The sequence below is a fragment of the Bradyrhizobium sp. LMTR 3 genome, assembly GCF_001693485.1.
Taxonomy (GTDB): Bacteria; Pseudomonadota; Alphaproteobacteria; order Rhizobiales; family Xanthobacteraceae; genus Bradyrhizobium.
On the sequence record NZ_MAXC01000023.1, the window covers coordinates 567,806 to 623,310 of the forward strand.

The 55,505-nt window shown below is 62.7% G+C and carries 57 protein-coding genes and 4 pseudogenes (2 of these 61 running past the window's edge); 21 read left to right on the plus strand and 40 right to left on the minus strand.

Annotated elements, in window-relative coordinates; translation table 11 throughout:
• On the minus strand, positions 1-450 hold the 5' portion of the coding sequence (locus tag LMTR3_RS19770) for an ATP-grasp domain-containing protein (RefSeq protein ID WP_065746676.1). 549 nt of this gene lie to the left of the window's left edge; the window shows 450 of its 999 coding nt (coding positions 1-450); its start codon is at positions 448-450; its stop codon lies beyond the left edge, outside the window.
• Positions 451-739: 289 nt separating this feature from the next.
• Between LMTR3_RS19770 and LMTR3_RS19775 the strand changes: the two genes are divergently transcribed.
• On the plus strand, positions 740-1,513 hold the full coding sequence (locus LMTR3_RS19775) for a ferredoxin--NADP reductase (protein ID WP_065746677.1): 774 nt from the start codon (positions 740-742) through the stop codon (positions 1,511-1,513).
• A 389-nt stretch (positions 1,514-1,902) separates the two neighbouring features.
• Positions 1,903-3,534: an FMN-binding glutamate synthase family protein gene (locus tag LMTR3_RS19780; RefSeq protein ID WP_065746678.1), complete on the plus strand. Its 1,632-nt coding sequence runs from the start codon at positions 1,903-1,905 to the stop codon at positions 3,532-3,534.
• Positions 3,535-3,640: 106 nt separating this feature from the next.
• Here the strand turns inward: LMTR3_RS19780 and LMTR3_RS19785 are convergent, their stop codons facing one another.
• From LMTR3_RS19785 to LMTR3_RS19800, 4 genes are all read right to left on the minus strand, one after another.
• A complete protein-coding gene (locus tag LMTR3_RS19785; protein WP_065746679.1) occupies positions 3,641-3,991 on the minus strand; it encodes a DUF3147 family protein in 351 nt (116 codons plus the stop codon).
• A gap of 18 nt (positions 3,992-4,009) precedes the next feature.
• Positions 4,010-6,049 (minus strand): carbohydrate porin, encoded by a 2,040-nt coding sequence (locus LMTR3_RS19790; protein WP_084029716.1) that lies wholly within the window; start codon positions 6,047-6,049, stop codon positions 4,010-4,012.
• Positions 6,050-6,444: 395 nt separating this feature from the next.
• Entirely contained in the window at positions 6,445-6,702 is a 258-nt protein-coding gene (locus tag LMTR3_RS19795; protein ID WP_028351026.1) for a hypothetical protein, read from the minus strand.
• Between the two features lie 153 nt (positions 6,703-6,855).
• Positions 6,856-7,677 (minus strand): creatininase family protein, encoded by an 822-nt coding sequence (locus LMTR3_RS19800; protein WP_065746680.1) that lies wholly within the window; start codon positions 7,675-7,677, stop codon positions 6,856-6,858.
• Positions 7,678-7,816: 139 nt separating this feature from the next.
• Here LMTR3_RS19800 and LMTR3_RS19805 point away from each other — a divergent pair, with 139 nt between their 5' ends.
• From LMTR3_RS19805 to LMTR3_RS19835, 7 genes are all read left to right on the plus strand, one after another.
• Positions 7,817-8,836 carry an ABC transporter substrate-binding protein gene (locus LMTR3_RS19805; RefSeq protein WP_065746681.1) on the plus strand — a complete coding sequence of 340 codons (1,020 nt, stop codon included), beginning with the start codon at positions 7,817-7,819 and terminating at the stop codon, positions 8,834-8,836.
• Between the two features lie 6 nt (positions 8,837-8,842).
• Entirely contained in the window at positions 8,843-9,655 is an 813-nt protein-coding gene (locus LMTR3_RS19810; protein ID WP_065746682.1) for an ABC transporter ATP-binding protein, read from the plus strand.
• Entirely contained in the window at positions 9,652-10,428 is a 777-nt protein-coding gene (locus LMTR3_RS19815) for an ABC transporter permease (RefSeq protein ID WP_065746683.1), read from the plus strand. The genes LMTR3_RS19810 and LMTR3_RS19815 overlap by 4 nt, the downstream gene beginning before the upstream one ends.
• A gap of 11 nt (positions 10,429-10,439) precedes the next feature.
• Positions 10,440-11,429, plus strand: coding sequence for a 2-hydroxyacid dehydrogenase (locus LMTR3_RS19820; RefSeq protein ID WP_065746684.1), 990 nt, complete (start codon positions 10,440-10,442; stop codon positions 11,427-11,429).
• Between the two features lie 20 nt (positions 11,430-11,449).
• Positions 11,450-12,130 (plus strand): AprI/Inh family metalloprotease inhibitor, encoded by a 681-nt coding sequence (locus LMTR3_RS19825; protein WP_245319947.1) that lies wholly within the window; start codon positions 11,450-11,452, stop codon positions 12,128-12,130.
• Positions 12,131-12,257: 127 nt separating this feature from the next.
• On the plus strand, positions 12,258-12,656 hold the full coding sequence (locus LMTR3_RS19830) for a YciI family protein (protein WP_065746686.1): 399 nt from the start codon (positions 12,258-12,260) through the stop codon (positions 12,654-12,656).
• Between the two features lie 31 nt (positions 12,657-12,687).
• Entirely contained in the window at positions 12,688-13,965 is a 1,278-nt protein-coding gene (locus LMTR3_RS19835; protein ID WP_065746687.1) for an RNA polymerase sigma factor, read from the plus strand.
• A 2-nt stretch (positions 13,966-13,967) separates the two neighbouring features.
• Here the strand turns inward: LMTR3_RS19835 and LMTR3_RS39385 are convergent, their stop codons facing one another.
• A complete protein-coding gene (locus tag LMTR3_RS39385) occupies positions 13,968-14,489 on the minus strand; it encodes a putative quinol monooxygenase (RefSeq protein ID WP_245319940.1) in 522 nt (173 codons plus the stop codon).
• Here LMTR3_RS39385 and LMTR3_RS19845 point away from each other — a divergent pair.
• Positions 14,458-14,835 carry a hypothetical protein gene (locus LMTR3_RS19845; protein ID WP_065746688.1) on the plus strand — a complete coding sequence of 126 codons (378 nt, stop codon included), beginning with the start codon at positions 14,458-14,460 and terminating at the stop codon, positions 14,833-14,835. The two genes, LMTR3_RS39385 and LMTR3_RS19845, sit on opposite strands and share 32 nt — an antisense overlap.
• A 12-nt stretch (positions 14,836-14,847) precedes the next feature.
• On the opposite strand, the gene LMTR3_RS19850 is transcribed toward LMTR3_RS19845, so the two are convergent.
• The gene (locus tag LMTR3_RS19850) at positions 14,848-15,456 is read right to left on the minus strand and encodes a TetR/AcrR family transcriptional regulator (protein WP_065746689.1); all 609 of its coding nucleotides are present in this window, start codon (positions 15,454-15,456) and stop codon (positions 14,848-14,850) included.
• A gap of 124 nt (positions 15,457-15,580) precedes the next feature.
• Here LMTR3_RS19850 and LMTR3_RS19855 point away from each other — a divergent pair, with 124 nt between their 5' ends.
• Together LMTR3_RS19855 and LMTR3_RS19860 are read left to right on the plus strand one after the other, a co-directional pair.
• On the plus strand, positions 15,581-16,051 hold the full coding sequence (locus tag LMTR3_RS19855) for an ester cyclase (protein ID WP_210184712.1): 471 nt from the start codon (positions 15,581-15,583) through the stop codon (positions 16,049-16,051).
• Positions 16,052-16,080: 29 nt separating this feature from the next.
• Complete coding sequence (locus LMTR3_RS19860) at positions 16,081-16,575, plus strand: DUF3237 domain-containing protein (protein WP_065746792.1); 495 nt, start codon at positions 16,081-16,083, stop codon at positions 16,573-16,575.
• Between the two features lie 11 nt (positions 16,576-16,586).
• Here LMTR3_RS19860 and LMTR3_RS19865 read toward each other — a convergent pair whose 3' ends face one another.
• The 6 genes and pseudogenes from LMTR3_RS19865 to LMTR3_RS19875 all read right to left on the minus strand — a co-directional run bounded on the left by LMTR3_RS19865 (position 16,587) and on the right by LMTR3_RS19875 (position 20,187).
• A complete protein-coding gene (locus LMTR3_RS19865) occupies positions 16,587-17,270 on the minus strand; it encodes a DUF6064 family protein (protein ID WP_065746691.1) in 684 nt (227 codons plus the stop codon).
• Positions 17,270-18,187 (minus strand): aldo/keto reductase, encoded by a 918-nt coding sequence (locus LMTR3_RS19870; RefSeq protein WP_084029717.1) that lies wholly within the window; start codon positions 18,185-18,187, stop codon positions 17,270-17,272. The genes LMTR3_RS19865 and LMTR3_RS19870 overlap by 1 nt, the downstream gene beginning before the upstream one ends.
• A 67-nt stretch (positions 18,188-18,254) precedes the next feature.
• A pseudogene (locus LMTR3_RS40310) lies at positions 18,255-18,335 on the minus strand (RadC family protein); the annotation flags it as partial.
• 224 nt (positions 18,336-18,559) lie between these two features.
• A complete protein-coding gene (locus tag LMTR3_RS39825) occupies positions 18,560-18,685 on the minus strand; it encodes a hypothetical protein (RefSeq protein ID WP_283809306.1) in 126 nt (41 codons plus the stop codon).
• A gap of 236 nt (positions 18,686-18,921) precedes the next feature.
• Positions 18,922-19,094 (minus strand): annotated as a pseudogene (locus LMTR3_RS39390) (DNA-binding protein).
• Between the two features lie 82 nt (positions 19,095-19,176).
• Positions 19,177-20,187: a nucleoside recognition domain-containing protein gene (locus LMTR3_RS19875; RefSeq protein ID WP_065746794.1), complete on the minus strand. Its 1,011-nt coding sequence runs from the start codon at positions 20,185-20,187 to the stop codon at positions 19,177-19,179.
• 112 nt (positions 20,188-20,299) lie between these two features.
• Between LMTR3_RS19875 and LMTR3_RS19880 the strand changes: the two genes are divergently transcribed.
• Positions 20,300-20,752, plus strand: coding sequence for an Lrp/AsnC family transcriptional regulator (locus LMTR3_RS19880; protein WP_065746692.1), 453 nt, complete (start codon positions 20,300-20,302; stop codon positions 20,750-20,752).
• Positions 20,753-20,840: 88 nt separating this feature from the next.
• On the opposite strand, the pseudogene LMTR3_RS36590 reads toward LMTR3_RS19880, so the two are convergent.
• From LMTR3_RS36590 to LMTR3_RS36595, 6 genes and pseudogenes are all read right to left on the minus strand, one after another.
• Positions 20,841-21,005: pseudogene (locus tag LMTR3_RS36590) on the minus strand (JAB domain-containing protein); the annotation flags it as partial.
• A gap of 30 nt (positions 21,006-21,035) precedes the next feature.
• On the minus strand, positions 21,036-22,490 hold the full coding sequence (locus tag LMTR3_RS19885) for a GntP family permease (protein ID WP_065746795.1): 1,455 nt from the start codon (positions 22,488-22,490) through the stop codon (positions 21,036-21,038).
• 14 nt (positions 22,491-22,504) lie between these two features.
• Positions 22,505-23,533 (minus strand): patatin-like phospholipase family protein, encoded by a 1,029-nt coding sequence (locus LMTR3_RS19890; RefSeq protein ID WP_065746693.1) that lies wholly within the window; start codon positions 23,531-23,533, stop codon positions 22,505-22,507.
• 46 nt (positions 23,534-23,579) lie between these two features.
• Positions 23,580-23,810 carry a LapA family protein gene (locus LMTR3_RS19895; protein ID WP_065746796.1) on the minus strand — a complete coding sequence of 77 codons (231 nt, stop codon included), beginning with the start codon at positions 23,808-23,810 and terminating at the stop codon, positions 23,580-23,582.
• 58 nt (positions 23,811-23,868) lie between these two features.
• On the minus strand, positions 23,869-24,444 hold the full coding sequence (locus LMTR3_RS19900; protein ID WP_065746694.1) for an HdeD family acid-resistance protein: 576 nt from the start codon (positions 24,442-24,444) through the stop codon (positions 23,869-23,871).
• Between the two features lie 222 nt (positions 24,445-24,666).
• A complete protein-coding gene (locus LMTR3_RS36595) occupies positions 24,667-24,882 on the minus strand; it encodes a JAB domain-containing protein (protein ID WP_502686652.1) in 216 nt (71 codons plus the stop codon).
• Between the two features lie 327 nt (positions 24,883-25,209).
• Here LMTR3_RS36595 and LMTR3_RS19905 point away from each other — a divergent pair, with 327 nt between their 5' ends.
• The 3 genes from LMTR3_RS19905 (at position 25,210) to LMTR3_RS19915 (ending at position 27,764) form a co-directional block, all read left to right on the plus strand.
• On the plus strand, positions 25,210-26,046 hold the full coding sequence (locus LMTR3_RS19905) for an AraC family transcriptional regulator (protein WP_176721937.1): 837 nt from the start codon (positions 25,210-25,212) through the stop codon (positions 26,044-26,046).
• Between the two features lie 180 nt (positions 26,047-26,226).
• Positions 26,227-26,970 (plus strand): alpha/beta fold hydrolase, encoded by a 744-nt coding sequence (locus tag LMTR3_RS19910; RefSeq protein WP_084029701.1) that lies wholly within the window; start codon positions 26,227-26,229, stop codon positions 26,968-26,970.
• A 119-nt stretch (positions 26,971-27,089) separates the two neighbouring features.
• Complete coding sequence (locus LMTR3_RS19915) at positions 27,090-27,764, plus strand: type 1 glutamine amidotransferase domain-containing protein (protein WP_065746697.1); 675 nt, start codon at positions 27,090-27,092, stop codon at positions 27,762-27,764.
• 102 nt (positions 27,765-27,866) lie between these two features.
• On the opposite strand, the pseudogene LMTR3_RS36600 reads toward LMTR3_RS19915, so the two are convergent.
• The 10 genes and pseudogenes from LMTR3_RS36600 to LMTR3_RS19965 all read right to left on the minus strand — a co-directional run.
• Positions 27,867-28,031: pseudogene (locus LMTR3_RS36600) on the minus strand (JAB domain-containing protein); the annotation flags it as partial.
• 208 nt (positions 28,032-28,239) lie between these two features.
• Positions 28,240-29,142: an ABC transporter permease gene (locus LMTR3_RS19920; RefSeq protein ID WP_065746698.1), complete on the minus strand. Its 903-nt coding sequence runs from the start codon at positions 29,140-29,142 to the stop codon at positions 28,240-28,242.
• 22 nt (positions 29,143-29,164) lie between these two features.
• Positions 29,165-30,136 carry an ABC transporter permease gene (locus LMTR3_RS19925; protein WP_065746699.1) on the minus strand — a complete coding sequence of 324 codons (972 nt, stop codon included), beginning with the start codon at positions 30,134-30,136 and terminating at the stop codon, positions 29,165-29,167.
• A 110-nt stretch (positions 30,137-30,246) separates the two neighbouring features.
• Positions 30,247-31,860 carry an ABC transporter substrate-binding protein gene (locus LMTR3_RS19930; protein ID WP_176721938.1) on the minus strand — a complete coding sequence of 538 codons (1,614 nt, stop codon included), beginning with the start codon at positions 31,858-31,860 and terminating at the stop codon, positions 30,247-30,249.
• A gap of 79 nt (positions 31,861-31,939) precedes the next feature.
• Entirely contained in the window at positions 31,940-32,968 is a 1,029-nt protein-coding gene (locus LMTR3_RS19935) for an oligopeptide/dipeptide ABC transporter ATP-binding protein (protein ID WP_141686700.1), read from the minus strand.
• Positions 32,969-33,033: 65 nt separating this feature from the next.
• Positions 33,034-34,035, minus strand: coding sequence for an ABC transporter ATP-binding protein (locus LMTR3_RS19940; RefSeq protein ID WP_065746700.1), 1,002 nt, complete (start codon positions 34,033-34,035; stop codon positions 33,034-33,036).
• Between the two features lie 599 nt (positions 34,036-34,634).
• A complete protein-coding gene (gene radC / locus LMTR3_RS19950; protein ID WP_065746799.1) occupies positions 34,635-35,348 on the minus strand; it encodes a RadC family protein in 714 nt (237 codons plus the stop codon).
• A 115-nt stretch (positions 35,349-35,463) separates the two neighbouring features.
• A complete protein-coding gene (locus LMTR3_RS19955; RefSeq protein ID WP_065746702.1) occupies positions 35,464-36,423 on the minus strand; it encodes an MBL fold metallo-hydrolase in 960 nt (319 codons plus the stop codon).
• Positions 36,424-36,693: 270 nt separating this feature from the next.
• The gene (gene map, locus LMTR3_RS19960) at positions 36,694-37,518 is read right to left on the minus strand and encodes a type I methionyl aminopeptidase (RefSeq protein ID WP_065746703.1); all 825 of its coding nucleotides are present in this window, start codon (positions 37,516-37,518) and stop codon (positions 36,694-36,696) included.
• Positions 37,519-37,634: 116 nt separating this feature from the next.
• Positions 37,635-38,945 carry a mechanosensitive ion channel family protein gene (locus LMTR3_RS19965; protein WP_065746704.1) on the minus strand — a complete coding sequence of 437 codons (1,311 nt, stop codon included), beginning with the start codon at positions 38,943-38,945 and terminating at the stop codon, positions 37,635-37,637.
• Positions 38,946-39,170: 225 nt separating this feature from the next.
• Here LMTR3_RS19965 and LMTR3_RS19970 point away from each other — a divergent pair, with 225 nt between their 5' ends.
• The gene (locus tag LMTR3_RS19970) at positions 39,171-40,964 is read left to right on the plus strand and encodes a potassium/proton antiporter (protein ID WP_065746705.1); all 1,794 of its coding nucleotides are present in this window, start codon (positions 39,171-39,173) and stop codon (positions 40,962-40,964) included.
• A gap of 78 nt (positions 40,965-41,042) precedes the next feature.
• On the opposite strand, the gene LMTR3_RS19975 is transcribed toward LMTR3_RS19970, so the two are convergent.
• The gene (locus tag LMTR3_RS19975) at positions 41,043-41,270 is read right to left on the minus strand and encodes a dodecin (RefSeq protein ID WP_028350994.1); all 228 of its coding nucleotides are present in this window, start codon (positions 41,268-41,270) and stop codon (positions 41,043-41,045) included.
• Between the two features lie 189 nt (positions 41,271-41,459).
• Complete coding sequence (locus tag LMTR3_RS36605; protein WP_176721939.1) at positions 41,460-41,735, minus strand: hypothetical protein; 276 nt, start codon at positions 41,733-41,735, stop codon at positions 41,460-41,462.
• Between the two features lie 275 nt (positions 41,736-42,010).
• Here LMTR3_RS36605 and LMTR3_RS19985 point away from each other — a divergent pair, with 275 nt between their 5' ends.
• The 3 genes from LMTR3_RS19985 to ilvD all read left to right on the plus strand — a co-directional run bounded on the left by LMTR3_RS19985 (position 42,011) and on the right by ilvD (position 46,286).
• Entirely contained in the window at positions 42,011-42,940 is a 930-nt protein-coding gene (locus tag LMTR3_RS19985) for a glycine/sarcosine/betaine reductase selenoprotein B family protein (protein WP_065746707.1), read from the plus strand.
• Between the two features lie 170 nt (positions 42,941-43,110).
• Positions 43,111-44,304: a CaiB/BaiF CoA transferase family protein gene (locus LMTR3_RS19990; RefSeq protein WP_065746708.1), complete on the plus strand. Its 1,194-nt coding sequence runs from the start codon at positions 43,111-43,113 to the stop codon at positions 44,302-44,304.
• A gap of 137 nt (positions 44,305-44,441) precedes the next feature.
• Positions 44,442-46,286 (plus strand): dihydroxy-acid dehydratase, encoded by a 1,845-nt coding sequence (ilvD, locus tag LMTR3_RS19995; RefSeq protein ID WP_065746709.1) that lies wholly within the window; start codon positions 44,442-44,444, stop codon positions 46,284-46,286.
• Positions 46,287-46,496: 210 nt separating this feature from the next.
• Here ilvD and modC read toward each other — a convergent pair whose 3' ends face one another.
• From modC to LMTR3_RS40315, 6 genes are all read right to left on the minus strand, one after another.
• Positions 46,497-47,156, minus strand: coding sequence for a molybdenum ABC transporter ATP-binding protein (modC, locus tag LMTR3_RS20000; protein ID WP_065746800.1), 660 nt, complete (start codon positions 47,154-47,156; stop codon positions 46,497-46,499).
• A gap of 2 nt (positions 47,157-47,158) precedes the next feature.
• Positions 47,159-47,854 (minus strand): molybdate ABC transporter permease subunit, encoded by a 696-nt coding sequence (modB, locus tag LMTR3_RS20005; protein WP_065746710.1) that lies wholly within the window; start codon positions 47,852-47,854, stop codon positions 47,159-47,161.
• Positions 47,854-48,639: a molybdate ABC transporter substrate-binding protein gene (gene modA, locus LMTR3_RS20010; RefSeq protein ID WP_065746801.1), complete on the minus strand. Its 786-nt coding sequence runs from the start codon at positions 48,637-48,639 to the stop codon at positions 47,854-47,856. The genes modB and modA overlap by 1 nt, the downstream gene beginning before the upstream one ends.
• A 201-nt stretch (positions 48,640-48,840) precedes the next feature.
• A complete protein-coding gene (locus LMTR3_RS20015) occupies positions 48,841-49,365 on the minus strand; it encodes a Spy/CpxP family protein refolding chaperone (protein WP_065746711.1) in 525 nt (174 codons plus the stop codon).
• Positions 49,362-50,342 (minus strand): penicillin-insensitive murein endopeptidase, encoded by a 981-nt coding sequence (gene mepA, locus LMTR3_RS20020; protein WP_065746712.1) that lies wholly within the window; start codon positions 50,340-50,342, stop codon positions 49,362-49,364. Before mepA ends, LMTR3_RS20015 begins: the two co-directional genes overlap by 4 nt.
• Before the next feature lie 150 nt (positions 50,343-50,492).
• Complete coding sequence (locus LMTR3_RS40315; protein WP_245319941.1) at positions 50,493-50,639, minus strand: type 2 periplasmic-binding domain-containing protein; 147 nt, start codon at positions 50,637-50,639, stop codon at positions 50,493-50,495.
• 366 nt (positions 50,640-51,005) lie between these two features.
• Here LMTR3_RS40315 and LMTR3_RS20025 point away from each other — a divergent pair, with 366 nt between their 5' ends.
• Positions 51,006-52,817: a putative bifunctional diguanylate cyclase/phosphodiesterase gene (locus tag LMTR3_RS20025; RefSeq protein ID WP_245319942.1), complete on the plus strand. Its 1,812-nt coding sequence runs from the start codon at positions 51,006-51,008 to the stop codon at positions 52,815-52,817.
• Between the two features lie 124 nt (positions 52,818-52,941).
• Here the strand turns inward: LMTR3_RS20025 and LMTR3_RS20030 are convergent, their stop codons facing one another.
• The 3 genes from LMTR3_RS20030 to LMTR3_RS20040 form a co-directional block, all read right to left on the minus strand.
• Entirely contained in the window at positions 52,942-53,409 is a 468-nt protein-coding gene (locus tag LMTR3_RS20030; RefSeq protein WP_084029704.1) for a DUF1801 domain-containing protein, read from the minus strand.
• A gap of 98 nt (positions 53,410-53,507) precedes the next feature.
• Positions 53,508-54,680, minus strand: coding sequence for an acyl-CoA dehydrogenase family protein (locus LMTR3_RS20035; protein ID WP_065746713.1), 1,173 nt, complete (start codon positions 54,678-54,680; stop codon positions 53,508-53,510).
• A gap of 46 nt (positions 54,681-54,726) precedes the next feature.
• Positions 54,727-55,505 carry the 3' portion of an MFS transporter gene (locus LMTR3_RS20040; protein ID WP_065746714.1) on the minus strand. 457 nt of this gene lie beyond the right edge of the window, so the window shows 779 of its 1,236 coding nt (coding positions 458-1,236); its start codon lies beyond the right edge, outside the window; the stop codon is at positions 54,727-54,729.

Genomic DNA, 55,505 nt, shown 5'->3' on the forward strand with positions numbered 1-55,505 from the left:
AACGAGTGCTGCTTCGCCGTGGACGGCTTGCGCGAAATCGCCGCGCGCCCCTGTGAGCGGCTTGACGAAGGCCGATCCACCCAACGCTTTGAAGCAGGCAATCGCGTCGCTGCGTTCATGGCCCGCCGGGCGATGCGCGCGGTGGCGATCGTGCAGGAAGAAATAATCGCCGCCGAGCGCGGGCACACCGGCGTCTCGGAGAATCCTGCTGGCAAAGAACTTGTCCGACGCCAGTGTCGAAGCCGTCGCGTTGTTCTGCGGATACCAGGAGCATCGGCCGGCGCCGAAATGAAGCAGCCTGTCGTGCGCGGCGATGCTGAAGATCAATCCCGAGCCGCCGTCGAGGTCGTGAAACGCCAGCCCGAACTCGGCAGCGGCAAACTCTGCATAGACCGCCTGGTCCGGATAGAAGCCCGGTTTTCCCTTTCGAAACTCAGTTGGGCTTCGCATGCGATCTCTTTTGAAACGTTCTTAATTCGACGTAGTCTTTTATTGCCAGATCGGCGCCGAATTCAGCAAGTTAATTGCGCGGGAAAGCGTTAACGAAGGCGATCGAACCTTTTTGCAAATTAGACCGACAGCCATTCCGAGTTCTCAATTGTGCTGCAGGTCATATTGACTATGTGTCTCGTGTGCGCAAATGAAGCGCCAAATCGCCGATGATTTCGCTGATTTTTGGCACTTTGAGGCCCGAAGACCGAAACGTTCTACATCGAGACGTCAGGAAAAACGAAAACACATGAGCGCGTTCTATAGAGAGAAAGTCCTTTCTGTCCACCACTGGACCGATACGCTTTTCAGCTTCCGGGCCACCCGCGATTCCGGTTTCCGCTTCCAGAACGGCCAGTTCGCAATGATCGGCCTCGAGGTCGAGGGCCGGCCGCTGCTGCGCGCCTACAGCATGGCGAGCGCCAATCACGAGGAAGAGCTCGAGTTCTTCTCCATCAAGGTTGCGGACGGGCCGCTGACCTCGAAGCTGCAGAAGATCCGCGAGGGCGACGAGATTCTGGTCGGCCGCAAGGCGACCGGCACGCTGATCACCGACAATCTGATTCCAGGCAAGCGCCTGCTGCTGCTGTCGACCGGCACGGGCCTGGCGCCGTTCGCCAGCCTGATCAAGGACCCCGACGTCTATGAGCGGTTCGAGACCATCGTGCTCGTGCACGGCTGCCGTCAGGTGTCCGAACTTGCTTATGGTGAGGAGCTGGTCGCCAAGCTGCGCGACGACGAGCTGTTCGGGCCGCTCCTGTCGGAGAAGCTGCTGTACTATCCGACCGTGACCCGCGAGCCGTTCCGCAATCGCGGCCGCATCACCGACCTGATCTCATCCGAGCAGTTGTTCAACGACATTCACCAGCCGCCGCTCAATATCGAGACCGACCGCATCATGATGTGCGGGAGCCCGGCCATGCTGGAAGAGCTGAAGCAGATGTTCGAGTCCGGCGGCTTCATCGAAGGCAGCGGCAACACGCCCGGCCATTTCGTGATCGAAAAAGCGTTCGTCGAGCGCTGACGCGATCGACGCTCCATCCTTTGTCGTCCCTGCGTTCGCAGGGACGTGGCGCGGGATTGTCGCTCGCGTCCAGTAGCCTGCTCCGATCTCCCTCACTGCTATAACCACTCCCGAACGTCGCTCGGCTCGGTGCCGACGCGACGATTGAGAGTGCGTGCGCGTGCCGGTGCACGACGAGATTGTTGCGGCGGCAAAGACTGCGCTCGTCTCCACGGCCATTACGCTGCACTGCAAAAAGGACGACAGGTTCATTCGGACCGGGGAGCATCCCGTTTATTTTTTCAAGCCGCCGTCACTTCCGTGAAGGTCGCTCCGTATATCGTGTAGCGCTCGTTCCGGCGGTTGGACTAAGCTACCGGCCGGCAAGGATAATTTGGGTGAGGGGTTCCATGGAAACGCTGCTGCTTCCGTTCTCGCCACGCTACATCGTGCTGACGATCTGCGCCGTCATCACGGCATTGCTGATCGGCATCGGGATTTTCGACCAGAACCTCAAGGTGTGGGAGTTGCTGCTGCTGCCGATCGTGGTCTTCGGCGCGCTTACATTGCTGGGCATTCGCGATCTCCTGCAGAAGAACCACGCGGTGTTGCGCAATTATCCGATCTCGGCGCACATTCGTTTTCTGCTCGAAGAAATTCGTCCGGAGATACGGCAGTACTTCTTCGAGAGCGAGAAGGACGGCAAGCCGTTTTCCCGCGACACCCGCGCCCTGGTGTATCAGCGTGCCAAGATGGAGCTCGACAAGCGGCCGTTCGGCACCCAGGAGGACGTCTATCGCGACGGCTATGAATGGATGCACCATTCTATGTTGCCGAAGGCTCGTGCCGTCGAGCAGTTTCGCGTCGCCATCGGTGGTCCGGATTGCACCAAGCCGTACTCGGCCTCGGTCTTCAACATCTCGGCGATGAGTTTTGGGGCGCTCAGCCCCAACGCCGTGCGGGCGCTGAACGCTGGTGCGAAAAAGGGCAGCTTTGCGCATGACACCGGCGAGGGCGGCGTCAGTCCTTACCACCGCGAGCACGGCGGTGACATCATCTGGGAAATCGGCTCGGGCTATTTCGGCTGCCGCAACCGCGACGGCACATTCAACCCGGAAGAATTTGCCCGCGTCTCCAGCGACGGTCAGATCAAGATGGTCGAACTCAAGATCAGCCAAGGGGCCAAGCCCGGACATGGCGGGGTCCTTCCGGCGGCCAAGGTCTCTGAAGAGATCTCCAAAATTCGCGGTATCCCCATGGGCGAGGATTGCATTTCGCCAGCCACGCACCGCGCGTTCTCGACGCCGCTGGAAATGATGGTTTTCATCGGCGAGATGCGGCGACTATCCGGCGGCAAGCCGGCCGGGTTCAAGCTGTGCGTCGGTCACCCCTGGGAATTCCTGGCGATCTGCAAGGCGATGCTGCAAACCGGGATATATCCTGATTTCATCGTGGTGGATGGCAATGAAGGCGGCACCGGTGCTGCGCCGCTGGAATTCATGGACCATTTGGGCATGCCGATGCGGGAGGGCGTCAATTTCGTCCATAATGCGCTGATCGGCATCAATGCGCGTGACCGCGTCAAGATCGGTGCCGCCGGCAAGATCGCGACCGCATTCGACATGGCGCGTGCGATGGCGATCGGCGCCGATTGGTGCAATTCTGCGCGCGGGTTCATGTTCGCGCTCGGCTGCATCCAGTCGCTGAGCTGCCATACCGATCGATGCCCGACGGGCGTGAGCACCCAGGATCCGCTCCGCGCCCGCGCGCTGGTGGTGCCGCACAAGATTGAGCGGGTCTACAACTATCATCACGCCACCCTGCACGCCTTGTCCGAGCTGATCGCCTCGGCCGGCCTCGATCATCCGCGGCAATTGCGGCCGATCCACTTCACGCAGCGATCCTCCACGAATGACACGTTGTCATTCGCGCAACTCTATCCGTCGCTGCGTCCGGGCGAGTTGATCGAAGGCACTCAGGATCCGCGCTTCCGCGATGCATGGGCGATGGCGCTCGCAGATTCGTTCCAGCCGGCGGGATAAAATCCTAGCGGCTTCCCCGCGGCCGCCCGAACGTCCCCCAAGCCGCCCGCATCTAAAGTGGCAGGGCGCATCTGCGAAGCGAGCGCGGCGGCGAGAATTTGCCGCTTCAAAGGCGGATGCCGAATTTGGCGAGCATCCAGGCGGTGAGGAAGTAAAGAGCAATCGTCACCGCGCAGCCTGCGGCCAGGCTGGGCCAGAAGCCCACGCCCGCCCTGAGCAGCGCCGGCAATATCAGGAACAGCGGTAGCGACGGCAGCACGTACCAGAACGTCGATTCCGCCACACCGGCAATGCGCTCCGCATCGCCGGTATCGTGCCAGAGCCACAGGAAGCTCAACAGCGAAAGCAGCGGCAGCGACACGACGAGCGCAGCGAATGCCGGGCTGCGCTTGGCGATTTCCGACACCGCCGCGATGATAATGCCGGACAGGGCACATTTGATCACGAAGTAGAGCATGGGGTGCCTCGAGGGGCACTAGAACTCGCCGTGCAGCCTGCCGGAGAACACATGGACCGGGCCGCGGTCGGCATTGTAGGCGGGATTGGTGACGAACTGGTAGTCCGCCGTCAGCATGATCTGCCTGGTGAGCGCGTAGGCGTAGTAGGTCTCGAGGATGCGTTCCTTGCGGTAATTGAGCTGGCCGTCGCCGATCAGTGGGCCGAGCCCGCCGGCAGCGAGGAAGTCGCGATGATCGCGCGACAGCGCGTTGATCGCGCCGGCGATGCCGATCGTGTCGTCGGGCCTGCCCCACGCGGTGCCCTTGATCGAGGTGCCGAGCGAGAGCGAGGCGTCGATGTCGGTGAACGACATGATCTCGGTCTTGCCGTCGTTCCAACTCCAGCGGCCGAACAGGCCGATGTCATCCGTGACCGACTGTTCGACGTTGACGACGTAGCCGTATTTGGGGCGGCCCCTGCGCGTCAGCGAGATATCCATATTGAGCGCCGGATCGTTCAGCGTTTCACGATAGCTGCCGGAATTGGCGCTGCTCACCCAGCCGATGGTGCGCAGCCTGCCCGGCCGGGAAAATATCTGATAACGCGTCTCCAGTTCGACCACGTACTGGCCGCGCCGGAAGACCTGGGTGTCGAAATTGTTGGAATTGGACACCGCGCCCATCATGAAATAGCCGCCGCGCAACGCCCATTGCTTCTGATTGAGTTCGGCGGTCACGCCGTAGGTCAGGCCGAGCCTGTCGGCAGCATAGTCGAAGGCGCCGGGCGCCCAGATCGACCAGTTCATGAAATCGCGGCGGGTGTCCTTGGCGTAGGAATTGCCGTCAAAGACATCGCCGACCGAGAACTTCCCGGCCTGCAGCGTCAGCCTGTTGACGTCGACCTTGCCGGCGAGTTGTTGCTGCGCGCTGGCAAGCTCCTCCTGCTCGCCGCCAAAGCCGAAAGTCTGGCGCACGAACAGCCGCGAGGTGTTGTAGTGCGGATAGGGGAAGTTCGACTTCTGCGCCTCGCCACTGCTGAATCCGGCGAGGCCGACCGTGTCGCTGAGGCCAAAACCCTGCAGCAGTTCGGGATTGTAGTAGATCTCGCCGCCTTCCCAGAGCCTTGCGTTCAGATAGAGGCTGTTGCTCCACGTCGCCTGTGCCTGTCGCGCCGGCGTCAGGCTGTTGGTGCCGGTATAGGGTGCGCGGAAGGCCGGATAGCCCTGACCCAGATAGGTGGTCTGCCCATGAATCTCCCAGCGATCGGATTCGGGGGCGGTCAGGTCGGTCTTCGGTGTCCAGGTCCTTGATCCCGGCCAGTCGACCTTGCGGTTGAGGCCGATGCGAACCTGCTGGAAATCGAGCGTCGAGTTATACGTCGTTCCTGACGGCAGGCGGACATCAGCCTTTCCGAACTGAGCGTAGAGATATTCGAGCCTGACGCTCCAATGCGGCGCAAACGCATACTCAAGCCCGGCGCCGGCCGCCCAGCCCGGGCGCACGTTTATCCGCTTTTCTTCGACGCCGCCAGCCGTGGGCGTGTTGAGAAAGCGTTCACCGGCCCAAGCAAAACCGCCGGTGGCGTAAGCGAGCCACGGTCCGCTGGCATAGCCGATCCGGCCGCGCACGGTGCCAGCGTAATCCCATCGCTCCTCTGCATCCGAGCGCGCGGTTACGAACTTGGCAACAACGTGATTGGACGGCAGATAGTTCGGAAAGGTCAGGTCGGCTTCGACACCGAAAAACAGGCCCGAGGAAAAGTGAAAATTATATCCGGCCTGCACGCCGCCGATCAGACCGCTGACCACGCTGTTGGTCGCGGTGACGGCGGGGTCGGCCAGTGTCGCGAACGACGAGCCACGGTGATAGCCGGTATGGCCGCCGATATAAAAGCCGCTCCAGTCGAACGCCGGGCCAAGATAGGGCGCCTTCAGCGGCATGTCGGCCGCCATCGCCGGGCTGCCGAGCGCCAACGCACTGACCGCGGCGCCGGCCAGTGCATATTCCAAGGATGATCGGCGGTTGCGGTTCACAGTTCGGACATTCCCGGTGCGATCCGTGTGGTCGCTACTTGCCATCACGGCAGATTCGAACACCTGCCGCCACCCGCCAAATGAAGTCATCAACCCGTCGCCGCCAAATTCTGGCGGTTCCTCCCCGCCAGCGCCAGAGCATCCGCCAAGACCCATATTGCAAATAATTCGCAACAGTAGGGAAAGGATCGGCCTGTCAGCTACGATTCAGTGACACCGTTGCGTGACGTGGTCGCAACAGCCGCTTGGACCATCGCAGACGGTCTCGGCCGGCAAAAAAGGTGACCCGCCCGGGGGGACCGCCGGGCGGGTCGTGTGCGGCACGGGGTGGATGAGGCGCCCGTGCCGGACGCTGATCCACGAGAAGCGCTTTCAGGGTCTGAAGTGGTTTGCTTGCAAAGAAATCGCTTCTCAAACAGCAACCAAGTCAGCCGCAGAAATCAGTAAGCGCAGGTCCGGACGCGGCCGATGTAATTGCCGAAAGCGTCGAACTGGCGAACCCAGCCGCAGCGGCGATAACCGTCATAGTAGTAGTGGGGACCCGAAGCTGCGATGGCAGTGCCGACGATGGCTGCGCCAACCAGGCCGGCGCCGACACCCCAGTGCAGCGGCTTGGCCTGAGCCTGTGTGGAAGCCATGCCGCCGGTAACGGCAAGGGTAGCGAGAGCGAGAGCGGCGAACTTGGTCTTGATCGACATGGAAGTCTCCTTCCTTCTGTTAAGCGGCCATTGTGGTCCGCATGCCCAGTTGGACGGAGCACGTTGAAAGGCGGTTCGAGGCGGCGGCCGGAAATATGGTTTCGTCGTTTATTTCTTCGACATTTCAGATAGTTACGAGAATAGATCGCGATTTTATGCTTTACGAAGAAACAATTCCGGATCGAATTTGTCGACATCATCGAGCAGTTCGCAGAACGCCCGCGCGCCGTGATCGAGCAGTAGTTCGCCCTTCTCCGCAGTGGCTTTGGTGGCGTCGCCGACTGCGCCGCTTTCGTTAAGGTCTTGCGCCTGCCAGGCGAAAGGGACCGGCCGATGCGCCGAGAGCCAACGGAATTCTTTCTCCATCGCGATGCTGGCAGGGCGAAAATCAGCGATCGCCTCTCTCCGCACCGTGTGCGGATAGCGCGCCAGCATGATGGAGGTCTCGACCGCGCCGCCATGAATGCCGTGACGCAGCTCTTCCGCGGAAAACAATCCATCCGGCGCGCCGAAGCGCGACCAACTCGTGGTGACCACGAGCAGCCCGTGATGTGCGCGGAGATCCTGCGCGACCAGCGACATCGCCGCGCTGTTGCCGCCATGGCTCGTCACAATCACGAGCTTGCGAATTCCGCATCGCGCGACGCGCTCGCCGATCGCCATCCACTCCTTCAATGCGGCCTCGGTCGGCAGCGTCAGCGTGCCCGGAAAATCGATGTGCTCGGTGGAGATGCCGACCGGCTGCAGCGGCAGAAAGGTGACGGGCAGCGCGACGGGCAACAGCTCGCGCACCCGCGCCAGATAGGCCTCGCCAATCAGGACGTCGGTTTCCAGCGGCAGATGCGGGCCGTGCTGCTCAGTGGCTGCCAATGGCAGCACCGCAATCCAGCGCGCGGCGTCGGCCTTAGCGCCAGTCTTGGCAATGTCGGGCCAGCGGATGTCGGTCCAGTCGCGGGGCGGAACGGTTGAGGCCATCGAGCGAAGCGTTTCTTTGGATGAATTTGCAGGATAGTTTGTTAGATAGTCCGGGGATGGTCCGATCCCTGGACAAAATCTCTTGGGACGTTGTCCCTAGCCTCTCATCATGGGCCAGAATGATCGACGGAGTCCAACCATGAACCCGGCCTTTTTGCTGCGAACGTTAACCACCGGTCTTCTGGTGCTGACCGCAGGACTGATGCCTGTGCGCGCCGAAACCCTCGACAAGGTGTCGTTCGGAACCAACTGGGTCGCGGAGGCCGAGCATGGCGGCTTCTTCCAGGCGGTCGCCGACGGCACCTACAAGAAATACGGCCTCGACGTCACCATAGTGCCCGGCGGGCCAAACACCAACAACCGTATCCTGCTGACCGCCGGCAAGCTCGACTTCTTCATGAGCGCGAACACGCTGCAATCGTTCGACGCCGTCGCCAATAACGTGCCGCTGATTGCGGTCGCCGCGATCTTCCAGAAGGATCCGCAGGTATTCCTCACCCATCCGGAAACCAAAATTGCAAAACTCGAAGATCTCAAGCCGCTGACGCTGCTGGTGTCCAAGGAAGGCGTGGCGAGCTACTTCCAGTGGCTGAAATCCGAATATGGGTTCAGCGAGAGCAAGGTAAAGCCCTACACCTTCAATCCGCAGCCTTTCATCGTGAACAAGCAGAGCGCGATGCAGGGTTACGTTACCTCCGAGCCCTACGCCGTCGAGAAGGCGGCCGGCTTCAAGCCCGGCGTGATCCTGCTCGCCGATCACGGCTTCAACGCCTATTCGACGCTGATCGAGACCCGCCGCGAGATCGTCGACAAGAAGCCGGACCTCGTGCAGCGCTTTGTCGATGCCTCCGTCATCGGCTGGTACAACTATCTCTACGGCGACAATTCCGCCGGCAACGCGATGATCAAGCAGATCAACCCCGAAATGACCGACGAGCTGCTGAGCTATTCCGTCGCCAAGATGAAGGAATACGGCATCGTCGATTCCGGCGATACGTTGCGCGACGGCATCGGCGCCATGAACGACGCGCGCGTGGCGAGCTTCTTCGACAAGATGGTGCGGGCCGGCGTGGTTCGCCGCGATATCGACTACCGTCAGGCCTACACGCTTCGCTTCGTCAACAAGGCCGTCGGTCTCGATCTGCGGCCGAAGAACTGAGGCGAGATGGCCGGGCCCGCTTTGTCGGAGACGGATAGCGATGCGGCGGGCCTTGCAGTGCGTCTGCGCGCGGTAAGCAAGACCTATGACAACGGGGTGACCGCGCTGGGGCCGCTCGATCTCGATGTCGCAAAGGGCGACTTCGTCTCGCTGCTCGGGCCTTCCGGCTGCGGAAAATCCACCGCGCTGCGGCTGATCGCGGGACTCGGCACACCGAGTGCGGGCACGGTGAGCGTTTCCCATCGCGCCACCAAGGCGGATGGGCGGCATCCCATCGGTTTCGTATTTCAGGAGCCCACGCTGATGCCGTGGGCGAGCGTGCGCGACAACGTTTGCCTGCCGCTGAAGCTTGCGCATGCGGCGCCGGCCGAAGCCGACCGGCGTATCGAGGAGGCGCTGGCGCAGGTCGGCCTTGCCGAATTTGCCGGTGCATACCCCCGCGAATTGTCGGGCGGCATGAAGATGCGGATCTCATTGGCGCGGGCGCTGGTCACCGACCCGGACATTCTCCTGCTGGACGAGCCATTCGCGGCGCTCGACGAGATCACGCGCTTCCGGCTCAACGACGACCTGCTGTCGCTCTGGCGCAAGCTGCACAAGACCGTCATCTTCGTCACCCACTCGGTATTCGAGTCGGTCTATCTGTCGCAGCGGGTGATCGTGATGACGGCGCGGCCGGGAAGCATCAGCGCCGAGTTTCGCATCGCAACGGCGGAGCCGCGTGGGGAGGCGTTTCGCACCTCGGCCGACTATGCCGGCTATTGCCGCGAGGTCTCGAATGCGCTGGCGCCTTCCTATTCCGGGCAGCGCAGCGCATGAGTTCCCTGCAGAACATCGGCCGCATGCTGCTTCCCGTTGTCGTGCTCGCAGCCGGCCTGGCGTTGTGGGAATTCGTCGTCCGCGTCAACGATATCCAGCCCTATGTGCTGCCGAGCCCGACAACCGTGTTTCAAACGCTCGTCAGCGATTGGCCGGTGCTGTCGGAATCGCTGGGCGTCACCTTGCTCACCACGCTGGAAGGCTTCATCGCTGCAGCCGTCGGCGGCGTCGCGCTGGCGCTGGTGTTCAACCAATCGAAATGGCTGGAATATTCGCTGTTTCCCTATGCGGTGATTCTGCAGGTCACGCCGGTGATCGCAATTGCGCCGCTATTGCTGATCTATCTGTCGCAGCAGACTGCGGTGATTGTCTGCGCCTGGATCGTCGGTTTCTTTCCGGTTCTGTCCAACACCACGCTCGGGCTGAATTCGGTGGATCGCAATCTGGCCGGGTTGTTTCAGCTCTATGGCGCGTCACGGCTTCAGACGTTGCGGTACCTGAAATTGCCGGCGGCACTGCCGTTCATCCTCGGTGGCTTGCGGATCGCGGGCGGCCTGTCGCTGATCGGCGCCGTGGTCGCCGAAATCGCCGCGGGCACGGCAGGCGCCGGCTCCGGCCTTGCGTTCCGGATCGCCGAATCCGGTTATCGCCTCAACATTCCCCGAATGTTCGCGGCGTTGTTGTTGCTGTCGGTGGCCGGGATTGTCATCTATGGGCTGCTGGCGCTAGTTTCGCATCTGGTACTACGGCGCTGGCATGAGAGCGCGCTTTGAAAGGAAAATTGATGGCTGCCGCGAATGTTTCGTCCGAGAAGATCGATCTGTTGATCTACGGACCTGTCAGGCCGATCCTGGAAAACGGTTTTCCGGATCAGTACGTCCTGCATATGGCGGAGAGCCGCGCCGACCTCGAGCGCTTGACGCCCGATACGGTCGCAAAAATCCGCGGCATGGCGGTCACCTATCACATGGTGCCGGCGGACGCGAAGGCGCTGTCGCAATTTCCGGAGCTTGAAATCGTCGCGAGCTTCGGCGTCGGCTACGACCACGTCGACTCGGCTTATGCGCGCGAGCACAATATCGTCGTCACCAACACGCCCGATGTACTGACGGAAGAAGTCGCCGACGTCGCGATGGGGCTTCTGATCGCGACCTTGCGCGAATTCGTCAAGGCCGATCGTTATCTGCGCGCCGGCCAGTGGCAGACGCAGAACTATCCCTTGAGCGCCGGTTCGCTGCGCGACCGCAAGATCGGCATCGTCGGCATGGGCCGCATCGGACAGGCGATCGGCCGCCGGCTCGAGGCCTCGCGCGTGCCGGTTTGCTATCATTCGCGCAATCCGTCGTCGGCCGTGTCCTACCAGCATTATCCCGACCTGATGGAGATGGCGAAGGCGGTCGATACGCTGATCGTCATCGTGCCCGGCGGCGCCTCGACCGCCAAGATGATCAATGCCGACGTGTTGCAGGCGCTTGGTCCGCGCGGCGTTTTGATCAACGTCGCGCGCGGCTCCGTCGTCGACGAGCCGGCGCTGGTCGCGGCGCTGAAATCCGGCACCATCCTCGCCGCCGGGCTCGATGTGTTTGCCAACGAGCCGAGCGTGCCGGACGAGTTGAAGGCGATGCAAAATGTCGTGCTGTTGCCACATATCGGCTCAGCTTCTGTGGTAACGCGGAACGCCATGGATCAACTGGTCGTCGATAACCTGAAAAACTGGTTTGCCGGCAAGGCGCCCTTGACGCCTGTTCCGGAGACCCCGGTGAAGGGACGCTGACGTTGCGCAGGTCTTCGGGCATTGCGGCAGCAGCGCTGACGGCGCTACTTGCGCTTGCGTCGCAAGTGGCGGCGCAGGATGCCTCGACCCTGAAGAAGGAAATGATCGGGCAGTGGGAGCTCGCCACCACCGAGCGCAGCAAGACCTGCGTCGTCACGATGAAGGGCGATGCGACGCCGCAAGGGCTCAAGCTCGAGCTCGAGCCCGGTTGCGCCAAGGCGTTGCCGTTCACCAAGGACATCACGGCCTGGAATATCAAGGGGCTGGACATCGTGCGGCTGCAGGATGCGGCAGGCCAGCCAGTGATCGACTTCACCGAAGTCGAGAGCGGCATTTTCGAGGGCCTGCGGACCGGCGAGGGCGTCTACATCCTGCAGAACCTCGCGGCCGCCCGCTCGCTCGCCAAGTCGATGGACCAGATGATCGGCGACTGGTCGATGGTTCGCGGCAATGGGCAGACGATCTGCGGACTGACGCTGACCAACACCGAGGCGACAGGGGATAATTTCCAGGTGTTCCTGAAGCCGAAATGCGATCCGGCGGTTGCGGCCTTCGCGCCAAATCAGTGGCGGCTAGAGCGCGGACAGATGATCCTGATGTCGGCCAAAGGCGAAACCTGGCAGTTCGAAGCCGACGACAATGCGCAGTGGCGGCGGGTGCCTGATACCGCCGACCCCCTGATCATGATCCGGGGGCAGTAGGCGGTTCCCCCCGGGGCCTAGATTTTTTTACCAGCGCATGTCGATCCGGCCGCGGCCGGATCGTCGTTCTCTGTAGCGAGACGAATGGCCGGCCTGATGCCGCCAGCTCGCAGCACAGGAGTTGTTCATGCGCTTCATGTCCATCGTCACTTCCCCGCAACCGATGAAAGCCCCGACGCCCGCCCTGCTGGAAGCGATGGGCAAGCTTGCCGAACGCGAGATCAAGGCCGGCCGGATGATCGACATGGGCGGGCTGACCCCGCTGCAGCAGGGGGCGCAGGTCTCGATCGAAGGCGGCAAGCTGAGGGTCACCGACGGCCCGTTCGTGGAGGCCAAGGAAGTGATCGGCGGCTACGCCATCTTCGAGTTCCGCGACAAGGCGGAAGCGCTCGCCATGGCCAAGGAGTTTATGCAGCTTCATCTCGACCACATGCCCGGCTGGGAAGGCACCTGCGAGCTGCGCGCCATGGCCGGCCACGGCCTGGAAACGACCTGCGGCGACGTCGAATCCCCTGCGCACGCCTGATGGCGCGGCATAGACGATCTGGTCGGCGGCGATGACGGCCGCCGACGTCAATCGCACCATCCTCGCGGTCTGGCGCATCGAACAGCCGCGCCTGATCACGGGGCTGTCGCGAATGCTGCGCGACGTGCCGCTGGCGGAGGATTTGACCCAGGAAGCCTTGGTCGCGGCGCTGGAGCATTGGCCTGCCAGCGGCGTGCCGGAGAAGCCCGGGGCGTGGCTGATGGCGCTGGCCAAGCGTCGTGCGCTGGATCATCTGCGTCGCCGCAGCATGCTCGCGCGCAAGCATGAGATGCTGACGCGCGACCTCGAGCAGGAGCAACAGGCGATGCCCGACCTGGACGCCGCACTCGACGACGATATTGGTGACGAGTTGCTCCGGCTGATCTTCACCGCCTGCCATCCCAAACTGTCGCGCGAGGCGCGCGCGGCGCTGGCGCTCCGGATGATCTGCGGTCTGACCACGGAAGAGATCGCGCGCGCCTTCCTGCAGCCGGAAGCGACCATCGCCCAGCGCATCGTGCGGGCGAAGCGGACGCTGTCCGAATCCGGACTTGCCTACGAAACGCCACGCGGCGAGCAGCTTTCGGAACGGCTCGCCTCGGTGCTGGAGGTCGTCTATCTCATCTTCAACGAAGGCTATACGGCCGCCCGCGGCGACGAATGGCTGCGACCGCAGCTCTGCAACGACGCGCTGCGCATGGGCCGCGTGCTGACGCTGGTCGCGCCGCAGGAAGCCGAAGCCCACGGCCTGCTCGCGCTGATGGAGCTGAATGCTTCGCGCACCGCGGCGCGCACCGACGCAGCCGGCGATCCGATTCTCCTGATGGACCAGAACCGCGCACTGTGGGACCGGCTTCAGATCCGCCGCGGGTTGCTGGCGCTGGTCCGGGCGCACGACCTTGGCGGCGGGCGCGGCTTCTACACCCTGCAGGCCGCGATTGTCGCCTGTCACGCCAGAGCCGCTACACCTGATGAAACGGAGTGGCCGCGCATCGCCGAACTCTACGCCAAATTGGGCGCGCTGGTGCGCTCGCCGATCATCGAACTCAACCGCGCTGTGGCGGTCGGTATGGCCGAAGGGCCGGCGGCTGCGCTTGCGATCGTGGACGGATTGGCCGGCGAGCCCGCGCTGAAGACCTATCACCTGTTCCCAAGCGTCCGCGGCGATCTGCTGCACAAACTCGGCCGCGTTGGAGAAGCCCGCGCTGCGTTCGAGCTCGCGTCAACACTTGCGACCAACAAGCGCGAACGCGAATTGTTGCAGCGGCGGGCCACTGAGACGAGCCGTGGCGCGCCGAAGCCGTTCTGACTTCAGATGAACCGGAATTGCGACCGCTCGCGTTTGGCGAGTTTCGGAATCGCCTGCCCGAGAATGATGTTCTTGAAGTGGTCGGTCTGTTGATGCTCGGCGAAGGCTGCTTCGCCTGCGAATACCTCGTAAAAGAAGAATTCTCGTGGCTTTGCGATGTTCTGATGAATCTGGAATGCCTTCACGCCGGGCTCACGCTGTGCCTGCGGCAGAAAATCTTTCAGAAGCTCCGCGACGGTGGCTTCTTCACCCGAGTTGACTTCCCAGAATGCAGTGACGATCAGGTTCTGGTTTGCGTTGTTGGTAGCAGCCATAACGTTCTCCTGTGAAACGTTCAGTACGTGCTCGTTGGAGCGGCGATGCGGACCACAATGGCTGATCTCGTGACAAGAATGCTTCGGTGCATGTCGAATGATGATGTTAATGTCGAAGCCGGAACCTGTTTGACGATGCGCGCGTTTCCCCGGAGATAATTTTGCCTGGAGCAGCCGCATGGCCAAAAAGACCGTGCTCGCCATCGGCATCGAGCCTTCCTTCGTCGACTTTAGCGCCTTCCCGGGGCTCACGGCCGAACTGGTGACAAGCCACATTGCAGCTCAGATCGAGCAGCTTCGCGCGATGGGCTATGAGGCCGATGGCTGCCTGATCGATCTCGGCGATACCGCCGAAGCCGTCGCCGCCGCGGCGCTGGGCGCAAAGCATTATGACTGCGTCATGATCGGCGCCGGGCTGCGCGAGCCGCGAGAGCGGCTGCACTTGTTCGAGCGGATCATCAATCTGGTTCACCTCGCCGCGCCGCAAACGCGCATCTGCTTCAACACCTCACCGGCCGACACCGCCGAGGCGGTGCAACGATGGGTCGCGCCGTGAGCGCGCTTGCGCTCAAGTGGTGCGGAAGGCGCCGAGCAGGCTGCCGATGATCTTTTGCCCGCGGGCACGGAGCCTTCTCGGATTCTCTGCCCCGGGCAGCAGCAGCGCCACCTCGCAGATCATCGCATCGACCATGCGGCTCAGGAGCTCGATGTCCTCGAAATCGAGCTCGCCCTGGCGTTTCAGCGCGGCAAGCGTCGCGGTGAGCAGGGCCATCGGATGGGCTTCCTCGATCTCCCGGTAGCGCGCATTGCCGAGCACCGCCGGCGCTTCCTGGATGACGATGCGCGCATAGGCCGGTTCGAGGCAGGCGTCGAGATAGGCTTCGATGCCCTCGGTCAGGCGGTCCCATATCTTGCGTTCCATCTTCGCTCGCGCTTCGATCCTGGCTGCGGCCTCGATCTGCAGGGCGACGACGACGGCGTCGAACAGTGCCTTCTTGTCCTCGAAGTGGTGATAGAAGGCGCCCCGCGTCACGCGCGCCGCGCGCGAGATCGCCTCGATTCCCGCCGCCTGGTACCCCTCGCTCGCAAAAATGTCCCGGCCGGCCGCCAGCAGCGCCTGCCTCGTGGCTTCCGTGTACTCCTCGCGGCGGGTTCGTTCGCGTCCAGCTTCCTGCATGCCCCGACATACCACTTGACGCTCATGATCCCATCAACATATAGCATACAGACGGTATGTGAGAAACGTTAAGTATGAATTCAGGGCAGAAGTGAGCCCGCGGGGAGCTATGGGAGGATAGGTCATGAACAGCGATCGAATGTTCGAACTGGCGCGGGCCTTGGCGGAGGCAAAGAGTCGTCAGGACGTGCCGGCGGCGTTAAAGGTTCTCCACGGCGACATGGTGCTGGAAAACCCGGCCTTCGGAACCACCGCCCGTGGCCTTGCCGAGAACGAGAAGGTGCTGAGCCGGTTCTTCGCTTCGTTCCCGGATTACAATGTCGTCCTGCAGGGCCACGCCGCCAATGACGATACGCTCGTCTGCTGGGGCCGTGTGCAGATGACAATGACCGGCGATCGTTTCGGCGTGGTGCCGACCGGCAGGCGCGCAGACCTCCCGGTGTTCATCCAGTTTGCGTTCAAGGACGACCGGATTGTCCACGAGCGATTCCTCTTCGACCTTGCCGAACTCTGCGCGCAGTCCGGCGTCTCGACCGACGCGGTACGCCGCAGGATATTTGGTGATGCCGGAGTCCGGCAGCTTGCCGCCGAATGACTTCCTCCCGCGGACCAGGACCTCAGATGATGACAGTAGATCCACGCGTCAAACCGGTCGCCGCGATCAGGACGGCGCCATTGTTCGACATCGTCGTCGATCTCAATCCAAGACTGAACATCGGCGATGGTCCGCTTGGCCGCCGCATCCTGTTCGGCGCGGCCGGCGGCACCTTCGAAGGTCCAAAGCTGCGCGGCGAGGTGATGCCCGGCGGCGGTGACTGGGCGCTGTTCCGCACCGATGGCGCGATGTCGCTCGACGTCCGCCTGACGCTGCGCACGCATGACGGCGCGCTGGTGCACATGACCTACGGCGGACGCTGGATCACGCCGCCCGAATTGCGGTCAGAAATGGCTGATCCCGCGCAACGATATCAGGTTGACCCGTCGCGCTATTACTTCCGCACTAACCCGCTGTTCGAAACCGGGGCGGAACGATATGCCTGGATGAACGACATCGTCTGCGTCGGGTCGGGATACTTGGTCGAAGGCGGCATCGCCTACAACGTCTGCCAGATCGTCTGACGCATGTGCCTTCACGCGGCCGGAAGCGACCCGCGCTGGCGGATGATCGTCCAGATCCAGGCAGCAGCGGTAAGCGCCACGGCGGCATAAGGAGCCCAGGCCTGCGGCTCTCCCATCGTCCGGAGCGTCATGCCGCTCAGAAGGCACCAGAGCAGGGGGATCGGCAGCAGCCATGGCACAAGCCCGCCGCGGGCGAGGAGCAGAACGCCGAGCGTCGCGATCGCCGTCGGATCCGGCGCAATGCCAAAGACCTCGGACGAGGTCCAGCCACGTCCCTGTAGCGGCGCAAGCAATGGCTGTCCGGCAATCCCGAAGACAAGGGTGAGATACCCTGTCCAAGCGACAGGCCCGCGGCGGTCGAAGGCAAGGCCATCGCGCAAAGCCGAGATGAGGAGCAGGCCACCTTCGACGGCGAAAGCCGGCGCGATATAGGCGGCGGCCCAGTTAACGGTCGTGTAGCGGTTCCACAGGAAGGACCACCCGACGAAGATCCAGAGAACCGCCAGGATGAGTGCGATCCAACGTGCAAAGACTCCCGGCCGCCACGCGATGAGCAGGATGATGAGTAGGCCGGCGGCAAGCGTCACGACGTGCAGAGGCCAGAGCGCCGCATTGTGCGATTCGAACATGCGCCAGTAGACGCGCGGCGAAAACAGCAGGAAATCCTCCGCGCGATAAGTCCACCACTCCGACATCAAAGCGCCTTCACGTGGGCCGAGATGCGCTGCCGCGTGGCGAGGTCCGGCATCGACCCGGCGGCGGCCGAGAGGTTTTCCCGCACGTGGTCGACGCGCGTGGTCGCGGGAATTGCGACGGTGACGGCCGGGTGAGACAGGATGAACTTCAGCAGGAGCTGCGCCCAGCTCGACACCCCGAGTTCGGCCGCCCACTCTGGCAGCGGCTTGTTCTTGAGGCGATTGGTCAGCTCGCCCTGCCGGAACGGCCGGTTCACGATCACCGCAATCCCGCGCTCTGCGGCCAGCGGCAGCAGCCGTGCCTCCGCATCGCGATCGACGACATTGTAGGAGAACTGCACGAAATCGATAGGCTCGTTTCGCATGATCTGTTCGACAAGATCGTGACGGCGGCCTTCGGACGTGGTGATTCCGACGTAACGCACCGTGCCGGCGGCTTTCATCTGGAGGAGCGTCTGCAGATGCGCCTTCCAGGCGAGCAGATTGTGAACCTGAACGAGGTCGAACTTCGGCACGCCCCAGAAGCGACGCGATTGCTCGATCTGGGCTGGGCCTGCCGTCGCAGAGGAGGTCCAGACCTTTTCGGCCGAGAATAGAGCAGGCGGCCGCCCGAGTTTTTGAAGCCCGTAGCCGACCACCGGCTGCGACGACCCATACATGGGGGACGAGTCGATCATGCGGCCGCCGCCCTCGAAGAAGGCGGCCATGACATCAGCGCATTCGTCCCTGAGCCCCGGATCGTTCCCGACATTGAAGGTGATCCAGGTCCCCAGTCCGACCATCGGCATCTCCTCGCGGCTCGAGGGAATAGGACGGCGCGCGGGCTGGCCGTGCTGGGCACGCAGCGAGGTTGGCAAATGCGCCGCAGCGGCCGTCGCCAAGGAGGCTTGCAGGAACGTTCGGCGTGTCGTCTGCATCCGAGGCTCCATCATCGCGGCGCACTGATCCAAGATGCGGTCGCGCGCCATCCTCAGCTAAACAGCATTAGATCAGCTTCAGTCCCCTCAAACTTGCGTGACCGTTCCTGCCGACGATGATGTGGTCGCGCACGGAGATGCCGAGTGGACCGCGATAGGAATCGTATGTCGCGCGACAAGACGCTTCGCATAAACAACGCCTCCGGCGCGACTGATCCGCACGAGCAAAGGGCCGCCCCATTTGAGGCGGCCCTTTGTCCCTGGATGGGCCGGTGTTGACCTGTTTCAACGGCCATGTGCCATCGAACCCGACCAATAATAAGCTAAAGCGCGATGGCGGTTCGACCGTGCCGTCGCGCTATGGTCGCCGAATCAATCGAACAGCATCCTGGTTCGCACCTCGTTGCGGGCCAATCCGTCGATTTCAGCAAGCGCCATCGCGCCCCTCAGTTCCTCGAGCCAGTCGAGAAACTTGTCGACCAGGTGCCCCGGGCTCATCGAAAGAGCCGCGCCTCCTATCCGTCCTGCTAGCTGATTCATCATCGATCCCCTCTCATCGAGAATGAGCTACCCCCTCTCATCCGATGAACAACTCTCTCACGCATTCGCCAAAGCGCGAAGCGGATAGTTAATAGATGGTAAATGCAGGCGACTTGCTAGATCAGCCGCATCCCCTTCAGGCTCGTGTGCCCGTTCTTGCCGACAGGCGTGTTGGTGATGTCCGACCGTGACCATCACGATACGTCATCCGCCTGCTCAACCGGTCGCGATAATGCACGACAAGCAACCTTGTTCTTCTCATCCCAAGCTCAAGCTCAACGACGGGATAGAGAACAGCATTTTCTATCTTTACGAACGGCGGCCCAATTCTCATCGCTCGCCAGTTCCGAAGCATTCCAATCGAGATGGTCCCATGCGGACATGTTGGCTGCCTGCGCGGCGCTCACTCAAGCTCACCGCGAAGTGCAGGTGACGGCAGCGGTCGAGGTTCATGTCGACCGCCCGCTAACCACCGTCGCCGATTCCGACTGCGCCAACCGACGCTCTTCCCGGTGGAAGAGTGCTTTGAAGAATAGAGCGTCGGGAGCCGACTTGACGATTCGGGCGATCAGAGCCGTCGCGAGCACAGCGAAGGCAAGCCGCGCGAGAAGAACGCTCGTAAGGTCAGCGCCGAGCGCGACGACGACTACCGTGTCCTCGATGATGCTGTGGGCAAAACCCATGAATGCGCAAGCGAGGAATATTTGACGCGGCTCTGCGTTAGCCGTGCGCGCCTCGCGGATCAGCAGTCCCGCGCCATAAGAAATTCCAAGAAACAGGCCGACAGCGGCGAAGGGTACCGTCTGTTTATTGATGCCAGCGAGCCGAAAGAGTGGGGCAAGCCATCTGTTCATCCAATCCAGGATGCCCGATACTTTAAGAAGCTCAATCAGGCAGCTCAGCGCAAGCAGAACGACGAGCATGATCGCCAAGGTATTGAACGTGCCCAGAAGAAAACCGCGCCAATCGGGGTTTCCATTCACAGGCATCCAAGCCGGCTCTATTGGTTCGCGCAGCCATCCGGTCGCGGCGAATATCTGGTGCAGAAGGACGGCAAAGACCAACCCTGCGCCAATACGAAGCGCCGCGGTGACCAGCAAGCTTGGCCCGGCCTTCTGAATGATCCGTTGCTCGATCGGAATGGCGTGTGCAAACAGCAAAAGCGATGAAAGAACGGTCATCTCGGCTGTGCTGAGTGCCGAAGCCGGAATCAGTGTGGACACGATTGCAAGCGCGCCCCACATCCCGACCAGCAATCCGGTGAGCCAGGCAAATGCGAGTTCGGGTGGCAACCCCACCAGCGTCATGAGCGGGGAGAACCATGGAGAAATCGCGTGGATGACACCGAGCTCCTGTAGAAGGTGCGTGGCGATCGCGACCGGAACGATGACGCGAACCAGCTCCCAATAGATTCCGAGCGTTTCCAACGTCTTGCGATAGAAGGCGGCGCAGATTGCCATCGATGGCTCCATCATCTTCGAAGCCATGACTAGCCTTGGACGCTTCGCAGTTTGTGGTCAAAGATTGCGGTTCTGTGCAATAAAATTGCAATCGATAAACAGAGCCTCTCACATGGACAAGATCGATAGGAAGCTTCTCAACCTGCTTCAGAATGACGCTTCACGGACGAACGCTGAACTCGCCGATTTGGTCGGCCTTTCCCCGTCGAGCTGCCTGCGCCGCGTTCGGCGGTTGAAGCAAGGCGGCGTCATCGACCGCGTTGTCGCCCTTCTCAGCCCGGCCAAGGCTGGTAGAGGCATGAAGGCAATCGTCACGGTCGAACTAGAGCGCCATGGCGAGCAATATATGCGTGACTTTCTGGGTTTAGCCGCTAAGGAATCGGCCGTCACTCAGGCCTACAGCGTGAGCGGCGAAACCGACGCCGTCCTCATGCTGCGCTTGAGAGACATGGAAGAGTTCGATGCGATATGCGAGCGGTTGTTTCGAGACCGAACTAATGTTGCACGATTCTATACGATGTTCGTGATCCGAACCGCCAAAGAGGCGACTGCCATCCCGCTCTAGCTGTGGAGCCAGCGGCAAGGGCCACAAGACTGAAGTCACATCGGCCGAGCCGGTGACAGGAGTCATCATTCAATAAGGCAATGAAACGCTAGATTGGCCGCATCCCCTTCAGGCTCGAATGCCCGTTCTTGCCGACGATGATGTGGTCGCGCACGGAAATGCCGAGCGGGGTCGCGATCTGGATGATCGCTTTGGTCATCTGGATGTCGGCCTGCGACGGCGTTGGATCGCCGGAAGGGTGGTTGTGCACCATTTACCCGGAGACGCAGGCCGCGCCGATGGCTCAGAACGATCCCGCCACCGAGCCGAGCGCGATGACGGCAACGAGGGCGATGAGTGCGCCGACGATGCCGACCATGACGATGTCGCGATAGCTGTCCCGGTGCGTCGATCCGCAGACGGCGAGCAGCGTGACGACCGCGCCGTTATGCGGCAGGCTGTCGAGCGTACCCGAACTGATCACCGCCACGCGATGCAGCAGCGCGGGATCGAGTCCGATCTCCGCTGCGCGCGTCATATATGTCGCCCCGAGTGCGTCGAGCGCAATGGTCAGCCCGCCTGATGCCGACCCCGTGAGCGCGGCGAGCACGTTGGTCGCCACCGCGAGCGAGACCAGCGGTCCGCCGCCGATGCCGAGCACGGTGTCGCGCACGACATCGAAGGCGGGCATTGCCGCCACCACGGCGCCGAAGCCGACCAGGCTCGCAACGCTCAGAGCCGGCAGTACGGCGGCGTTGGCGCCGGCGTCCATGGTTGCACGCAGGGCCGGCAATCGCCGATGGCTGACGGCGAGAACCGTCACGATTGCGCAGGCGAGGGCTGTGATCACAGCCCATACGCCGCCGACGGCTGCGAGCGACGTTTCGCCCCAGCGAGCTTCGGCGAGAAAGCGGGTGTCCAGCGCTGGCAGGATGAGCAGCGACATCGCGAGATTGACGATAATCACCACAACGAGCGGCAGCGCGGCGAGTGCAACTGACGGCGGCGCGTCGGTCATCGCTCCGTGCACGATCTCCGCCGGATCGAACTCCCGCGCGGTAGTGGCACGTTCGCGCAGCTTTTCGTCGGTGGCAAGACGGGCGGAAGGCATCGGCGCGCCGGCGCCGAAGCCTTCGCCGCTTTTTCTTGAGTTGGCCTCTTCGCGGTTGAGCCACCACAGGCCGAAGCCGAGCATGATCAACGACGCCAGGATGCCGAGGCCGGGCGCGGCGAATGGCGTGGTGCCGAAGAACGGCATCGGGATCGCGTTCTGGATCGATGGCGTGCCGGGCAGCGCCGACATGGTGAAGGTGGAGGTGCCGAGCACGATCGCCGCCGGCATCAGCCGCCGCGGGATGCCGGCGTTGCGAAACAGCTCGTGCGCCATCGGTGCGAGCACGAAGAAGGCGACAAACAGACTGACGCCGCCATATGTGACGAGCGCTCCGGCGAGCACCACCGCGAGCACAGCCCGCCGCGTGCCCAGCCGCCGCGTCATGAAGGTCGCGATCGCGGCGACCGAGCCGCTGTCTTCCATCAGTTTGCCGAACAGGGCACCGAGCAGAAACAGCGGAAAGAACTGGGCCAGAAAGCCTGCCGCGCTGACCATGAAGGTCTGGGTCCAGTGGGCCAGCAGCGGCTCGCGGGAAAACAGTGCGGCAACCAGCGCGGCGAGCGGCGCGAGCAGCAGCACGCTCCAGCCCCGATAGGCGAACAAGATCAGCAGGCCGAGCCCGACCAGGATGCCGAGAAGTCCCAACAGGGTCATCGCCGTCAGCACTCCGCAAGCAGAGCATCGAGATCGGCGGTGGAGCGCCGGCCGAGGTCGCCAGCATGCGCCTTGAGGAATGCGTCGGCGCTCCTGCGTCCCTCTTCCTTGAGGAGCGAAACGAACTCCCATTCAGCGTTGAGTTTAGATGATGCGCCGAATTCCGTGAGTGCGTCGGTCATGATCCGGTGCGTGCGCATTCCGGCCCAGCGCTCGCCCTCGCCGTGTCCGGGGTCCGCCACCTGGCGCAGCAACGCGATCATGCGCAACTCCTTCATCAGCGGCGAGTTGAAGGAGATTTCGTTGAGGCGGTTGAGAATTTCGTTCGCCGTACGCGGCGGTTTCGGTCGTTCGCGCGGATTGATCTGCACCAGGATGGTGTCATGAGCGTCGCTCTCGCGCACCAGCGGCGTGAGGGTCGGATTGCCGGCATAGCCGCCATCCCAATAGGGTTCACCGTCGATCTCGATCGCCTGGAACATGGTCGGTAGACAAGCGGAGGCAAGCAGGACGTCGGCCGTGATCTCCGCATTGCGGAAGATGCGGCCGCGGCCGGTGCGCACATTGGTCGCGGTGACGAACAGCCTGATTGATGCCCGGGCCAGTCGTTCGAAATCGATGCTTTCGGCGAGGATGGCACGCAGCGGGTTGAGGCCGAGCGGATTGAGATCATAAGGCGAAAGCACGCGGGCCATCAGGTCCATGGCGACATAGGCGGGTGACGTGTCGAGCGTCCATCGGCCCATCAGTCGGTCGAGCGGCGAGCGCTGCAGCAGGCTGAACGCGGCAGCGCGCGACACGCTTCGCCAAAAGGCCGCGAGCGCCGCCCGCGCGCCATCGGCACCGCCTTGCGTCCACCCGTCGGCCACCAGGGCTGCATTCATTGCGCCCGCCGACGTGCCGGAGATTGCCTCGATCCGCAGCCACGGCTCCTCGATCAGACGGTCGAGCACGCCCCAGGTGAAGGCGCCGTGGGAGCCTCCGCCCTGCAAAGCAAGGTCCACCAGAACGGGTTCGCGCGCTGTTTCGTCCATCGTCACCCTCGGAAGATGAAACGACCCTCAATTCAGGACGCTCGATTCAGGACGTTCGGATACTTCCTCTCGACCCTTCGTAAGATCGGCGCAGTAGTGCGAACAGACTGCCGCCCGTCGCCGCGCCCAGCAGGTAGGCGACGGCGGCCAGCACAGCGAGCGGCACGCGGGCATTCAGGCCGAGGAAGGACATGGTGACGACCTCGAAGTTCTGCAGCGCGAAGATGGTGGTCGCCGCGACGAACAGAACGATGACGGCGAGGTGGATCCAGCGCATGGGCGCCTCCCTTTCGTCGATCAAGAGACTGCGCCACGCGCAGCCCGCCAACCACACCTCAGCGAGCGCGGCGCAGGCCGAAGCCGAGCCCGATCCAACCAGCGCCGGCCATGATGAGATCGATGGCGAGGAACAGGCCCAGGATATAGAGACTCGAAACCGGCCAGCGCACCAGGATCAGCACGCCGAGCAGAAGCGTGATCACGCCGGATAGCGCGACCCAGATCCAGGGCATTTCTCGTTTCATGCTGAAAGCCAGCACGATCCGCATGATGCCCGAGACCACCAGCGATGCGCCGAGAACGAGGGTCAGTAGCACTGCCGCGAGCAACGGATTCTGGAACGTGACGAAGCCGGCTATGATGTAGAGCACGCCAAGCAGCGCCCAGAGCAGAAATTTGCCCCAGCTCTTGATCTGGAAGGCGCTAAACACCTCTGCGACGCCGGCGATGATCATCATCACGCCGACCACGAGGACGCTCACGACGGTGGCCATTGCGACGCTGCCGAGCGCGATAAACCCGGCGAGCAGATAGACGACGCCGAGTGCGAGGATCCACCCCCACTTCGCGCGTAGCGGTGCCGTATCCGAACCGGCCTGAGGGCTCTTTACGGTGTCTGAAGTGCTGGTCATGACGGTCCTCCGATGCGAAAACCTATCCGACGTTAGTTTGTCGGCCCCTCGACGCTAGAGCGCGCGGCAAGGGACGCTCGACGGGTAGATACTAGCGCAACTGCGCGTTGCTATCACCTGATTTCGGTATCATCGGTCGCAATTTCGCCGTGCGGGGTCCTGCCGCGGCACGATGCTGGTCGCCTCGGTGGTGATAGATGATTATTGAGCGGCAGCAATACGCTAGATCAGTTTCAGCCCTTTCAGGCTCGTGTGACCGTTCTTGCCGACGATGATGTGGTCGTGCACGGAAATGCCGAGCGGGGTGGCGATCTGGATGATCGCCTTGGTCATGTGGATGTCGGCCTGCGACGGCGTCGGATCGCCGGAGGGGTGGTTGTGCATCAACCTACGCGCTGACTCGGGTCGTTGAATCATGGAGTTTTGCAGCCGTCGCAGGTTCGCTGGGGGCTGCAATTGGTGGCGGTTCAGAGTGCTTATTCGTGATTATTCCCGATCGGTCACGCAGCACCTTGTTGGACAATTTTTCAGCACGGCAGATCACGGGTCGATGTCCGCTTTGCCCATTAGCGACCAAATGACGGGCACGGCTTTCTTGTTAAACCGAAGCCCGCTCGACTATGATGCTGAGTGTAGCCGCTTGCCGGAGCTGGCCGCGCAAAGTGCAACTCATTTGGGAATGCCGCCATGCGGGGCGCGCGACACGATTCTGAGCGGTACACCGGCGGTGTAATTCTCTCGTCCGCGGGCAGGCACTGGCGCGGATTGTCGGCCGAACTGCGATCCCACGGTGTCGGCGAAATTCCGTCGTATGTCGCGTCCTTCACACAGATCGCCGTTCTGATCCGGGGAGCATCGGTCGTATTGCGGCGTTCCGGCGGCATTCGGCAACGCACCGTCGGCATCCAGGGTACGATCGGGTTGTGCCCTATGGGGGTGCATGAGGACTCAACTTACGTCATGCACGACATCGACGAGATGTTGCATATCTACCTCACGCCGGTTCCGTTTGCTGCACTTGCCAAGCACACATCCGGGGATTTCAGCGCAGCGTCGGTGAGAAACGACGCAGGCTTTCACGATCCGCTTATCGAGACCATCGCCGGGGAGATACTCGGTGAATTACAGCTCGAAACGTCCTGTGGGGATATTTTGATCGAGACGCTGGCTGACGCCCTCGCGGTTCGGCTCCTTAACAACTATTCGAGTCTGAACCTCAATCCCTTTCCTGTTACGCGCGGATCGCGGGGGCTCGACCCTCGGCGCTTGCAACGCGTTGTCGAGTACATTCGAGCCAATCTCGCGAAAGAAATCACCGTCGAGGAGCTTGCCGCGGCCGCTTCGCTGAGCCGGTTTCATTTCTCCCGCATGTTCAAGGCATCGACTGGACAATCTCCGAGCCGCTTCATCGGGCAACAGAGGCTGCATCTCGCCAAATCCCTTCTGGTTGCAGGAAAGTCGATCGCCGACGTGGCCCACATTTGCAGGTTTTCCTCGGAATCGAACTTTGTCCGGTCGTTCCGGCGGGCGACGGGCCGCACACCGGGCCAGTATCGCAGCCTGGTACGCGACCGGTCTGTACCAGTCTCTTCGTCTTCATAATTCGGCTCGCCGTTGCTGTCCCTCGCCGATCGAGCGGGAGGACGATTCCGCACGTCGCTTTGGTTCAGCACGCGGAGAATAACGTTCAGCACTTGGAGAACATGCGCGGCGAGAAGAGCCGGCTTATGATTTGCCGGGTGAAGTCTCCTGACAGGGATGAAAATGCGCTCATGCAGGTCGATGGCAAATTCGATCGTTTTGGTCGGGTTTTTGGCGGTGCTCATCGTGCCGGCTCGTTCTGCTGAGCTCGCTGCGAAGACTGCGATCTTGGTGCATGGCGCGTTTGCTGACGGTTCCTCGTGGCAAAAAGTAATCCCCATTCTTGTAAAGGCGGGGCTGAAGGTTATTGCCGTTCAGAATCCACTAGATTCGCTTGAAAACGACGTCGCCTTCACCAAACGCGCGATCAAGGAAGCTGAGGGGCCGGTGGTCTTGGTCGGACATTCATGGGCCGGTGTTGTCATTACGGAGGCCGGAAACGACGGCAAGGTCAGATCGCTCGTCTACGTGGCAGCCTATGCACCTGATACCGGGGAATCTTTACGAGACGTCGTTTCAAAATATCCCGCATCAGAAGCGCGAAAGAGTTTTCTGCAAGACGATGAAGGTTACCTAAGGCTCAGTGATGAGGGCGTCGCGAAATATTTCGCGCCGGACCTGCCGTCGAGCGACCAGAGGCTGATCGGCGCGGTTCAGGGGCGGTATCATGTGCGAACATTTACCTCGCCCGTCAGTCGTGCGGCTTGGCGCGAGAGGCCGACCTTCTCCGTCGTTTCGACGAAGGATTTGATCATTGCCCCGCAGTTGCAGCGGGATCAGGTCAAGGCCGCCAAAGCCAGGGCGATTGAGGTTGCCGGCAGCCATGTCGTAATGTTGTCGCACCCTCAACAGGTCGCAGATCACATCATTCGCGCTGCGAAGTAGCTCTGTCCTCTGCCCGCAACGCTACTCAAATCGAGACCGAGGGCGGTGGGACGCTACTGACTGATTCCGCGCCGCTGCTGGTGCGCAAACGCCACGATCCCACAATCAAGGAGAAAACGATGACCCAACACGTTCTGTTCATCGTGACGAACGCAGCCGTGATCGGCCCGCATAATCGCAAGACGGGCTTCTTTCTCGCCGAGGTCGCTCATCCCTTCGACGTGCTCGACAAGGCGGGAATCGCGGTAGAGTTCGCCTCACCCGCGGGCGGATGGACGCCGTACGACGCGTACGACGAGAATGACCCTGCCCAGAAGGCGTTTCTCGCGAGTAAGGCCTTTCGTCGACTCAATCGAAGCCGCAAATTGTCCGAAGTGGACGCCGCGGACTATGACGCCATCCTGGTGCCCGGCGGCCTCGGGCCCATGGTCGACATCCAGCGCAATGCGGATGTCCAGAAGGCGATCGTGCGCGCCTGGACCACGGGCAAACTCGTGACCGCTGTTTGTCACGGTCCGTGCGCGTTGCTTGGCGTGGACCTTGGTAATGGCACGCCGTTCGTGCGAGGCAAGAAACTCACGTCGTTCTCAAAGAAGGAAGAGTACGACTACGCGCGCGAGGACGTGCCCTACGAACTTGAGGACGCGTTAATGGCGGAGGGTGCCGAGTACGCCTCTGCGCCCAACTGGCAACCTCACGTCATCGTCGATGGCCGCCTCATCACCGGCCAGAATCCTGCCTCGGCGGGAGCGCTGGCGAAAGAGTTGGTTGCCGCCTTGAAAAAGTTGGCGTGATTAAACAGACCCGGGCACGTCGTCGAGATGTGGCAGACAGGCGATCGGGCTGTGGGCGAAGCGGAGCGCCTGTAGCGGCCCTACCGCGAAAAGCCGACATTACTAGATCAATTTCATCCCCTTCAAGCTCGCGTACCCGTTCTTGCCGACGATGATGTGGTCGTGAACGGAGATGCCGAGCGGCTTTGCGATCTCGACGATCGCTTTGGTCATGTGGATGACGGCCTGCGACGGCGTCGGATCGCCGGACGGGTTGTTATGCACCAGTCAACTCTGTTATCGATCGCGCTGATCTCATTTGATTTTTGAGTTCTCCTACTATGACAGGGGGCGGCAGCGGGGCGCGGCAACAAGTGCCTGTTCGTGATCATCCTGTAGCGTCAGGCTCTATCCGATTGTGCCGCGGGGCTTGTGACCCTGCGGCAAGCCTACGAAGAACGCGCGCGCCGTGGCCCGCAGGCGTGCTGCCTGCTGTTTACAGGGATCGCAGCTTGGGATCGAGTTCGTCGCGTAGCGCATCGCCGAACAGGCTGAAACCGAACACCGCGAGACTGATGGCGATGCCCGGGAAGATGGCTATCCAGGGGGCGCTCTCGGCGTATTCCTCGGCGCCGCCCTGAAGCATCAGGCCCCATGCCGGCGTCGGCTCCTGCACTCCGAGACCGAGATAGGAAAGCGATGCTTCGAGCAAGATTGCCTGACCCACGAAGGCGGTGATCATGATGAGAAACGGCGCCATTACATTCGGAACCATGTGCCGCAGAATGATGCGGGTGTGGCTGAAGCCGTTGGCGCGCGCGGCGTCGATGTAGGGGAGTTCGCGAATCGCCAGCGCACTCGAACGAACGACGCGGGCACAGCGCGGAATGAACGGTATGGTGATCGCGATGATCACGTTCTGCGCCCCTGTCCCGAAGATTGCGATCACGGCGAGCGCCATGATGATCAGCGGGAACGCCATGAATATATCGATGATGCGCTGGAGGATCAGGTCGATCTTGCCGCCGAAATAGGCGCTCGCTACCCCGAGCACCAGGCCGAAGGTGGCGCCGACGAACGACGACGCAAATCCGACCAGCAGGGCAGTGCGCGCCCCGTAGACGATGCGCGAGAACACGTCGCGTCCGTATTGATCCGTGCCGAGCCAGTTCTCGAGACTCGGTGGCTCGTGCATGCGATCGAATGCGTTGGCGACCGGGTTGTAGGGGGCGATGAAATCGGCAAACATCGCAACCAGCACCATGACGATGATGACTGCGCCGCCGGCGGCGCCCAGTGGATTGCGGCGTGCGAACCGACCAATCGCCGAAAGCCTGCTCGGTGCCTTCCGCTCATCCGTCAGTTCGACCTTCGTCCCAAGCTCGGTCGCGATAGTCATACAAGGCCTCTGATTCCAGCCATCATTTGTACCGAATCCGCGGGTCGAGCCACGCGTAGATGATGTCCACCACAAAGTTGGTGACGACGAATATCGCCGCCACCAACATGACCAGCGCCTGGGTCATCGTGTAGTCGTGATTGGTCACGGAAGCGACAAACAGCTTGCCGAGACCGTTGAGATTGAACACCTGCTCGGTGACTACCAGGCCGCCCATCAGGAACGCGAATTCAATGCCGATGATCGTCACCACCGGCAGCAGCGCGTTTCCGAGCGCATGGCGCCGGATGATAAGCTTCTGGACGAGCCCCTTGGCACGCGCCGTGCGGACGTAATCCTCGCGCAGCACTTCGAGCAGCGCCGAACGCGTCATACGTGTCGCGACGGCGGAATAGCGGTAGCCAGTCGCCAGGGCCGGGAAGATGGTCATGCTCAGGTTGTGCAAGGGGTCGACCCAGAGCGGCACATATTTGATCGGCGGCATCCAGGGACTTCCGAACACCGACTTGCTGGTGATCAGCAGGCCGAGGATGATCAGGACGCCGAGCCAGAAGGAAGGCATCGCGATTCCGGCGATACTGAAGGCGCGCACCACGTAGTCGATCCAGGTGTTCTGTTTGACGGCGGAGATCGTGCCGAGCGGAATGGCCAGCATGATGGCGGTAAGCGTGGCCATGATCGCGATCTGCAGCGAAAGTTCGAAGCGCAGCGCGATCTCTTCCACGATCGGGCGTCCGGTCCACATCGACTTGCCGAAATCGAATCGGACGAAGCCCCAGATGAAATCCAGGAACTGCACTACATAGGAGCGATCAAGGCCCAGCTCGGCGTGGCAGAGATCGATCGCCTTGGGATCGACGTATCCGGCCCCACCCGCCATGCGCAGCACGCAGACGTCGCCCGGCACCAGCCGCAACAGGACGAACACGAGCAGCGCGGCGCCGAGCAGCGTCGGGATCATCAACAGGAGTCGCTTGAGAATGTACTGGTACATGATCGCTGCTGCAGCACTTTCGCTCGCGGTGTCGCGGCGGTTTCCCGGTCACTGCCTTGCTCTGGCAGGAGCCCGGGAAACCGCCGCTGTCGTCGACCGCCGCCGGGCGGTTACTTGTCGAGCCATACGTTGGCGAGGTCCTGATTGAGGTAGTGGCTGGGACTGATCTTCCAGCCCTTCACGTAGGACCGGTGCGGAATGATCCGGTTCCACCACAGCGTGACGAACGAGTGCGCCTGCTCGTCAAGCACGCGCTTCTCGAACTGCCGCATCAGCTTGCGCTGCTCGGCCTCCTCGGGAGCACGGTTCATTGCCTCGAAGATCTTGTCGAGGTCGCGATCGATGTACCCGCCATAGCTCTCGTTGCCGGTGTCCGTCGACAGGAACTTGCCTATGTCGAGCAGCGGATTGACGACCGACTGGCAGTTGAAGTCCATCGTCACGTCGAACTCCTGTGACCTGAGCCGCGCGTAGAACGGGCCTGTCGGCTCCATTTTCTGCTCGACCGTCACGCCGATCTGCCGCCACTGGTCGATGAGCCACGTGCCCACGATCGTATATGGCTGGTCGACGGCGCGGTTGGACAACACAAACGTCAAGTCCGAAACTCCGGCCTCCTGCAGCAGCCGCTTGGCCTCCGCACGCGACTTGTTGATGTCCGGCCAAAAGCCAGGGATCTGTTCGAGATCCGCCTTCGCCGCCGCCAGCGGGTGACCCGGGAACACGACACCACCGACAGCCTTCACGATGGCGATGCGCGAAAGGCTCTTCGATCCGTCCCAGCGGTCGACCGCCAGCGTGAGCGCGCGGCGAACGCGGACGTCGTCGAACGGCTTCTTCTTGTGGTTGGGAGTGAACAGGAGCACGCAGTTCCAGTCGCTCTCCTGGACCGTGATGTCCTTGCCGAGTGCGTCGACGAGGTCGTCGCGGCTCTTCGGCGGGAAGCCGCGGAACTCGATTGCGGCTCGGTCGCCGCGGATCGCTTGCACGCGCACCGCCTGCTTGCTGGAGAAGATCGCCTCGAAGCCGTCGAGATAGGGCTGCCCGGGAACGTGGTAGTCGTTGTTGCGCTCGCCGCGCACGGAGGCGCCTGCCTCTCTTCCCGCGAACTTGAAGGGCCCTGATCCCATGACATTCTTCTCGTACCAGCGGATGTCCTGGTCGAGCTTTGCCTTCGAGTAGATGAAGTTGTAGGGCGTCGCCAGCGCCGGGATGAAGGCACCCGATGGATACTTGAGTTTGAAGACCACCGTGTGTTCGTCCGGCGCGCTCACGCTGTCGACCATGACGAAATAGGCCACGCGCGCGCTGGTCGTGCCCTCCGGTGGGAAGATGATCTTATTGTATGATGCGACGACGTCCTGCGCCGTCAATGGCGTTCCGTCGTGGAATTTCACGCCCTGCTTGATCTTGAACGTGTAGGTCCTGCCCCCGTCGGTCGGAGTTGGCATTTCCGTGCACAGGTCGCACACGAAATCTGTCGGTGAGGACGGATTTTCCGGATTGACCTTGATGAGCAGGCTGTAGAACGGCGCAAAAGGATGGATCAGTGCGAAGGTCGTCTCGCGGTGACCGTCCCAGCTCGGCGGCTCGTCCGGCACCACAAAGTTCAGGATCCCGCCTTTCTTGGGCGCAGCCTGACCTGGAACTCCAGAGAAGCCGATGGCAACGGCCGCGCCGACCGCCATGATCGACACGGCTCTGAGATACTTCGAAAGGTTCATGATCTTTCTCCCTCTGGAACACATTCCTCCTGGTTTTTAAGGGCAGGGGTCTTATGCCCCTGGCCCGGTCGTCCTTCATTCAAATTACGGAACAAGCCACCCAATGGCCCGGCTGCAGTTCTCTGAACTCCGGGACATCCTTCGCGCAGCTATCGACCGCAAGCGGGCAGCGCGGATGAAACACGCATCCCCTTGGCGGATTCATCGGACTCGGCACTTCGCCTTTCACGATCCGGTGGGCACGCGCCCTCTCCAAGTCAGGATCCGGCACCGGCACGGCCGCGAGAAGCGCCTGAGTATAGGGATGCAGAGGATTGCTGTACAATTCGTCGCAATCCGCCAGTTCGACGATCTTGCCGAGATACATGACTGCGACGCGATGACACAGATGGCGAACGACGCTGAGATCGTGCGCGATGAACAGATAGGTCAGTCCGAACTGCTCCCGCAGATCCTCCAGCAGATTGATGATCTGCGCCTGAATCGATACATCCAAGGCCGAGATCGCCTCGTCGCAGATGATGAATTCCGGACGCACCGATAGGGCGCGTGCGATGCCGACGCGCTGGCGCTGGCCGCCGCTCATCTCGTGGGGGTAGCGGTCGGCAAACTTGGGATCCAGGCCACACAGGCTGAGCAATTCCGTGACCCGCGCATCGCGCGCTGCCTTGTTCGGCTCGGTCCCGTGCACCTTCATCGGCTCGGAGATGATCTCCCCGATCTTCATGCGCGGATTGAGGGAGCTGTAAGGATCCTGGAAGATGACCTGGATCTTCTGCCGCAGGGCCCGCATCGATTTCTGATCGAGATCGACCAGATTCTTGCCGTCGAACAGGATCTCGCCTTCGGTCGGATGCTCGAGCCGCAGGATGCACCGGCCCGTGGTGGTCTTGCCGCAACCCGACTCGCCGACCAGTCCGAGCGTCTCTCCTTTGCGGATGGTGAAGTTGATTCCGTCGACAGCTTTCACGCGAGCGACCTCTTTGGAGAAGAGAGCGCCCTCAGTCACCGGAAAGTGCATTTTCAGGTTGCGAATCGTGACCAACTCCGGCGCCAGGGCGACACGCCGTTCCGATTGGCGCCTATGCTCGAGCGCGACGTCCGGCATGGCGGTCGCTACCTGTGCCGCCGCTTCGGCGCTCCGCCGTACCGCACCGGTTGGTTCCATGGGGGTCATGACGACCTCGTCATCGATCGGGCTACGTTGTCCGCCTCAAAGCATGCCGCGAGATGATCGCCGCCATCGATCCGCTCCAGGGGAGGCGACTGAGTCGTGCAGCGCGCAATGGCAAAGCCGCAGCGCGGATGGAACGAGCAGCCGACGCCGAGGCGCGAAAGGTCGGGCGGCTGTCCCTGCACCGGATCGAGTCGAGCCCGGCGCGGCTGATCCATGCGCGGCACCGAACGCAGCAGCGCCAGCGTGTATGGATGGTGGGGATGGTGATAGATGTCGTGCGCGGTTCCACTCTCGATGATCCTGCCCGCGTACATGACATTGACCCTGTCGGCATAGCGCGCGACGATACCAAGATTGTGGGTGATGATGATCAGCGCCACGCCCAGACGCTGCGTCAGATCCTTCATCAGCTCGAGAATCTGCGCCTGAACCGTCACGTCGAGTGCAGTTGTCGGTTCGTCGGCGATGATCAGCTTGGGCTCGCAGCACAAGGCCATGGCGATCATCACGCGTTGGCGCATGCCACCGCTGAAGTGGTGCGGATACTGCCTTAGTCGACGCTCCGGATCCGATATCCCCACCATGCCCAACAGCTCGATCGCACGCGCGACCGCTTGGCCCCGGGTCATGTCGAGGTGTTGCTCCATGGTCTCGGTGAGCTGTCGCCCGATCGTCAGTACTGGATTGAGCGAGGTCATCGGCTCCTGAAACACCATGGCAATGTCCTTGCCTCGGACCTCTCGGATTTCCTCATCGCTCAGCTTGAGAAGGTCTCTGTCCTGGAAGCGAATGCTACCGCCAATGATACGGCCGGGCGGATCGGCGACCAGCCGCAGGATCGAGAGCGCGCTGACGGACTTGCCGCATCCAGACTCGCCGACGATAGCCATCGTCTCGCCCTGATTGACATCAAAGCTGATACTGTCGACGGCCTTGACCACACCGGCCGCCGAGAAGAAGTAGGTTTGCAAACTGTCTATCTTGAGAAGCCTGGACACCTCGCGCCTCTCGTCATCCGTCGCTGTACAGATGGCCTTTTAGCCGTTTGGCCTGACTCGCCTCCATTTACGTCTTGATCTTTCGAGTCTCTCGGTCGCAAGTCAAACCCAATCCTGTGGTACTGCGACAATTTAGACTAAGGTCTTGAATGCATCGGCCCGCCTGGCGACCAGCCGCAATGCATCCTGGTCGTCACTGGCGCGACGGCGGAGGGCTGCCGGAAGGCCGTCGATTGCCCGATCAAGGATCGCGACGCTCTGTTGGCGTTCTACGATGTCCCGGCTGAGCATTGTTGCACTTGCGAACGATCGACCCGAGAGCACGTTCGCGACGGTACGGCGCAAGACGGTCCGATCCGAAGGGCTGCCGTCGAACAGACCGCGCTGTCTATGGTCTTCAAGGTGGTCGGGGCCGCTCAGAAACGCTGGCGACACCTCCGGGGCTACGACCAATTGTCAAAAACCATCCAAGGATTGAAGTTCACCGGCGACGTCGTCCGCATATGTTTGGCGAACCTCGGCTTCAACGTACACGAAACGCCGATCGTGAACGGTGCGGCGAGCTTTGCCCGCGCGCTCGACCGCTCCCATCCGGCCTGTCAGATCAGCCGCATCCCCTTCAGGCTGGCATGCCCGTTCTTGCCGACGATGATGTGGTCGTGCACGGAAATGCCGAGCGGGGTCGCGATCTGGATGATGGCCTTGGTCATGTGGATGTCGGCCTGCGATGGCGTCGGATCGCCGCTCGGATGGTTGTGCACCAGGATCAGCGCGGTCGCCGATAGTTCGAGCGCCCGCTTGATCACTTCGCGCGGATAGACCGGGGTGTGGTCGACGGTGCCGGTCTGCTGCACCTCGTCGGCGATCAGTTGGTTGCGCTTGTCGAGGAACAGCAGGCGGAATTGCTCCTTGTCGGCAAACGCCATCCCGCTCCGGCAATAATCGATCACGTCGTTCCAGGAGGAGAGCGCAATCTTGCGCTTGATCTCGCCTTTCGCGACTCGGCTTGCAGCCGCGGCGAGCAGCTTGATCTGGTTGATCGAGGCTTCGCCGATACCGTCGACTTCGCGCAGGCGTGTCACCGGCGCGTGAATGACCTCGGCAAACGAGCCGAATTTTTTCAACAGAGCTTTCGCCAGCGGCTTGGTGTCGCGCCGGGGCAGGGCCGGAAACAGCGCCATCTCCAGCAGCTCGTAGTCGCTCAGCGCCTCCGGCCCGGCCGAATAGAAGCGCTCGCGCAAGCGTTCGCGGTGGCCGTGATAGTGCGGCGTCTCGGCGGGTTGGTCTGGAGGAGTGCTGGTCTTGGCTGGCATCGGCCGTAAACATGCCGTGCCGCCCAGCTTTTGCAACCCGGAATTGCGGGCCATCTAAGGAAAAGGCGCCGCACAGAACACGGCGCCTTTCGGGTCGTTCGAAACTTGCCCGCGATCAGGCCTTCACGGCCGCGAACGCATAGCCGTTGCCGTCCTTTGCGAGCGTGCCGACGTTCGGGAAGCCGAAGTGATAGCCGGCGATCATGCCCTTTTCGGCGATGACGCGATCGAAGAACGCACGGCGCGTGGCTTCCGCCTTCGGCCCGTCTGCGTCGAACGACGAGAACCAGCCGGGATTCCGCACGAACAGCTGGTGCATGCCGGTGACGTCGCTCTGGATGAACAGTTGCTGCCCGCCCGAAGCGACCAGGAAGGACATGTGGCCGACGGTGTGGCCGGGCGTGGCAATCGCCTTGACGCCGGGCGCGAGGTCGGCACCGTCATTGTACTGCTTGATGTTCTTCCAGGTCGGGAAAGTTGCCTGGATCCGCTTGACGAGGGGGCGCATGGCCTCGGGCATCTTTTCCACCAGCGCCGGATCGGTCCAGAACTTGTACTCCACCTCGGGCATCAGGATTTCCGCATTCGGGAAAACCTGCGCGTTGGTTTCTTTCACCCACAGCCCCGAAATGTGATCGGGATGGAAGTGCGAGATCACGACCGTGGAGACCGACGCGGGATCGAGACCCGCCGCCTTCATGTTGTCGGCGAGCTTGCCAACTGTCGCAGGGCCATTGCCGCCAAAGCCGGTATCGAACAGCATGACCTTGCCGCCGGTCCGGATCGCGGTGACGGTGAAGGGATTGTCGAACTTGTCCGGGTTGATGCCGGCAGCCGTCAGCGCTTTCTTGATGTCGTCAAGTGAGGCGTTCTTGATCATTCCCTCAGTGGCGGCGCGCTCGACGGCTCCCTCATGCAGGCTGAAGACCTCGATGTCGCCGACCTTGTATTTGAGGCTATCAGCGGCGCGCTGCGCATGCGCCGCGCCGATGAACGAAACCGGCCCCTTGAGGCCGAAAACCAGCGCCGCCCCCGTGCTCCCGAGGATCAGATCGCGACGTGAAATCTCGAACATTGCGCTTGCTCCCTTTGGTTGATCCCTAGCCCGCTGGAGGCTCTCGCTGCCGGAAAGCGCCCCGTGCCGAGTCCTACACCGGCGCGCCCGGCCTATTCCGCAAAGATTGGGATTAGTTGACTGGCATGCGCCGCAGGAAGGCGATGTCGTATTGAGAACGACTTGCAACAGGCCGCTTTGGCAGCCTCGTTCAAGCAGTCGCGTCGTTCATCGCAACCAAGAAGTTGAGCCGACTGCGTTCGATGTAGCCGGGTTGAGCGGAAGCGGAATTTAGGTGGCCGCCAACGGCTTCTCGCCGTTGCGCTCCGACAGCGTGAAGATCTCGACGCCAGTCGCGGTCACGCCGACCGAATGCTCGAACTGCGCCGAGAGCGAGCGGTCACGTGTCACCGCGGTCCAGCCGTCGGACAGGATTTTTACATGCGGCTTGCCGAGATTGATCATCGGCTCGATGGTGAAGAACATGCCGGGCTTGAGCATCACGCCTTCGCCGGGCCGGCCGATATGGATGATGTTGGGCTCGTCGTGGAACATGCGACCGAGGCCATGGCCGCAGAAATCGCGAACCACGCTCATGCCCTGCGGCTCGACAAAACTCTGGATGGCATGGCCGATGTCGCCGGTGGTGGCGCCGGGCTTTACCGCGGCGATGCCGCGCATCATCGCCTCATAGGTGACTTCGATCAGCCGCTCGGCCTTGCGGGCGATCGGAGCAATCACATACATCCGGCTGGAATCGCCGTACCAGCCGTCGACGATGAAAGTCACGTCGATATTGACGATGTCGCCTTCCTTCAGCGCGCGGTCGCCCGGCATGCCGTGGCAGACCACATGATTGATCGAGGTACAGGTCGAGTAGCGGTAACCGCGATACATCAGCGTCGCCGGATAGGCGCCATGGCTGAAGGCGAAGTCGCGCACGAATTCGTCGATCCGCGACGTCGGAACGCCCGCCTTGACGACGTCGGTCAGCTCGTCGAGGCATCTGGCCACCAGCGCGCCGGCCTTGCGCATGCCGGCGAAGCCGCTGGCGCCATGCAGCTTGATCTGGCCGGTTTTTCGCAAGGAGGTGTCGGTGGCTTCGATATAGCTCATGGGCGGGTCATGCTTCTGGAACGGAAAAAGGACTGATTTTGAATGCCTAATTTAATGATCCAACCGGTCAGTGCAAGCCGAGGTTGGGCCACGGCGCGGCTTTAAAAGGCTTGCATCTAGCCGGAAACTTCCACCACGGGCTCGACCGGCAGCGCGCCGCCGCGGACCCGGATTTCGCGGACCGGATAGGGAACACGGATCCCCTCCCGCTTGAACGCGTCCCACAGCGCCAGCATTACCTCGCTCTTGACGTTGTCGAGTCCGTCAGGATCGGGCAGCCAGAAGGTCAGGGAGAACTTCATGCCGGCCTCGGCGAATTCGGTCAGGATGCAGTTCGGGGGCTTGTTCTTGATGGCGCGCGGCACGGCGCCGGCGATGTCGATGGCCAGCTTGCACACCGCCCGCGGATCGGCGTCGTAGTTGGTGCTGAACTGCACCTTCACCAGCGTGTTCTTGTCGGTATAGGTCCAGTTCACGACCTTCTGCGTCACCAGATCCTCGTTCGGGATCAGGAACTCGCGGCCGTCGCCGGCGGCAACCGAGATGTAGCGCGTCTTCATCGTGCTGATGCGCCCGGTGTTGTCGCCAATGGTGACGAGATCGCCCGGCTTCACCGACTTGTCGACCAGGAGGATGATGCCGCTGATGAAGTTGGCGACGATCTTCTGCAGGCCGAGACCGATACCGACGCCGGCCGCGCCGGTGAACACCGCGAGCGCCGCGAGGTTGATGCCGACCGCACTCAGGGCAATCGCAATGGCAAATACCATCAGCGTGAACCGGACGATCTTGACCAGCAGCACCTGGATCGACGGCGTCAGATCGCCGGACCGGGTGATGCGGCCTTCCACGAAATTGCTGGCGATGTTGGTCAGCCACAGCGTCACGATCAGGAGCGCGCCGAGCTTGATCAGCAGCAGCGGCGTCAACCTGAGATCGCCGAGCACGATCGAGACCGAGTCGAGCGCCTCGACCACCGGCTCGAGCTGGCCCAGAATGCTCAGGGCTACGACCAGCCAGGCCGAGATCGATACCAGCCGGACCACGAAGGTATTGCGGATCACCGAGGTGATGAGGTTGATAACCAGCCACGCGAAGGCGAGCTTGGCGGCAACCGCGAGCAGATAGGAGCGGCTCGGCCAGGTCGACGCGATCATGACTCCGCGCGCCAGCGTCATCAGAAGCGCGAACACCGCCGTCGACGTGCTGCCGACCAGCACGCGGACGAACAGCCGGAACGGCGCCGGCCAGCCCATTGCAACCGACGAAACGTCTATCCTGGAGCGCACGGCGGTGGCGCCGACCCAGGCGATGCCTGCGGCCGTCAGGATCAGTCCCAGTTGCAGATAGAACCAGGGCGAGGTGACCTCCGCGCCGACCGAACGCGCGGCGTTGTGCAGGATCTCGATGATCTCTTTCAGGTCCATCGGAAAATTCTCGTTCGAGGCTCTGGCCCCATCAGACAAAGGTGATTCGCGAATAGCAGGCAGATTCTCACAGGCGACGTGCGGATGCCATCGATACGCAGCGCTACGGGCGAAGGTCAGGCCGGTAAATCGGGCACCTTGCCGCGATCGCAGAAATGGGTTGGCGATCAAGTGTGGCAACGATAAGGATGCAATTGCAAGTATTTGCGACGATATCGGAGGTTCATGACTTCTCTCGACTCGGTCAGCATCGCCATCTTTCTGGGCGCCATTCTGGTGATGGCGGGCATCCTGTCGAGTCTGCTTGCGTTGCGCTTCGGGGCGCCGCTGCTGCTGGTGTTCCTCCTGATCGGCATGCTGGCGGGCGATGCCGGGCCGGGCCAGCTCAGCTTCGATGACGTTCGCACGACCTATCTGGTCGGCTCGGTGGCGCTGGCGCTGATCCTGTTCGACGGCGGCCTGCGGACCAAATTTCAGAGCATTCGCACGGTGCTTGCCCCATCGATGGTGCTGGCGACCATCGGCGTATTGCTCACCGCGCTGATATCAGCTCCGGTCGCCAAATACGTGCTCGACCTGAACTGGACCGAGTCGCTGCTGGTCGGCGCGGTGGTGGCGTCGACCGATGCCGCCGCGGTGTTTCTGCTCGTCCACACGCAGGGCCTGCGCCTGCGTCCGCGTGTCGGGGCGACGCTGGAAGCGGAATCCGGCACCAACGATCCGATCGCGATCTTCCTCACCTTGATGCTGGTCGAATTCATTTCCATCGGTCAAAGCTCGCCCGGACATGTCGCATTCGAACTCGCCCGCGAAGGTCTGCTCGGCGCTTTCGTCGGCGTGATCGGCGGCCGCCTGGTGGTGTTGGCGCTCAACCGCATGGCGCTGCCGCAGGGTCTGCATGCGCCCTTCGTCGCCACGGCCGCGCTGGTGATCTTTGGCGTGGCGCAGATCGCGCATGCCTCGGGCTTTCTTGCGGTCTATCTCGCCGGCATCATCGTCGGTAACCGGCCGACGCGGGCGCATAATTCGGTGATCACCTTTCTCGACGCCGCGACCTGGTTGGCGCAGATCGTGATGTTCGTCCTGCTCGGGCTCCTCTCTTCGCCGCAGCGTTTGCTGGACAGCATCGGGCCGGCGGTGATCGTGGCGCTGGCGCTGATGCTGGCGGCGCGCCCGATCGCGGTGTTGCTGTGCCTGGTACCGTTCCGGTTCAACTGGCGGGAAAAGATCTTCATCGCCTGGACCGGCCTGCGTGGCGCGGTCGCGATCTTCCTCGCCTCGATCCCGATGCTGGTCGGATTGCCAAAGGCCTATCTTTATTTCGACGTCGCCTTTGTCGTGGTCATCATCTCGCTCTTGCTGCAGGGCTGGACACTGGCGCCGGCGGCGCGGTGGCTGCACGTGGCGCTGCCGCGTATCGAACGCGGTCCGCGGCGCGTCGAGCTCGATCTGCCCGGCCAGCTCGAGCAGCAACTGGTCGGCTATCCGGTACGGGCGAAGAGCCTGTATTTCCGGCGTGGCCTTACGCCATCCTGGTCAAAGCCGACGCTCGTCATCCGCGACGAGCGGATTCTCTCGCCCGCCGAGGCCGATCCGATCGAAGCCGGCGACTACGTCTATTTGCTGGCGCCGCCGGAAAAGGCCGAGGCGCTGGATCGTTTCTTTGTCGATATGCCGCCGAGCACCGCGCCCGACCCGCATCTGCTCGGGGACTTCATGGTGTCGGGCGAGCACACGCTGGGTGAACTGGCGGAGGTCTATGGCGTCGCCACCAGCGAGGATCAGGCGAAGCTGACGCTATCGGATTATTTCGATATCCATCTCGACCACGCGCCGAAAGCAGGCGCGGAGCTGGCGCTGGATCCCATCGTCCTTGTCGCGCGCAATATCAGTGGCGGCCGCGTCAACGTGGTTGGCCTGCGGCTGCCGGAAGAGGAAGAGAAGGTCGTGCCCCCGACACGCTGGCAGGCCTTCAAGCGCAAGCTTGCCGAGATCTGGTCGTCGGTGGCGGGCGTTTGATCGCCCACAAAGCTTGTTTTGGCTATGGTCCGTCACAGAGCGCCGTTTGGATTCGGCGCTGGGCGCGTTGCGCCAGAGTTACTCCTCCAGCGTAAACCCGACTCGCAAGGTGACCTGGTAATGGCGAACCGATCCATTTTCGATATGGCCTCTGGTCTGCACGACCTCGAACCATTTCAATTCGCGAATGGTCTTTGATGCGCGGGTGATGGCGTTCTGAATGGCATCCTCGATACTTTTCTCGGACGATCCGGCGAGATCCAGGATCTTGTAAACGTGATCCGTCGTTCCAGCGGTACTGGGCATTGCTAACCTCCGTTGCGGCGAGTGGCTTCCTCCTGTTCAACGTTCTGGTGCGATCAGGAGCGCGTCCATTCTGAACGAGTTCTCACGCTCTTCAGTTCCATCGAAAGGGGGCGGCTAATGGAGGCGATTCAGTGAACGAAAAAGGCCTCAGCCGTCGGCTGAGGCCTTCTCGTCAAGTGCTATGCACCCTCAATAGATGTAGGGAGCGCAGACATACACGGTACGCGGACCATACTTGGTGAAGATGGTCTTGTAGCAGCTTCCGCCGACATAGAACGACGTTCCAAAGTGGCGATGGCCCCAGTGACCATGTCCATGATGTCCATGCCCGTGATGACCATGGCCATGATGACCGTGGCCGTGACCGTGATGGCCACCATGCTTGCCGCCGGCGGACGCCGGTGCGACCGCAGCCGCGGTCATGGCAATGGCGGCGACGGCAGCGAGGGTAATCTTACGAAACATTTCTGTTCTCCGCTTCAGGCGTGATTGCCTGATATGCCTGTGAGACGTGCCCGGGGCGGAGAAAGTTCGAGGGATTTTTATGAACGCGCGTTCAGGTGTGACCTACAGCACGCAGCAAGCGCTCAGTGGCATCCCGCCTTTGCTCATGCGGTCAGGAGCGCGATCCTGCGCTCCTCTGATGCAATATCCGCAGTTGAGGAACGAACCGAGTATCATTAGCCTGCGGGCAAGGCCGCTTCACGGCCGCACGGTGGAAACGCAGGAGAGACACAACAATGTCCGGACCCTCTGACGACCAGCTCGGCTTTGCACCCGACTATGATTCTCCCGTTCCCTATATGCAGCGGACCCGCGACTACTACGCGGCGATTGGCTACACCACGCCCTACCGCTGGGCGCATTACGTCGACGCGCCGTTCCAGCCGCTGAAAAAGCCGCTCGCGCAATCGCGCGTCACCATCGTCACCACGGCCGCCCAATATGATCCCACCAAGGGCGATCAGGGACCGGGCGCGGCGTACAATGGCAGCGCCAAGTTCTACCAGGTCTATGACGGCGACACGTCGAAAGAGCACGATTTGCGTATCTCGCATATCGGCTACGACCGCAAGCACACCACGGCAACCGACAGCGGCACCTGGTTTCCGCTGCCGCAACTTCTGAAAGCCAAGGCCGCGGGGCGGATCGGTGAGGTCGCGCCGCGCTTCTTCGGGGCGCCGACCAATCGCAGCCACCGCGTCACCATCGATGTCGATGCGCCCGACATCCTCGCCCGCTGCCTTGCCGACAAGGTCGATGCCGCCGTGATCGTGCCGAACTGCCCGGTCTGCCATCAGACCTCGGCGCTGGTCGCGCGCCACCTCGAAGCCAACGGCATCGCCACCGTGGTGATGGGCTGCGCCAAGGATATCGTCGAATACGCCGCCGCGCCGCGCTTCCTGTTTTCGGATTTCCCGCTCGGCAATTCCGCCGGCAAGCCGCATGATTTGGAGTCGCAGGCGCTGACGCTCGAACTGGCGCTGCGGCTACTCGAGTCCGCGCCCGGCGCGCGCACCACGATGCAGTCGCCGCTGCGCTGGAGCGAGGATGCTTCCTGGAAGCTCGACTACAACAACATCTCGCAGATGAGTCCGGAAGAGTTGGCGCGGCGCCGCGCCGAGTTCGACAAGCAGAAGGAAATCGCGCGCGGCAACCGGGCGGCGTGATCCCTTCCTTCTCCCCTTGTGGGAGAAGGTGGCGCGGACGAAGTCCGCGCCGGATGAGGGGTTTCTCACCGCGCATTCCGTGTTCGCGGAAAGAACCCCTCACCCGTCGCCTCACTTCGTGAGGCGCCACCCTTTCCCACAAGGGGAGAGGGAAGAGAGGAGGAACTGAATTGACCCGACCGTTCGAAGGCGTGAAGATTCTCGACTTCACGCAGGTGCTGGCTGGCCCCTATGCGAGCTACCAGCTCGCGCTGCTCGGGGCCGACGTCATCAAGGTGGAGCGGCGCGAGGGCGAGGATATGCGCCGCACGCCGCTGAGCCGCGAATGGGCCGAGCGCGGCCTCGCGCCGGGCTGGCAGGCGATCAACGGCAACAAGCGCAGCCTGACACTCGACCTCTCGAGGCCGGAAGCGATTGCCATCGTCAAGCAGCTCGTCGCCCAGGCCGACGTGGTGATGGAGAATTTTCGTCCCGGCGTGATGGACAAGCTCGGCATCGGTTATGCCGCGCTGTCTGAGATCAACCCGCGGCTGATTTATTGCGCCATTTCCGGCTTCGGCCAGACCGGGCCGGAGCGGCTGGGCGCTGGCTATGACGGCAAGATCCAGGCGCTATCCGGCATCATGTCGATCACCGGTCACGCCGAGACCGGGCCAACGCGAGCGGGCTTTGCGGTTTGCGACGTGCTGTCGGGCGCGACCGCAGCCTTTGGCGTGTCGAGCGCGCTGTTCCAGCGTACCCATACCGGCAAGGGCCAGTTGGTCGACGTCTCCATGCTGGAGGCGACGCTGGCGTTTCTGTCCGGGCAGGTCGCGGACTATTCGGTCGCCGGCCACCGCCAGCAGCTTTCCGGCAATCAGGCCGTGAGCCGAAGGCCCACCGCCAATTTGTTCAAGGCCGGCGACGGCTATCTGCTGCTCGCCGTCAACAGCGAGAAGCAATACCGCGCCTTGATGACCGCGCTCGGCCGCGCCGACGCGCTTGAGGACTCCCGCTTTGCCGACTGGTTTGCCCGTCAGGAAAACGAGCCGGCGCTGCGGGCCATCATCGAGGAGGCGCTGTCCAAGAAGGACCCGCGCGAGTGGGAAAAGCTCCTGGAAGCCGCAGGCGCGCCCTGTGCCAGCATCTGGAAGATCGAGGAGGTGATCGACCACCCGCAGATCGCCGCGCGCGGCGCCATTCAGGAGATCGATACGCCCTATGGCCGCCTGCGCTTCGCCGGCAGCGGCTTTCAGCTCGCCCATGGCGGCGGACGGCTGGACCGCATGGCGCCCGCGCTCGGTGCCCACACCGACGAGGTGCTGGCCTCGCTCGGCTACGACGCGAATGCGATCACGGAACTGCGCGCGCGGGAAGTCATCTAGCGGTAGCCGGGGAAGGGGGCGTCTGGCTCCTGTCCCGTTTTGAGCCTGCCCGCGCATGGCGACCCTGCACCAAGCCGCTTTAAGCGGCCGGACTTACCGTCTAAAAGACGCCTTTCCCGCTTCCAATAGGATAGATCATGCCCGCCTATCGTTCCCGCACCACGACCCACGGCCGCAACATGGCGGGCGCCCGCGGCCTCTGGCGCGCCACCGGCATGAAGAACGAGGACTTTGGCAAGCCGATCATTGCGGTGGTCAACTCGTTCACCCAGTTCGTGCCCGGCCACGTGCACCTGAAGGACCTCGGCCAGCTCGTCGCGCGCGAAATCGAGAAGGCGGGCGGTGTCGCCAAGGAGTTCAACACCATCGCGGTCGACGACGGCATCGCGATGGGTCATGATGGCATGCTCTACAGCCTGCCGTCTCGCGAAATCATCGCCGACAGCGTCGAATACATGGTCAACGCGCATTGCGCCGATGCGATGGTCTGTATCTCCAACTGCGACAAGATCACGCCCGGCATGCTGATGGCGGCGCTGCGCATCAACATCCCGACCGTGTTCGTCTCGGGCGGGCCGATGGAATCCGGCAAGGTCAACCTCAAGGGCAAGATCCGCGCGGTCGACCTGATCGATGCCATGGTCGCAGCCGCCGACAGCAATGTCAGCGATGCGGACGTGGAGGTGATCGAGCGCTCGGCGTGTCCGACCTGCGGATCGTGCTCGGGCATGTTTACGGCCAATTCGATGAACTGCCTGACCGAGGCGCTTGGCTTGGCGCTGCCGGGTAACGGCTCGGTGCTGGCGACGCATGCCGACCGCAAGGGATTGTTCGTCGAGGCCGGGCACCTGATCGTCGACCTGGCGCGGCGCTATTACGAGCAGGATGACGAAACGGCATTGCCGCGAACGATTGCCAACTTCAAGGCGTTCGAGAACGCCATGACGCTCGACATCGCGATGGGCGGCTCGACCAACACTGTGCTGCATCTGCTGGCGGCGGCTTACGAAGGCAAGGTGCCGTTCACGATGCAGGATATCGATCGCTTGTCGCGGCGCGTTCCGGTGCTGTGCAAGGTCGCGCCGTCGGTGGCGGACGTGCATCTGGAAGACGTGCACCGCGCCGGCGGCATCATGGCCATCCTCGGCGAACTCGACCGTGCCGGCCTGCTCAACCGCGGCCTGCCGATGGTTCACAGCAAGACTCTGGAAGACGCGCTGAGCCGCTGGGATATCAAGCAGACCAGGAGCGAAAGCGTCCGAAAATTCTTCACGGCGGCGCCGGGCAATGTGCCGACGCAGGTCGCCTTCAGCCAGGAGCGCCGGTTCGAGGAACTCGATACCGACCGCGCCTCGGGCTGCATCCGTGACGCCGCGCACGCCTTCTCCAAGGACGGTGGCCTCGCGGTGCTCTCGGGCAATCTCGCGCTCGACGGATGTATCGTGAAGACCGCCGGCGTCGACGAGAGCATTTTGAAGTTCGAAGGACCGGCGCGGATTTTTGAAAGCCAGGACGCGGCGGTCGAGGGCATTTTGGGCGGCAAGATCAAGGCCGGCGACGTCGTCGTGGTCCGCTATGAGGGACCCCGCGGCGGTCCCGGCATGCAGGAGATGCTGTATCCGACCAGCTATCTGAAGTCGAAAGGGCTTGGAAAGGTCTGCGCGCTGATCACCGACGGCCGGTTCTCCGGCGGCTCCTCGGGCCTGTCGATCGGGCACATCTCGCCGGAGGCCGCCGAAGGCGGTTTGATCGGCCTCGTGGAAGACGGCGACCTGATCAAGATCGACATCCCCGCGCGCTCGATCAGCCTCGTGGTGGATGACGCGATGCTGGCGAAGCGCCGCGAAGCCATGCTGGCCCGCGGGGCGGACGCCTGGAAGCCCGCCAAGAAACGCAGCCGCAACGTGACGATGGCGCTGAAGGCCTATGCCGCGCTGACGACGAGCGCCGCCCGCGGCGCGGTGCGGATTGTGCCGGAGTAAGGTTCTGGCTTGCGGTGAATGAGCCATCCGCGAGTCTTCTTACCTCTCCCGCTTGCGGGGGAGGTCGGATCGCATCGAAAGATGCGATCCGGGTGGGGGCTCTCTCCATACGAACAGTGTGACTCGCGGCGGCACCCCCACCCCAACCCTCCCCCGCAAGCGGGAGAGGGAGGGCAGTCCCTTTGCGGCGCAACTGTAGTTCACTACTTGCTACGTCAGCACCTTGACGCCGCCGAGCGCGGTGACGCGGCCGCGCTTGAGCATCACGATCTGTGTCGCGAGCTGGCGCAGCTCGGCCGCGTCGTGGCTGACATAGACCATGGGGATGCCTTCGTCGCGCAGCCGCACCAGATAGGGCAGGATTTCCTCCTTGCGGCCTTCGTCGAGCGATCCCAGCGGCTCGTCCAGCAGCAACAGCCGCGGCTTCGATAACAGCGCGCGGCCGAGCGCGACGCGCTGGCGCTCGCCGCCGGAGAGCTTTCCGGGACGGCGATCGAGCAGATGGCCGATATCGAGCAGGTCGGTGATGCGCGTGAGTTGCGCGGGATCCGCCGCGAGACGGTTCATGCGCCGGCCGTAGTCGAGGTTTTGCCGCACGTCGAGATGCGGAAGCAGCCGCGCGTCCTGAAACACGTAGCCGATCCGGCGCCGGTGCGGCGGCACGTGGACGCCTGCGGATGCATCATCGAGCGTCTCTTCGTCGAGTGCGATGATGCCGCGATCGGGCCGCAACAGCCCTGCGATCATGTTGATCAGCGAGGTCTTGCCGGCGCCGGATGCGCCGAACAGGCCGGTGACGCGGCCTTGGCTCTCGAAGGAAGCCTCAAGCGAGAATTCGCCGAGCTGCTTGGTGACGTCAACGCGCAGCATGATCAGTTCCCGTGCAGGCGTTTCGTCGCGCGCCGCGCGAACCATTCGGACGCTATCAGGGCGCCCATTGCGATCACGATCGAAATCAGCACCAGCCGCCCCGCCGCGGCATCGCCGTCCGGCGTCTGGATCAGCGAATAGATCGCCGACGAAATGGTCTGGGTTTCGCCGGGAATGTTGGAGACGAAGGTGATGGTGGCGCCGAACTCGCCGATTGCCTTGGCAAAACCGAGCACCATGCCGGCGAGTACGCCCGGCAACGCCAGCGGCAAGGTAACCGTCGCAAACACCTGCCACGGCGCCGCGCCGAGCGTGCCTGCCGCCTGCTCGAGGCGACGGTCGACCGCCTCGATCGAGAGCCGGATCGGCCGCACCAGCAGCGGAAACGACATGATGCCGCAGGCGAGCGCGGCGCCGGTCCAGCGAAACGCGAACACGATGCCAACGTTGTCGGCGAGCCACGCCCCGACCAGGCCACGGCGGCCGAACGTCAGCAGCAACAAATAGCCGGTGACGACCGGTGGCAGCACCAGCGGCAAATGGACCACGGCGTCGAGGACCGATTTGCCCCAGAACTCACGCCGCGCCAGCAGCCACGCCAACGCGATGCCGAACGGCGTCGCCACCAGCGTTGCGATGATGGCCACCCGCAGCGACAGCAGGATGGCGGTCCATTCGGCCGGCGAGATCTCGAACATCAGGTTGACGGGCTGACGAGGAATTTGAAGCCGTATTTTTCAAAAATCGTCTTCGCCGCGGTCGAGCGCAGGAAGGCGAGATAATTGGAGGCTTCCGGCTTCGCGGTCGTCGTCGCCGCGACGGGATAGATGATCGCGGGATGGGAATCGGCCGGAAAGGTGCCGACGATTTTGACGCCGGGCTCGACCTTGGCGTCGGTGGAATAGACAATGCCGAGCGCCGCCTCGCCGCGCGCCACCAGCGTCAGCGCGGCACGAACGTCGACGGCCATCGCGAATTTCGGCTCAGCGGCCTGCCATGCGCCGAGCTTCTCCAGCGCTGCCCTGGCGTATTTGCCGGCGGGCACGGATTTCACGTCGCCGGTGGCGATCCGGCCGTCGCCGGCGAGTTTTGCAAGATCGAAGCCGGGGCCAATGTTTACATGGTCGATTTTCGAATCCTTCGGTGCGATTAGCACGATGCTGTTGCCGAGCAAATTGACCCGGCTCGGTTCGTTGATGGTCTTCTTTCCGATCGCGTAGTCCATCCAATCGGTATCGGCGGAGATGAATACATCGGCCGGTGCGCCTTGTTCGATCTGTCGGGCGAGCGCAGAACTGGCGGCATAGCTGACGGTGATCCTGACGCCGGTCTTCGCGGAGTAGGCGGCGTCGATCTCGTCGAGCGCATTCTTCATCGAGGCAGCGGCGAAGATGGTCAGCGACTTTTCCTGCGCGGCGGCGGGCGAGAGGATGGCTGCCAGTGACACGGCGAAGGCCAGGACAAGGCCGGCAAGACGATTCATCGGGCGCTCCATGCATGATTGCGAGCTGCGGTTGCCGCGCGCAAGACAGGCGTTGGTTGGGGTAAGGCGACCATCGGAAGCGCCATTCCGGTATTCCCCGAAAGACTTGCGGTCGATCGGGGTATCGCCAGCCCTGACAATAGTCAGGATAGGAAGGGAGGTAAAGGCGACTGCACCGGCTTGCAAGGTGCAGCCGGGCCGTCAATGGTGATGGTGTCGCTTGTGCCCGCCACCGCCGTAACCCCGCAGCTCCGCATACCTGGTCATCTGCGACGGGGTTAAAATTCTGCCGGTCGACAAGTGATATTTCAGATGGCTCTCGCGCAGCATCCCTTGCGTGGCGGCAACGGCCGCGGTGGATGCCTTCAGGCTTTCGGGCGTGACGGTGCGGGTGGCAAACTGCTTGTCCAGTTCGGCTTCCTGCTCGATCAGCTTGGCGCCCAGCGGCATCGCTTCGGCCTTCATGGAATCGAACAGGCGCTGCATGCTGGCGCGTTGCTCGGCGGAGAGTTCGAGCTTGTCGGCAAGCTCGAGAACGTGCGACGGCCCCGGATAGCCGTTCAGTTCGGCCGCGAGCGCCAGGCCCATTCCGCGGCCGGCGCCAAGATCAGAAATCTGCCGCTCCGATAGCGCCTTGATCGAGCGCGTCTGCATTCCTGCATAAGGGGTCTGCGCGTGCACGCTCGTGACGAATGCGATCGATGCAACCAGGGGCCAAATCTTCATCGTCGTTCTCCGGTGGGTCTGCTTGATACTTCGTGTTTGGCATCCGGCGCGTTCAGCACCGTCTTGCAGGCGGGCGGCAGCGCCGCCATCGTCATCGGCGGCTTCGGCTTCGGCGGCACTTTCGGCGGTTTCGGATGCAGCACCGCGTCGCTGAACCAGTAGGCGAGATCGGCAGGCTGGCAGCCTTCGCCCTCGTTCGGATGGGGCTGGCTTTCGCATTCGCTGGCGCCGGGCGGGCATTTCATGCGGATGTGGAAGTGGTAGTCATGGCCGTACATCGGCCGCACCTTGTGGAGCCAGCCGCGGTCGCCCCTGGCTTCGCGGCACAACGCCTTCTTGATCGCGGCGTTGACGAAGATGCGCTGCACGGTGGGCTCCTGCGCGGCGGCGCGGATCACCGCAAGATGTGTCGGCGTCCAGGTCTGCGGATCGATATCGAGCCGGTCGCTGCGCACCATCATCACCGCGGACATTTCCTCGCGCTCGTTGCGCGACAGTTGCCGGTTCGGCATCGGCGTCAGCCAGATGTCGGCGTCGAGCCCCACCTGATGGCTGGCATGCCCGGTCAACATCGGCCCGCCGCGTGGCTGCGACATGTCGCCGACCAATATGCCGGGCCAGCCGGCATCCCGGCGCGCTCTTGCGGCCAGCCGCTTGACCAGTGCGACCAGGTCGGGATGGCCCCAGTGGCGATTGCGCGACAGCCGCATCACCTGCCAGTTATCGCCGTTGATCGGCAGCCCTTCGGCGCCTGCGATGCAGCCATGGGCATAGAACCCGTGCACGCGCGTCGGCGTTGCCGTCGGCAGCACCTTGCGGCCGAACAGTTCCTTGGCGGCGATGTTGGGATCGTTGGGATTGGCCAGCGGCGGCAGCGGTTTTGGATGGACCGTGCCCTTGTCCTGCGCCCATGCGCTTGCGGCATAGGCGGCGGCTAGCAAGGTTATCAGGGGGATCAGAAACAGGCGCGGGTGCATCGGACCAGAGAGTTTCAGGGATCACTCAATTCGCGCAAGCGTAGCACGAAATCGGCAACAGGGAGAGGCGCGGCCAGCACAATTGCGTGGTCCCCACTTCAGCGCAACAATCCGAGCAAGTCCCGCATCGGGACCAGCTCACGCCTGCTCTCACTGCAACTCGATGTTGGCGGACTTGATCACCGCGGCCCACCGGTCGATTTCCTCGCGCATGTAAGCGGATGACTTGTCGATCGGGCCGCCGAAAATACCGGCGGACAGTTTCTTGAGCTGATCCTGCACCTGAGGCTGGCGCAAGGCCTCGTTCACATCGGCATTGATCTTCTCGACGATGTTGTTCGGAGTTCGCTGAACAGTCGTTGCACGTGGTCGGATTAACCGCGCGATAACCCTCTCGGTCACTGACGGACATTTATGCGCACGCGCGGCGTTTCGCGCATTCCTTGTGCATCCGCCGCGCGAGAAGCCGTGCCGGCTGCCGCACGTCGATTATGCCCCGTGGATCGGCGGTTCGCACCAAGTTTGTACACGCAAAGCGTGTGCGTGCCGTTCTGTCAGGCGGGGCATGAGCGCGTGCGGTTAGTAGTTTCTGCGACAAGAGATACCTTTTTTTCAGAGACTTATCTGAAAACTTTGCACGCAGAGTGCGAGTAGAGCGTGGTAATGCCGAAGAAGAAGCCAAAAGCTGCCAGGAAGCCGAAACAGTCGATTGTCCGTTTTCCTGGCCGGCCGGCAAAGCCCGCTGCGAAGCTGTCTGCCAATCGCCGGCCCGCGATCGCTGAGGTCGCTCGCAAGGGCGCTGAGGAGGCTTCGTTCCGGCTGCTGTTCGACAGCAATCCGGTTCCGATGATCGTCTGCGCGCTGGGTGACGAACGAATTATCGCCGTCAACGACGCCGCAATCCAGCACTACGGTTACAGCCGCGGTGAATTCGAGAAGCTCACGATCCGCAACCTGCAGGCCTTCGACGTCGAGCCGCCATGGACCGGCGAACACGCCGGCGACGAACGCGCGGCCCACGCCTGGAAGCATGTCAGGGCCGACGGCGCGCTGATCGATCTGGCGATCTATTCGCGCCAGCTTGTTTACGGCGATCGGCCTGCGGTCCTGCTCGCGCTGATGGACACCACCGAACGCAAGCGCGCCGAGGCGCGGCTGACGTTCATGGCCCAGCATGACGGGCTGACCGGGCTACCGAATCGCGACTTGCTGCGTCAGCAGATGGACGACATCCTGCTGCGCACCCGCCGCAACGCCGAGAAGGTGGCGGTGCTCGTGCTCGGCCTCGACCATTTCAAGGCGGTCAACGATACGCTCGGCCACGGCATCGGCGACAAGCTGCTGCGCGGCGTCGCCAAGCGATTGCAATCGATGCTGCGCGAGGAAGATGCGCTGGCCCGGCTCAACTCCGACGAATTTGCTGTCATCCAGAGCGGGGTGACGCGACCCGAGGACGCGATATTCATGGCGAGGCGCCTGTTGGACGCGATCGCTGACCCCTATCTTCTGGACGGGCATTCGGTCGTCATCGGCGCCAGCATCGGCATTGCGATGTCGCCCGGCGACGGCGATGAGTCCGAGAAACTCTTGAAGAACGCCGACCTTGCATTGTCGCGCGCCAAGAACGATTCCCGCGGCACGTTCTCGTTCTTCGAAGCGGGAATGGATGCGCGCGCCCAGACCCGCCGCAAGATCGAAACCGAGCTGCGCGAGGCCGTGCACACCGATGCGCTGCGGCCCTATTACCAGCCGCTGGTCGATCTTGCGAGCGGACGCATCACCGGCTTCGAAGCGCTGGTGCGCTGGCCGCATCCCGAGCGCGGCATGATCTCGCCGGCCGAATTCATCCCTGTCGCCGAGGAGACCGGGCTGATTAACGCCGTCGGCGGCTTGATGCTGCGCCGCGCCTGCACGGATGCGGCGCAATGGCCCGACGACGTCCGCGTCGCGGTCAATCTGTCGCCGCTGCAGTTCCGCGTCGGCAATCTCTTGTCGCTGGTCGTGGAAACACTGAAGCAGTCCGGCCTGCCGGCGAAGCGCCTGGAGCTCGAGATTACCGAGACGCTGCTATTGGAGAAGAGCAGCGAGGTGCTCGCGACCTTGCATGCGCTGCGCGCGCTCGGCGTTCGCATCTCGATGGACGATTTCGGCACCGGCTATTCCAGCCTGAGCTACCTGCGCAGTTTTCCGTTCGACAAGATCAAGATCGATCAGTCCTTCGTGCGCGACCTCGCCGCCAATCCCGACGCGCAGGCGATCGTGCGTTCGATCATCAGCCTCGGCAAGGGCCTCGGCGTCACGATTACAGCGGAAGGCGTGGAGAGCGAAGCCGAGGTAAATTGCCTGCGCAACGAGGGATGCCACGAGGGGCAGGGATTCCTGTTCAGCCGCGCGCGGCCCAATGCGGAGATCGTCAGCCTGTTGAAGACGCAAGGCAACTGGAGCGCGCCGGAGGGCGCAGCGCTGGTGGCGTGAGGATCGTCATTGAGGCGTGCGTCATTCCGGGATGGTGCGCTAGCACCAGACCCGGAATCTCGAGATTCTCAGGTGCGCAAGTGCGCACCATAGTTCGATGCTTCGCATCGCCCCGGAATGACTGTCATTTCACCTTCCGCTTCCTCGCATGATACGTCAGCGCCAGCCCCACGCAGTGGCGCAGCGCGGCCGCGGGGAGTTTTTCACCGGCGTCGAGCAGAATGCTGCGGTTGCCGCCGTAGCGCAGTTCCGGATACAGCTCGCGAAAGGTCTCGACCAGATCGGTCTGGCAGTGGAAATAGACCGCGTAGCGGCCGGCTTCGTCCTTCACCTGGTCGATCCGGATCGTGCTGCCGCTCTTGCTCTCGGTCGTGAGATAGCTCGGCTGCCCCCATTTCAGCGTCTCTTCCAGGGCGCCGACGCCTTCGGTGGTCTTTGCGGTATCGTAGATCAGCCGGCGCAGCGCCAGCAGCTTTGCCCTGACCGGATTGGGATAGGCCTTGAAGACGGCTTCCACCGCAGCATCCCGGGTGGCAGCGCTCGGCCGTTTGGCAATGCGCTTTGCAGCTTGCTTCCGTGCTGTCTTCTTCATTGCAATGTCAGCGCATCCTGCCAGCTTCCATTGCAGAACCTAAAGCAGGATGCGAGCGGGCGGAAGCCGTCTCTTGCGTGCCGGCCGGGCCCGCCGCTTCATCGCGTCGTCGGCGGTGCGTCGAGATTGCCCGCGAGGATCGCCCGGCCGGCATCCTCGTAATGGGCATCACGGCCCTGGATCTGCTGCGCGATGGCGTGCATGTCGCGAAAGCGGCGCTCGAACTTGTTGGCATTGAATACGGCCGTTGCACCTGTCATGTGATAGGCGGTGTCGACCACGGCGGCCGATTGGTGGATCGTCCATGTCGAGGCGATACGCAGCGCCACGCGGTTGGCTTCGGTGATAATAGCGCCTCGCGACAGGTCGTGCCACACATCCGCTGCAGTGGCATAGAGATAGGCGCGCGTGGCGCGCAGTTGTGCCTCGGTGCGCCCGATCAGCCCCTGCACGGCGTTGTTGTCGCGCATCGCCTTTGACGCTTGCGGTGTCTTGCCCCGGGCAAGGTCGATCGCCGCATCGAGCGTGGCGCGGGCGACACCGAGCGAGGTCGCCGCAAAACCCATGCCGAAAACCATGTTGGTGGAGAGCTTGTACAGCGGCCCGTTCTCGCGCAGTGCTGCCGGATCGTCGCGAAGCGCTGCGAACTTTTCCGGGATGAACAGATTGTCGACCGAATAGGAATCGGTGCCGGTGCCGCGCAGGCCGATCACGTCCCAGACGTCGTGCATCGTGGCGCTGGCTACCGGAAACAGGATGGTGCGAATCTCCGGCGAACCGTCGCTCTTGCGCCGCGGCGTGCCGTCGGCTTCGACGACCCGGACATGGGCGCCGAGCCAGCTTGCCTGCCGCGAGCCGGAAGCAAAATCCCAGCGCGCACTGGCCTTGTAGCCGCCGGGAACCGCCTGGACTTCGTGGTTGATCGCGCCCCAAGCCAGAATGCCGGGCGCAACGTTGAAGATTTCGTTGGCAGCCGCGGGATCGAGATAGGCCGCAGTCATGGCGCAGACGCTGCACTGGCCGAGGCACCATGCGGTCGAGGCGTCGGCCTTGGCGACTTCCTCCTGCATCTGCATGAACGTTTCAAGCGGCACCTCGGCGCCGCCAAAACGCTTCGGCAGCAGCGCGCGGTAAAGCCCGTTCTCGATCAGCGTCTGTGTCACCGCTGAAGTCAGGCGGCGGGTCCGCTCGGTCTCGTCGGCCTCGCGCGCGATCAGTGGCGCCAGCGCCCGCGCGCGTTCCACAAGGTCGATGCCGGGCTGCCTGTTCATGCGTTTCCTCGCATCCTCGCATTCTCTTCTGGTTCGGCTTTCGTTGTCACGCCGCCGCGCGACCGACATCGAGCGACGGCTGCGGCGGTCGCTTGGCGGACGGGAAACTCAAGGCTATGGCGACGGCGGCCATGCCGATCGCGAAAGAGCCGACATAGAGCCAATTATAGCCGTGGAAGGCGTCGAATACCCATCCGCCGGCGAGCGGCCCCAGTGCCATGCCGAGGCTGGCAAACGCGGACACGGCGCCGAACATGCTGCCCATGATGCGCACACCGAAATATTCGCGCACCAGCACGGCGTATAGCGGCATTACGCCGCCATAGGCGAGGCCGAAGACAACCGACAGCGCATAGAACTCGCCGAGCTGGCCGACCGCGAGATAGGTTGCGATCGCCAAGGCCTGCACGAACAGGCCACAGACCAGAACGTGCTTGGCGCCGAAGCTATCGGCCAGCAAGCCGAGCAGCAGACGGCCGCCAAGGCCGGAGAAGCCGGCGAGGCTGTAGACGGTGACGGCGGTCAGGGGCGCAATGCCACACACCATGGCGTAGCTCACCAGGTGGAAGATCGGCCCCGAATGTGCCGCGCAGCAGGCGAAATGCGCGGATGCCAGGATGATGAATTGCGGCGTTCGGAGCGCCTGCGCGACCGTCCACTGCCCGTCAGGCGCGCCGGTGCCATTGGCGGCAGCAGGGGTTGACGGCTCCGGCGGGCGTCGCACCAGCAATGAGGCCGGGATCAACAGCACCAAGGCGACGATGCCGATCATCAGCATCGCCGTGCGCCAGTCGTAGGCCGTGATCAAATAGCTTGCGAATGGCG

Bases quoted from the DNA above. Each gene is read 5' to 3' on its own strand.
- LMTR3_RS19810 (WP_065746682.1), top strand. From the start codon at position 8,843: ATGGCCGGGCCCGCTTTGTCGGAGACGGATAGCGATGCGGCGGGCCTT.
- LMTR3_RS19795 (WP_028351026.1), bottom strand. From the start codon at position 6,702: ATGTCGATCAAGACCAAGTTCGCCGCTCTCGCTCTCGCTACCCTTGCC.
- modC (WP_065746800.1), bottom strand. From the start codon at position 47,156: ATGCTGCGCGTTGACGTCACCAAGCAGCTCGGCGAATTCTCGCTTGAG.
- LMTR3_RS39385 (WP_245319940.1), bottom strand. From the start codon at position 14,489: ATGCCGATGGCGAGCACGGTCTTTTTGGCCATGCGGCTGCTCCAGGCA.
- LMTR3_RS19830 (WP_065746686.1), top strand. From the start codon at position 12,258: ATGCGCTTCATGTCCATCGTCACTTCCCCGCAACCGATGAAAGCCCCG.
- LMTR3_RS19925 (WP_065746699.1), bottom strand. From the start codon at position 30,136: ATGTACCAGTACATTCTCAAGCGACTCCTGTTGATGATCCCGACGCTG.
- LMTR3_RS19790 (WP_084029716.1), bottom strand. From the start codon at position 6,049: ATGGCAAGTAGCGACCACACGGATCGCACCGGGAATGTCCGAACTGTG.
- LMTR3_RS19780 (WP_065746678.1), top strand. From the start codon at position 1,903: ATGGAAACGCTGCTGCTTCCGTTCTCGCCACGCTACATCGTGCTGACG.
- LMTR3_RS19920 (WP_065746698.1), bottom strand. From the start codon at position 29,142: ATGACTATCGCGACCGAGCTTGGGACGAAGGTCGAACTGACGGATGAG.
- LMTR3_RS19955 (WP_065746702.1), bottom strand. From the start codon at position 36,423: ATGTTCGAGATTTCACGTCGCGATCTGATCCTCGGGAGCACGGGGGCG.
- LMTR3_RS19895 (WP_065746796.1), bottom strand. From the start codon at position 23,810: ATGCGCTGGATCCACCTCGCCGTCATCGTTCTGTTCGTCGCGGCGACC.
- LMTR3_RS19975 (WP_028350994.1), bottom strand. From the start codon at position 41,270: ATGCCCAGTACCGCTGGAACGACGGATCACGTTTACAAGATCCTGGAT.
- radC (WP_065746799.1), bottom strand. From the start codon at position 35,348: ATGCCAGCCAAGACCAGCACTCCTCCAGACCAACCCGCCGAGACGCCG.
- LMTR3_RS19845 (WP_065746688.1), top strand. From the start codon at position 14,458: ATGGCCAAAAAGACCGTGCTCGCCATCGGCATCGAGCCTTCCTTCGTC.
- LMTR3_RS36605 (WP_176721939.1), bottom strand. From the start codon at position 41,735: ATGTTTCGTAAGATTACCCTCGCTGCCGTCGCCGCCATTGCCATGACC.
- LMTR3_RS19785 (WP_065746679.1), bottom strand. From the start codon at position 3,991: ATGCTCTACTTCGTGATCAAATGTGCCCTGTCCGGCATTATCATCGCG.
- LMTR3_RS19875 (WP_065746794.1), bottom strand. From the start codon at position 20,187: ATGGCAATCTGCGCCGCCTTCTATCGCAAGACGTTGGAAACGCTCGGA.
- LMTR3_RS19800 (WP_065746680.1), bottom strand. From the start codon at position 7,677: ATGGCCTCAACCGTTCCGCCCCGCGACTGGACCGACATCCGCTGGCCC.
- LMTR3_RS19900 (WP_065746694.1), bottom strand. From the start codon at position 24,444: ATGACCAGCACTTCAGACACCGTAAAGAGCCCTCAGGCCGGTTCGGAT.
- LMTR3_RS19820 (WP_065746684.1), top strand. From the start codon at position 10,440: ATGGCTGCCGCGAATGTTTCGTCCGAGAAGATCGATCTGTTGATCTAC.
- ilvD (WP_065746709.1), top strand. From the start codon at position 44,442: ATGCCCGCCTATCGTTCCCGCACCACGACCCACGGCCGCAACATGGCG.
- modB (WP_065746710.1), bottom strand. From the start codon at position 47,854: ATGTTCGAGATCTCGCCGGCCGAATGGACCGCCATCCTGCTGTCGCTG.
- LMTR3_RS19915 (WP_065746697.1), top strand. From the start codon at position 27,090: ATGACCCAACACGTTCTGTTCATCGTGACGAACGCAGCCGTGATCGGC.
- LMTR3_RS19930 (WP_176721938.1), bottom strand. From the start codon at position 31,860: ATGAACCTTTCGAAGTATCTCAGAGCCGTGTCGATCATGGCGGTCGGC.
- mepA (WP_065746712.1), bottom strand. From the start codon at position 50,342: ATGCACCCGCGCCTGTTTCTGATCCCCCTGATAACCTTGCTAGCCGCC.
- LMTR3_RS20030 (WP_084029704.1), bottom strand. From the start codon at position 53,409: ATGAAGAAGACAGCACGGAAGCAAGCTGCAAAGCGCATTGCCAAACGG.
- LMTR3_RS19965 (WP_065746704.1), bottom strand. From the start codon at position 38,945: ATGGACCTGAAAGAGATCATCGAGATCCTGCACAACGCCGCGCGTTCG.
- LMTR3_RS19850 (WP_065746689.1), bottom strand. From the start codon at position 15,456: ATGCAGGAAGCTGGACGCGAACGAACCCGCCGCGAGGAGTACACGGAA.
- LMTR3_RS19775 (WP_065746677.1), top strand. From the start codon at position 740: ATGAGCGCGTTCTATAGAGAGAAAGTCCTTTCTGTCCACCACTGGACC.
- LMTR3_RS19860 (WP_065746792.1), top strand. From the start codon at position 16,081: ATGACAGTAGATCCACGCGTCAAACCGGTCGCCGCGATCAGGACGGCG.
- LMTR3_RS19805 (WP_065746681.1), top strand. From the start codon at position 7,817: ATGAACCCGGCCTTTTTGCTGCGAACGTTAACCACCGGTCTTCTGGTG.
- LMTR3_RS20015 (WP_065746711.1), bottom strand. From the start codon at position 49,365: ATGAAGATTTGGCCCCTGGTTGCATCGATCGCATTCGTCACGAGCGTG.
- LMTR3_RS39825 (WP_283809306.1), bottom strand. From the start codon at position 18,685: ATGAGCCCGGGGCACCTGGTCGACAAGTTTCTCGACTGGCTCGAGGAA.
- LMTR3_RS19985 (WP_065746707.1), top strand. From the start codon at position 42,011: ATGTCCGGACCCTCTGACGACCAGCTCGGCTTTGCACCCGACTATGAT.
- LMTR3_RS19855 (WP_210184712.1), top strand. From the start codon at position 15,581: ATGAACAGCGATCGAATGTTCGAACTGGCGCGGGCCTTGGCGGAGGCA.
- modA (WP_065746801.1), bottom strand. From the start codon at position 48,639: ATGAATCGTCTTGCCGGCCTTGTCCTGGCCTTCGCCGTGTCACTGGCA.
- LMTR3_RS19865 (WP_065746691.1), bottom strand. From the start codon at position 17,270: ATGTCGGAGTGGTGGACTTATCGCGCGGAGGATTTCCTGCTGTTTTCG.
- LMTR3_RS19890 (WP_065746693.1), bottom strand. From the start codon at position 23,533: ATGGACGAAACAGCGCGCGAACCCGTTCTGGTGGACCTTGCTTTGCAG.
- LMTR3_RS19835 (WP_065746687.1), top strand. From the start codon at position 12,688: ATGACGGCCGCCGACGTCAATCGCACCATCCTCGCGGTCTGGCGCATC.
- LMTR3_RS20025 (WP_245319942.1), top strand. From the start codon at position 51,006: ATGCCGAAGAAGAAGCCAAAAGCTGCCAGGAAGCCGAAACAGTCGATT.
- LMTR3_RS19935 (WP_141686700.1), bottom strand. From the start codon at position 32,968: ATGCCGGACGTCGCGCTCGAGCATAGGCGCCAATCGGAACGGCGTGTC.
- map (WP_065746703.1), bottom strand. From the start codon at position 37,518: ATGAGCTATATCGAAGCCACCGACACCTCCTTGCGAAAAACCGGCCAG.
- LMTR3_RS19815 (WP_065746683.1), top strand. From the start codon at position 9,652: ATGAGTTCCCTGCAGAACATCGGCCGCATGCTGCTTCCCGTTGTCGTG.
- LMTR3_RS20035 (WP_065746713.1), bottom strand. From the start codon at position 54,680: ATGAACAGGCAGCCCGGCATCGACCTTGTGGAACGCGCGCGGGCGCTG.
- LMTR3_RS19880 (WP_065746692.1), top strand. From the start codon at position 20,300: ATGGACAAGATCGATAGGAAGCTTCTCAACCTGCTTCAGAATGACGCT.
- LMTR3_RS19910 (WP_084029701.1), top strand. From the start codon at position 26,227: ATGGCAAATTCGATCGTTTTGGTCGGGTTTTTGGCGGTGCTCATCGTG.
- LMTR3_RS19970 (WP_065746705.1), top strand. From the start codon at position 39,171: ATGACTTCTCTCGACTCGGTCAGCATCGCCATCTTTCTGGGCGCCATT.
- LMTR3_RS19870 (WP_084029717.1), bottom strand. From the start codon at position 18,187: ATGCAGACGACACGCCGAACGTTCCTGCAAGCCTCCTTGGCGACGGCC.